Source organism: Botryobacter ruber (assembly GCF_003347595.2).
Taxonomy (GTDB): domain Bacteria; phylum Bacteroidota; class Bacteroidia; order Cytophagales; family Hymenobacteraceae; genus Pontibacter; species Pontibacter ruber_A.
The window spans coordinates 1-57,671 of the sequence record NZ_QCZK02000038.1; the positions used below are offsets into that span (position 1 = coordinate 1).

51 protein-coding genes and 1 other RNA gene (1 of these 52 running past the window's edge) are annotated in these 57,671 nt (G+C 51.0%); 23 read left to right on the forward strand and 29 right to left on the reverse strand.

Going from position 1 to position 57,671, the window contains the following annotated elements:
- Nucleotides 1–298 precede the first annotated feature (298 nt).
- A complete protein-coding gene (locus DCW36_RS11725) occupies nucleotides 299–1,633 on the forward strand; it encodes a sensor histidine kinase (protein WP_128396969.1) in 1,335 nt (444 codons plus the stop codon).
- A 139-nt stretch (nucleotides 1,634–1,772) separates the two neighbouring features.
- Here DCW36_RS11725 and DCW36_RS11730 read toward each other — a convergent pair whose 3' ends face one another.
- The gene (locus DCW36_RS11730) at nucleotides 1,773–2,801 is read right to left on the reverse strand and encodes an endonuclease/exonuclease/phosphatase family protein (RefSeq protein ID WP_125185335.1); all 1,029 of its coding nucleotides are present in this window, start codon (nucleotides 2,799–2,801) and stop codon (nucleotides 1,773–1,775) included.
- Between the two features lie 72 nt (nucleotides 2,802–2,873).
- Between DCW36_RS11730 and gldC the strand changes: the two genes are divergently transcribed.
- Entirely contained in the window at nucleotides 2,874–3,218 is a 345-nt protein-coding gene (gene gldC, locus DCW36_RS11735; RefSeq protein WP_114781499.1) for a gliding motility protein GldC, read from the forward strand.
- 100 nt (nucleotides 3,219–3,318) lie between these two features.
- Here the strand turns inward: gldC and DCW36_RS11740 are convergent, their stop codons facing one another.
- The 5 genes from DCW36_RS11740 to guaA all read right to left on the reverse strand — a co-directional run bounded on the left by DCW36_RS11740 (nucleotide 3,319) and on the right by guaA (nucleotide 9,425).
- Nucleotides 3,319–3,756: a hypothetical protein gene (locus DCW36_RS11740; protein ID WP_114781500.1), complete on the reverse strand. Its 438-nt coding sequence runs from the start codon at nucleotides 3,754–3,756 to the stop codon at nucleotides 3,319–3,321.
- A 228-nt stretch (nucleotides 3,757–3,984) separates the two neighbouring features.
- Nucleotides 3,985–4,521: a dCTP deaminase gene (dcd, locus tag DCW36_RS11745; RefSeq protein WP_114781501.1), complete on the reverse strand. Its 537-nt coding sequence runs from the start codon at nucleotides 4,519–4,521 to the stop codon at nucleotides 3,985–3,987.
- A gap of 269 nt (nucleotides 4,522–4,790) precedes the next feature.
- The gene (gene hemL, locus DCW36_RS11750) at nucleotides 4,791–6,086 is read right to left on the reverse strand and encodes a glutamate-1-semialdehyde 2,1-aminomutase (protein ID WP_114781502.1); all 1,296 of its coding nucleotides are present in this window, start codon (nucleotides 6,084–6,086) and stop codon (nucleotides 4,791–4,793) included.
- A gap of 22 nt (nucleotides 6,087–6,108) precedes the next feature.
- A complete protein-coding gene (locus DCW36_RS11755; RefSeq protein WP_114781610.1) occupies nucleotides 6,109–7,827 on the reverse strand; it encodes an ABC transporter substrate-binding protein in 1,719 nt (572 codons plus the stop codon).
- Between the two features lie 68 nt (nucleotides 7,828–7,895).
- A complete protein-coding gene (guaA, locus tag DCW36_RS11760; RefSeq protein WP_114781503.1) occupies nucleotides 7,896–9,425 on the reverse strand; it encodes a glutamine-hydrolyzing GMP synthase in 1,530 nt (509 codons plus the stop codon).
- A gap of 403 nt (nucleotides 9,426–9,828) precedes the next feature.
- Between guaA and ffs the strand changes: the two genes are divergently transcribed.
- From ffs to DCW36_RS11785, 5 genes are all read left to right on the forward strand, one after another.
- Nucleotides 9,829–9,926: signal recognition particle sRNA small type (gene ffs / locus DCW36_RS11765), an RNA gene on the forward strand.
- Between the two features lie 115 nt (nucleotides 9,927–10,041).
- Entirely contained in the window at nucleotides 10,042–10,698 is a 657-nt protein-coding gene (gene fsa / locus DCW36_RS11770) for a fructose-6-phosphate aldolase (protein WP_114781504.1), read from the forward strand.
- Between the two features lie 104 nt (nucleotides 10,699–10,802).
- Complete coding sequence (locus DCW36_RS11775) at nucleotides 10,803–11,006, forward strand: fructose-6-phosphate aldolase (RefSeq protein WP_114781505.1); 204 nt, start codon at nucleotides 10,803–10,805, stop codon at nucleotides 11,004–11,006.
- Nucleotides 11,007–11,012: 6 nt separating this feature from the next.
- Nucleotides 11,013–11,723, forward strand: a complete 711-nt coding sequence (locus tag DCW36_RS11780; protein ID WP_114781506.1) for a cell division ATP-binding protein FtsE — start codon at nucleotides 11,013–11,015, stop codon at nucleotides 11,721–11,723.
- Nucleotides 11,713–12,615, forward strand: coding sequence for a glycosyltransferase (locus tag DCW36_RS11785; RefSeq protein ID WP_114781507.1), 903 nt, complete (start codon nucleotides 11,713–11,715; stop codon nucleotides 12,613–12,615). The genes DCW36_RS11780 and DCW36_RS11785 overlap by 11 nt, the downstream gene beginning before the upstream one ends.
- Here the strand turns inward: DCW36_RS11785 and DCW36_RS11790 are convergent.
- Nucleotides 12,612–13,253: a hypothetical protein gene (locus DCW36_RS11790; protein ID WP_125185336.1), complete on the reverse strand. Its 642-nt coding sequence runs from the start codon at nucleotides 13,251–13,253 to the stop codon at nucleotides 12,612–12,614. The genes DCW36_RS11785 and DCW36_RS11790 overlap by 4 nt on opposite strands.
- Before the next feature lie 299 nt (nucleotides 13,254–13,552).
- On the opposite strand from DCW36_RS11790, the gene DCW36_RS11795 reads away from it, so the two are divergent.
- Complete coding sequence (locus tag DCW36_RS11795) at nucleotides 13,553–14,689, forward strand: DegT/DnrJ/EryC1/StrS family aminotransferase (protein WP_114781509.1); 1,137 nt, start codon at nucleotides 13,553–13,555, stop codon at nucleotides 14,687–14,689.
- Nucleotides 14,682–15,776 carry a Gfo/Idh/MocA family protein gene (locus tag DCW36_RS11800; RefSeq protein ID WP_114781510.1) on the forward strand — a complete coding sequence of 365 codons (1,095 nt, stop codon included), beginning with the start codon at nucleotides 14,682–14,684 and terminating at the stop codon, nucleotides 15,774–15,776. The genes DCW36_RS11795 and DCW36_RS11800 overlap by 8 nt, the downstream gene beginning before the upstream one ends.
- A 141-nt stretch (nucleotides 15,777–15,917) precedes the next feature.
- On the opposite strand, the gene DCW36_RS11805 is transcribed toward DCW36_RS11800, so the two are convergent.
- The 14 genes from DCW36_RS11805 to DCW36_RS11870 all read right to left on the reverse strand — a co-directional run bounded on the left by DCW36_RS11805 (nucleotide 15,918) and on the right by DCW36_RS11870 (nucleotide 32,589).
- The gene (locus DCW36_RS11805) at nucleotides 15,918–16,451 is read right to left on the reverse strand and encodes a nuclear transport factor 2 family protein (protein WP_114781511.1); all 534 of its coding nucleotides are present in this window, start codon (nucleotides 16,449–16,451) and stop codon (nucleotides 15,918–15,920) included.
- A gap of 175 nt (nucleotides 16,452–16,626) precedes the next feature.
- The gene (locus DCW36_RS11810) at nucleotides 16,627–17,184 is read right to left on the reverse strand and encodes a hypothetical protein (RefSeq protein ID WP_114781512.1); all 558 of its coding nucleotides are present in this window, start codon (nucleotides 17,182–17,184) and stop codon (nucleotides 16,627–16,629) included.
- Between the two features lie 172 nt (nucleotides 17,185–17,356).
- Nucleotides 17,357–18,832, reverse strand: coding sequence for a lipopolysaccharide biosynthesis protein (locus DCW36_RS11815; RefSeq protein WP_114781513.1), 1,476 nt, complete (start codon nucleotides 18,830–18,832; stop codon nucleotides 17,357–17,359).
- Nucleotides 18,833–18,905: 73 nt separating this feature from the next.
- Entirely contained in the window at nucleotides 18,906–20,258 is a 1,353-nt protein-coding gene (locus DCW36_RS11820; RefSeq protein ID WP_114781514.1) for a polysaccharide deacetylase family protein, read from the reverse strand.
- A 106-nt stretch (nucleotides 20,259–20,364) separates the two neighbouring features.
- Complete coding sequence (locus DCW36_RS11825; RefSeq protein ID WP_240676150.1) at nucleotides 20,365–21,645, reverse strand: CDP-glycerol glycerophosphotransferase family protein; 1,281 nt, start codon at nucleotides 21,643–21,645, stop codon at nucleotides 20,365–20,367.
- Nucleotides 21,646–21,648: 3 nt separating this feature from the next.
- A complete protein-coding gene (pseI, locus tag DCW36_RS11830; protein ID WP_114781612.1) occupies nucleotides 21,649–22,692 on the reverse strand; it encodes a pseudaminic acid synthase in 1,044 nt (347 codons plus the stop codon).
- Nucleotides 22,693–22,707: 15 nt separating this feature from the next.
- Nucleotides 22,708–24,189 (reverse strand): UDP-2,4-diacetamido-2,4,6-trideoxy-beta-L-altropyranose hydrolase, encoded by a 1,482-nt coding sequence (gene pseG / locus DCW36_RS11835; RefSeq protein ID WP_114781515.1) that lies wholly within the window; start codon nucleotides 24,187–24,189, stop codon nucleotides 22,708–22,710.
- Between the two features lie 117 nt (nucleotides 24,190–24,306).
- Nucleotides 24,307–25,071, reverse strand: coding sequence for a class I SAM-dependent methyltransferase (locus DCW36_RS11840; protein WP_114781516.1), 765 nt, complete (start codon nucleotides 25,069–25,071; stop codon nucleotides 24,307–24,309).
- Between the two features lie 68 nt (nucleotides 25,072–25,139).
- Entirely contained in the window at nucleotides 25,140–26,912 is a 1,773-nt protein-coding gene (locus tag DCW36_RS11845; protein ID WP_128396970.1) for a DUF6044 family protein, read from the reverse strand.
- Nucleotides 26,899–27,843 carry a glycosyltransferase family 2 protein gene (locus DCW36_RS11850; RefSeq protein WP_114781518.1) on the reverse strand — a complete coding sequence of 315 codons (945 nt, stop codon included), beginning with the start codon at nucleotides 27,841–27,843 and terminating at the stop codon, nucleotides 26,899–26,901. The genes DCW36_RS11845 and DCW36_RS11850 overlap by 14 nt, the downstream gene beginning before the upstream one ends.
- A gap of 97 nt (nucleotides 27,844–27,940) precedes the next feature.
- On the reverse strand, nucleotides 27,941–28,678 hold the full coding sequence (locus DCW36_RS11855) for a cytidylyltransferase domain-containing protein (RefSeq protein WP_114781613.1): 738 nt from the start codon (nucleotides 28,676–28,678) through the stop codon (nucleotides 27,941–27,943).
- Complete coding sequence (gene pseC / locus DCW36_RS11860; RefSeq protein WP_114781519.1) at nucleotides 28,668–29,858, reverse strand: UDP-4-amino-4,6-dideoxy-N-acetyl-beta-L-altrosamine transaminase; 1,191 nt, start codon at nucleotides 29,856–29,858, stop codon at nucleotides 28,668–28,670. Before pseC ends, DCW36_RS11855 begins: the two co-directional genes overlap by 11 nt.
- Before the next feature lie 280 nt (nucleotides 29,859–30,138).
- Entirely contained in the window at nucleotides 30,139–31,158 is a 1,020-nt protein-coding gene (gene pseB, locus DCW36_RS11865) for a UDP-N-acetylglucosamine 4,6-dehydratase (inverting) (protein ID WP_114781520.1), read from the reverse strand.
- A gap of 102 nt (nucleotides 31,159–31,260) precedes the next feature.
- Nucleotides 31,261–32,589, reverse strand: a complete 1,329-nt coding sequence (locus DCW36_RS11870; RefSeq protein WP_114781521.1) for a glycosyltransferase family 4 protein — start codon at nucleotides 32,587–32,589, stop codon at nucleotides 31,261–31,263.
- 365 nt (nucleotides 32,590–32,954) lie between these two features.
- Here DCW36_RS11870 and DCW36_RS11875 point away from each other — a divergent pair, with 365 nt between their 5' ends.
- Together DCW36_RS11875 and pckA are read left to right on the forward strand one after the other, a co-directional pair.
- The gene (locus DCW36_RS11875; protein WP_114781522.1) at nucleotides 32,955–33,842 is read left to right on the forward strand and encodes a helix-turn-helix domain-containing protein; all 888 of its coding nucleotides are present in this window, start codon (nucleotides 32,955–32,957) and stop codon (nucleotides 33,840–33,842) included.
- A 163-nt stretch (nucleotides 33,843–34,005) separates the two neighbouring features.
- Entirely contained in the window at nucleotides 34,006–35,610 is a 1,605-nt protein-coding gene (gene pckA, locus DCW36_RS11880) for a phosphoenolpyruvate carboxykinase (ATP) (protein WP_114781523.1), read from the forward strand.
- A gap of 100 nt (nucleotides 35,611–35,710) precedes the next feature.
- Here pckA and DCW36_RS11885 read toward each other — a convergent pair whose 3' ends face one another.
- The gene (locus DCW36_RS11885; protein WP_164891112.1) at nucleotides 35,711–36,316 is read right to left on the reverse strand and encodes an START domain-containing protein; all 606 of its coding nucleotides are present in this window, start codon (nucleotides 36,314–36,316) and stop codon (nucleotides 35,711–35,713) included.
- 375 nt (nucleotides 36,317–36,691) lie between these two features.
- On the opposite strand from DCW36_RS11885, the gene DCW36_RS11890 reads away from it, so the two are divergent.
- From DCW36_RS11890 to ffh, 5 genes are all read left to right on the forward strand, one after another.
- Nucleotides 36,692–37,402 carry a ferritin-like domain-containing protein gene (locus tag DCW36_RS11890; RefSeq protein ID WP_164891113.1) on the forward strand — a complete coding sequence of 237 codons (711 nt, stop codon included), beginning with the start codon at nucleotides 36,692–36,694 and terminating at the stop codon, nucleotides 37,400–37,402.
- 14 nt (nucleotides 37,403–37,416) lie between these two features.
- Nucleotides 37,417–38,217, forward strand: a complete 801-nt coding sequence (locus DCW36_RS11895) for a ferritin-like domain-containing protein (protein ID WP_114781525.1) — start codon at nucleotides 37,417–37,419, stop codon at nucleotides 38,215–38,217.
- Between the two features lie 222 nt (nucleotides 38,218–38,439).
- On the forward strand, nucleotides 38,440–38,994 hold the full coding sequence (locus DCW36_RS11900) for an RNA polymerase sigma factor (RefSeq protein WP_240676151.1): 555 nt from the start codon (nucleotides 38,440–38,442) through the stop codon (nucleotides 38,992–38,994).
- Complete coding sequence (locus DCW36_RS11905; RefSeq protein ID WP_125185339.1) at nucleotides 38,987–39,820, forward strand: anti-sigma factor; 834 nt, start codon at nucleotides 38,987–38,989, stop codon at nucleotides 39,818–39,820. Before DCW36_RS11900 ends, DCW36_RS11905 begins: the two co-directional genes overlap by 8 nt.
- 431 nt (nucleotides 39,821–40,251) lie before the next feature.
- Nucleotides 40,252–41,586: a signal recognition particle protein gene (gene ffh / locus DCW36_RS11910; RefSeq protein ID WP_114781527.1), complete on the forward strand. Its 1,335-nt coding sequence runs from the start codon at nucleotides 40,252–40,254 to the stop codon at nucleotides 41,584–41,586.
- An 82-nt stretch (nucleotides 41,587–41,668) separates the two neighbouring features.
- On the opposite strand, the gene DCW36_RS11915 is transcribed toward ffh, so the two are convergent.
- The 3 genes from DCW36_RS11915 to DCW36_RS22590 all read right to left on the reverse strand — a co-directional run bounded on the left by DCW36_RS11915 (nucleotide 41,669) and on the right by DCW36_RS22590 (nucleotide 44,593).
- Entirely contained in the window at nucleotides 41,669–43,678 is a 2,010-nt protein-coding gene (locus DCW36_RS11915; RefSeq protein WP_114781528.1) for a hybrid sensor histidine kinase/response regulator, read from the reverse strand.
- Between the two features lie 175 nt (nucleotides 43,679–43,853).
- Nucleotides 43,854–44,330 carry a nucleoside deaminase gene (locus DCW36_RS11920; RefSeq protein ID WP_114781529.1) on the reverse strand — a complete coding sequence of 159 codons (477 nt, stop codon included), beginning with the start codon at nucleotides 44,328–44,330 and terminating at the stop codon, nucleotides 43,854–43,856.
- An 86-nt stretch (nucleotides 44,331–44,416) separates the two neighbouring features.
- The gene (locus DCW36_RS22590) at nucleotides 44,417–44,593 is read right to left on the reverse strand and encodes a hypothetical protein (RefSeq protein ID WP_164891114.1); all 177 of its coding nucleotides are present in this window, start codon (nucleotides 44,591–44,593) and stop codon (nucleotides 44,417–44,419) included.
- 28 nt (nucleotides 44,594–44,621) lie between these two features.
- Between DCW36_RS22590 and DCW36_RS11925 the strand changes: the two genes are divergently transcribed.
- From DCW36_RS11925 to DCW36_RS11955, 7 genes are all read left to right on the forward strand, one after another.
- Nucleotides 44,622–45,206 (forward strand): hypothetical protein, encoded by a 585-nt coding sequence (locus tag DCW36_RS11925; protein WP_114781530.1) that lies wholly within the window; start codon nucleotides 44,622–44,624, stop codon nucleotides 45,204–45,206.
- Nucleotides 45,207–45,364: 158 nt separating this feature from the next.
- The gene (locus DCW36_RS11930; RefSeq protein ID WP_128396971.1) at nucleotides 45,365–45,682 is read left to right on the forward strand and encodes a DUF6660 family protein; all 318 of its coding nucleotides are present in this window, start codon (nucleotides 45,365–45,367) and stop codon (nucleotides 45,680–45,682) included.
- 107 nt (nucleotides 45,683–45,789) lie between these two features.
- Nucleotides 45,790–50,172 (forward strand): CusA/CzcA family heavy metal efflux RND transporter, encoded by a 4,383-nt coding sequence (locus DCW36_RS11935; RefSeq protein WP_114781616.1) that lies wholly within the window; start codon nucleotides 45,790–45,792, stop codon nucleotides 50,170–50,172.
- Between the two features lie 16 nt (nucleotides 50,173–50,188).
- Nucleotides 50,189–51,382 carry an efflux RND transporter periplasmic adaptor subunit gene (locus tag DCW36_RS11940; RefSeq protein ID WP_114781532.1) on the forward strand — a complete coding sequence of 398 codons (1,194 nt, stop codon included), beginning with the start codon at nucleotides 50,189–50,191 and terminating at the stop codon, nucleotides 51,380–51,382.
- Nucleotides 51,383–51,830: 448 nt separating this feature from the next.
- Nucleotides 51,831–53,855, forward strand: coding sequence for a heavy metal translocating P-type ATPase (locus tag DCW36_RS11945; protein ID WP_240676152.1), 2,025 nt, complete (start codon nucleotides 51,831–51,833; stop codon nucleotides 53,853–53,855).
- A gap of 295 nt (nucleotides 53,856–54,150) precedes the next feature.
- Nucleotides 54,151–55,170: a cation diffusion facilitator family transporter gene (locus DCW36_RS11950; protein WP_114781533.1), complete on the forward strand. Its 1,020-nt coding sequence runs from the start codon at nucleotides 54,151–54,153 to the stop codon at nucleotides 55,168–55,170.
- An 8-nt stretch (nucleotides 55,171–55,178) separates the two neighbouring features.
- Complete coding sequence (locus tag DCW36_RS11955) at nucleotides 55,179–55,535, forward strand: SpoIIAA family protein (RefSeq protein ID WP_114781534.1); 357 nt, start codon at nucleotides 55,179–55,181, stop codon at nucleotides 55,533–55,535.
- A gap of 233 nt (nucleotides 55,536–55,768) precedes the next feature.
- On the opposite strand, the gene DCW36_RS22950 is transcribed toward DCW36_RS11955, so the two are convergent.
- The 4 genes from DCW36_RS22950 to DCW36_RS11970 form a co-directional block, all read right to left on the reverse strand.
- Nucleotides 55,769–55,894: a hypothetical protein gene (locus DCW36_RS22950; RefSeq protein ID WP_262708145.1), complete on the reverse strand. Its 126-nt coding sequence runs from the start codon at nucleotides 55,892–55,894 to the stop codon at nucleotides 55,769–55,771.
- The gene (locus DCW36_RS11960; protein WP_125185340.1) at nucleotides 55,891–56,088 is read right to left on the reverse strand and encodes a hypothetical protein; all 198 of its coding nucleotides are present in this window, start codon (nucleotides 56,086–56,088) and stop codon (nucleotides 55,891–55,893) included. Before DCW36_RS11960 ends, DCW36_RS22950 begins: the two co-directional genes overlap by 4 nt.
- Before the next feature lie 104 nt (nucleotides 56,089–56,192).
- Nucleotides 56,193–56,864, reverse strand: a complete 672-nt coding sequence (locus DCW36_RS11965; protein WP_114781535.1) for a LytR/AlgR family response regulator transcription factor — start codon at nucleotides 56,862–56,864, stop codon at nucleotides 56,193–56,195.
- 64 nt (nucleotides 56,865–56,928) lie between these two features.
- Nucleotides 56,929–57,671 carry the 3' portion of a sensor histidine kinase gene (locus tag DCW36_RS11970; protein WP_240676153.1) on the reverse strand. The gene runs 517 nt beyond the window's last position, so only the last 743 of its 1,260 coding nucleotides appear in the window; its start codon lies off the right edge, out of view; it ends in the stop codon at nucleotides 56,929–56,931.

Genomic DNA, 57,671 nt, shown 5'->3' on the forward strand with positions numbered 1-57,671 from the left:
TCAAAAGCCTCAAAATCAAATTTCTTTTCCATGGTGACTGTGCTTAAGCTAAGTTAATTATTTTCTTGCTTTGACACAGTTCCGTTTACAGCCTCCTTTTGTCCCGAATCTGGCTTCTAAAACAGTACTACAGCTGCCACCATTCCCTTAGCTCCTGCCATGAAACACTCGTCCGGCTGATAATTGGAATGATTTGATTTTGTGCCTTTGGAAATAATTCCGCTTTCCTGCCATACATTTGCTGCTGAATACCTAAATTTAGGTTTTAAATTGCATTTGATTTAAGGCCGCTTAACTATTGAAATATTATTTTTTTAAGTCTGCTCCTATGCCTTCCGGTGCTGCCTTCAACAGCGGGAATGTTACGCAGAACTTAGCCAGTGTCAGGATATTTGCCGGGAGCAGCTTTGGGATCACTTCCTTGCTGCTCTTCAGCCGTATTTTTGTACCCTATGGCCGGTTGCTAACAAAGGCTGCCGAATTAAATATTATTACCTGCTTCTTTTTCTTTACATCAGCTGCAGCCCTGGCAGGTGTTTACCTCATTCGTTTTTACCGAAATCTGCAGCAAAAACACAAACTGGTCAGGAGCTTTACTTTCTTGTATGCCTGGTTATTTATAGTGGGGTGTATGGCGGTTTCGTTTGTGCCGCAGCAAAATCCCAAAAACAACATGACCATGTATTTGCTGGGAGCGCTGAGTGTGGCGGTAGCCTGGAGCCTTTCGCTGCGGGAGACCTTGCTGCTGATGCTGCTGGTCAGCACCACCTTCACTGCCGGCATCTACTTTTCTGCACTGGACAATGAGCAACTCCTGCTCAACAGCATAGGCTCGGCTTTTATCCTGACGTGCTTTTTTGTGCTCTCCCGCATGATTTACAGTTACCGGCTCAATCATTTTCTCCAGCTGCAGAATATAGAGGCGCAAAAGAAGGAAATACAACAGATCAGCAAAGCAAAATCGGAGATTCTGGGAGTGGTGGCCCATGACCTGCGGTCGCCGCTTGCCAACATCGAAATGCTGGTTTCCCAGGTCAAGAAAAAGAAGCTCTCGGCCCAGCAGGAAGCATACTACCTGGAGCTGGTGCTGTCCAGTTGCCAAAGGTCGCGCACGCTCATCAATGACCTGGTGGAACTTGCCCGCCTGGAGCAGGAAGCCGATTTCCCTTTGAAAAAAACAGACCTGAATCTTTTTCTGAAGGAGGTCCAGGCAGAGTGGCAACGGCAGCTGAAGGGGAACAGAAAACTGGAAATGTCGTTGGCTACAGGCGCCTTGTATGTAAATTTAAACAAGGGGAAATTTCAGCGGGTAATGGATAACCTGCTCTCCAATGCCATCAAGTTCACGCCCGAAAATGGCCAGATTCATATAAGTGTTACGCAACCAGACGAAAACGTGCTGCTGCGCATTTCCGATAATGGCATTGGCGTACCCCAGAAGCTGCAGCCGCACCTGTTCAAGCCTTTTTCGAAGGCAGGCAGGAGCGGCCTGAACGGCGAAGCATCCACAGGGCTTGGCCTGAGCATCAGCCGGAAACTGGTAGAGCAGCACAACGGCACCATCGACATCGAGAGCGAGGAAAACAGGGGCACGACTTTTCTAATTACACTGCCTGCGCTTAAAGAAGCTTAGTTGTGCAGCAGCGGCTATGGTGGCAGGTACAGTGAAGTATTTATCAAACCTGTTTTCTGCTTTTAGCCTGTTTTTGCGGCAAAAAAGTTCTCTGCTCCTGCCACCATGGCCGCTGCACCTGTCCGGCACAGGCAACAGGCTACTTTACCTTCTGTACTTTAATATAAACCGGGAAATGGTCGCTGGTGCCGCCAAAATAGGTGGTGCCGCTGTAGGTAGGGCGGGGGGTGTTTCTGTATTTTCCGTACAGGCTTTTGAGCGAAGCAGGGCTATGGATGGTGGCGGAACCTCTGACATACTGCAGATGACCCGCTGCATCGACTAAAGATTTTGAAACCAGGATCTGGTCCAGCATCATAAAGCCATTTCTGCCGAAATAGCTGCCATTGCCCTGTACATGCTGAATGTAAAAAGTGTTGAATAACTCTTCGTTATAAGCAGGGTTGGGTCTTCCGGTTGCTTTTAGCGCCTGCCGCATGATAGTAGAGCCGGGAACTTCGTCGAAGTCACCCATTACGATGATGTTGGCAGTTGGGTCTGCTTGCTGCAGGGCTGCTATCTGGTTGCGCAGCAGGTTGGCGGCGGCCCTTTTCCTGCTGTCCCTGCCGGAGGGCCAGTGGTTTACAAAAATGGTTACCGGCTCACCCAGCAGCGTGCCTTTCACCTCCAGTATGTCGCGGGCTGTAAAGTTCCGTTCGTTTACATTTACCGGAATGCTGCGTTGGGAGCTGAGCTTAAAGATATTGGGTTTGTAGAGCAACGCCACATCCAGCCCCGGCTCCTTCGCCGATTCGTGCAGGATATATTCATAATCGTGTTTCCGGAGCGCAGGCATGTTAAGTAACGCTTCGAGCACCTGCCGGTTTTCTACTTCGCTAAGTCCTATTACAGCCGGACCACCTTTGCCACCCATGTGCTGGATGGCAGCTGCAAGCGCATTTAATTTTGCCTGATACCTGGCCTGGTCCCACTGCATGGCGCCGGTAGGCAAAAAGTCATCGTCGTTGGTGGTAGTAGGGTTGTTTTGAATGTCATAAAGGTTTCCGGTGTTGTAAAAAGCAATTGTCTGGAGCTTTCCTTTTTTCGAAAAAGGAGTAATGGAGGAGCACCCTGCCAGGGCAGCGAGCACAAAAAGGGAAATTAAGGTTTTGAATCCGTGTTGCATCATGTAACTTTGTACCTATGTGAGTAGTTTTGCCTACTACGAGAATCAGATAGTATATTGTTTAATCAATCGAATATGAAAAAATCAGAAATATACTTTAGCATTGCCCTGGACGACCAGCGGATACCGGAAGCCATCAGCTGGAGAGCCACCGATGCAGGAGAAAAAATACACTTTGCCAAGGCCATTAATATTTCATTATGGGACCGTGACGAAGCCGGCACCATGAAAATTGACCTCTGGACGAAGGATATGCCGGTGGACGAGATGAAGTATTTTTACATCGATACCATCGGCGCCATGGCGCAGAGCATCCAGACCGCTACCAACGACAGTGTAATGGCCAGTAAAATGCGCGCGCTTTGCGAAGAACTGATGAACCACCTGCAGAGCAATGCTCCTGAAAACGGGCAGCAGTAAAATTTATTGCGCTATAAAACAGCAAGAGGCTGCCCGAAAAGGCAGCCTCTTGCTGTTTTATTTAGAAGGTTTGTATTAATTAAATTTAACTAAGCGCTGCTTAGGTATTAGATTCAGTTTTATCAACAGAAGCTACACTTTCAGCTTGTTGCTCAGTATCAGTACCGTTTCTAAGGCTAGCCATAAACTCTTTATCCTCCTGGTTATAAACCTTACGGTTACCATAGTAAGAGTTATATTGTGCAGTACTTAAAACACGCTCCAACGCATGATCACGCTCAGCATAAATCTCTTTCATTTTCTGATCGATCATTTGCTGGTTGCCAGCGTATGCTTCTTCTACGGCAAGCATTTTGGCCGCTAATTCCGAATTTATCTCTCTTATCTTTGTAGACTGGTAGTTGTTAAGTCTCAATCCACGGATCATTCTATTTGATAAGTTAGATGCTCTTTTCTCTACAAGTGGATTTTTACCGGTTGCATGTGAACCGAACATAAGTCCAAAGAACAGAAGAGATAATGCCATTAACTTTTTCATAATTTCTATAGTTTTATAAGTTCTACTTTGTATTAGGTTTATTAGTGCGTTCTGTTAATATAACGTCTAAACACCGGAAAAAATTCCCCTGACGCTATAAAAAAGGCACTTTTTAAAATAAACCGTCTACTATCAAGTATTGCAATACACCCAAAAAGCCTGCCAATTCGTGACCGGCCTATGGTTGTATATCTTATTTTCTACGTTAATGGCTTAAAACAGATTTAATTACCACTCATTTTTCCACATCATGGATTCGACCGGCGTGATGGTGCGTTTGTTGTATTTTGCACTTCCTTTGGTGTTGTAATAATTTTCGATACCACCTTTTACTTCGAAATAGATAAGTTGACCGATCGGCATGCCGTGGTAAACCCGCACCTGTTGTGTAACAGATATTTCCAGGGTCCAGGTGTTGCAGAAGCCAACATCGCCTTTCCCGGCAGTGGCGTGAATGTCGATTCCTAAGCGGCCTACACTCGATTTACCTTCCAGGAAAGGTACATGGGCATGGGTTTCGGTGTATTCGCGCGTAACACCCAAATATAAAACGTTCGGCTGCAGGACATATCCATCTTCCGGAATTTCAAATACATCTATCTCGTTGTGCCTGCGGGCGTCCAGCACCTCGTCGCGGTAAGTGGCCAGGTAGCGGCCAAGGTGTACGTCGTAAGAATTGGTGCCTAAACACTTGCGGTCGAATGGCTCTACCAGGATGGTGCCCTTCGCCATTTCTTCTAAAATCTGTTTATCGGTTAAAATCATGGGTATGCGCTAAAACTACTGTAAATGTAAGAAAAATCTGCAGGAGTTTAGGAGTTAGAGAGTTTGGGAGTTAGAAAGTTTGGGAGTTAGGGAGTTTGGGAGTTAGAAAGTTTGGGAGTTTAGGAGGTGAGGGAATGGTGGCTGTGGCAGCAGAATTGTAAAAGGCTATTGGTTGATATTGCGGAAACTTCTCCTGGTTTTTACAAAAAAAGCGGCGGAACCTGCTGTAGAGGTACCGCCGCTTTTGGCTTGCGTGTTAGTTTTTAATTTCAGGAATGTGCTTCCTTTAAGGCCTGTAAATTGGTCTGCAGGTATTCTGATACCAGTTCATCGGTAATGGCAGTAGACACAAACAGGGCTTCGTATTGCGATGGGGCCAGGTAGATGCCTTTGCTGAGCATGCTGTTAAAGTAGCGGCCAAACAAGGCGGTGTCGGAGGTTTTCGCGCTGGCGAAATCTACGACAGGCTGTTGTGTAAAGAAGATGCTGAACATGGAGCCGACCTGGTTGATGGTGTAGTTCAGCCCTAGCTGCTGCAGGTTTTGTTTCATGCCGTTCACCATGTTCGTGGTGGTCTGCTCGAGCTGCTTGTAAACACCCGGGTTATTTTTCAGGAACTGCAGCATGGCCATACCTGCCGACATGGCAATTGGGTTGCCGGAAAGGGTTCCTGCCTGGTAGACTGGTCCGGCAGGGGCTACAAATTCCATTATTTCTTTTTTACCGCCGTAAGCACCCACAGGCATACCGCCGCCAATAATTTTGCCCAGCGTTGTCATGTCAGGCGTTACCCCGAATAGTTCCTGCGCGCCTCCGGGAGCCAGGCGGAAACCGGTCATTACCTCGTCAAAAATAAGTACGATACCTTCCTGGTCGCATAGCGTGCGGAGTTGCAGGAGGAAGTCCGGCTGTGGCAGTACCAGGCCCATATTGCCGGCAACCGGCTCGAGGATAATGGCAGCCACTTCTCCTTTATTTGCTGCTGCCAGTGCCTTCACAGCTTCTATATCGTTGTACGGAGCGGTTAGCGTATCCAGGGCGACCCCTTTGGTAACACCGGGACTATCGGGTACGCCGAGGGTGATGGCGCCACTGCCTGCGGCTATCAGGAACGAATCGCCGTGGCCGTGGTAGCAGCCTTCGAATTTAATGATTTTGCTGCGGCCGGTATAGCCTCTGGCCACCCGGATAGCCGACATGGTAGCCTCGGTGCCCGAGTTCACCATGCGCACCTTCTCGATAGAAGGCACCATCTCCACGATCAGCTCTGCAATCTCTATTTCTTTGCGGGTAGGCGCCCCAAACGACAGCGAACCGGGAATAGCTTCCTGTACAGCCTGCTGTACCACGTCGGCTGCGTGCCCTAGTATCATAGGACCCCAGGAATTGATCAGGTCGATGTACCGGTTGCCGTCTTCATCATACATATAAGCTCCCTTTGCCGATTTGATGAAAAGCGGATTACCGCCTACGGCTTTAAAAGCCCGGACTGGTGAATTAACGCCGCCCGGAATGGAGCGCTGGGCACGCTGGAAAAGTTCGTTGCTGATGCTTGCTTCTTTCATGTTGTTGGGTAAGGTCGTGTTTTTAATACGAAACCGGGTTTACCACCACCAGTTGCAGGTTTTCTAACTTGGTAATGGGAATATACTGGTTATCTTTCCGGACTTCCGCCTGGGGACTGCCTGTGTTTTTATAGCCAATTCCCGGGTAAAAAACGCCTGGTTTAACACCTATGGTAGCCAGGGACTGGGTGAAGGCAGGGCCATGTGCACTTAAGATTGTTCCAAAATAGTACAGCATTTCGAAACCGGCATAGGCATAAACAGAAGGGGGAAGGTTATACTTTTCTAAATATTTCTGCCTGAATTGTGCGGCAGCAGGAGACATTTTGTCGATGTATTTGGGAGATATAAAGTAAACCTCCAGCCTGTCGAGCTGGCGGAGCGTGATCTGGTGAATATCCAGCCATTTGTCGTAGGTGATGAGCGGCAGTTTGGCTGCTTCGCCACTTAGCAGGCTGGTCGCATTTACGGCTGCCGTCATCTGTTCGGAGAAAACGGCCATGTGCCCCACATCGGCCAGGTTCAGCCCTTTAAATACGCTGGCTGTTGCTGCTGCCTGACCGGAGTTTATTTTACGGTAGGTTTTTACCCTGCCTCCCAGCTTAATAAACTGCTGGCGGTAGTGATGCGCAAAAGTGGTGTCGTCTTTTTTATTTTCGACGATGATGATGGCCGTTTTGGGCGAAAAGTTCTGGTAAGCAAAAGTGGCCGCCTGCTGCGCCTGCGTTGCCACCGACGACTCAAACAGCAGCACATTGTTGCTGTTGCCGGTTACCTCCAGGTCCTGCGACAGCGGATTAATGACGGTTACATTGTTTTCAGCTGCAAACCGGGAGGCTAACCTGGCCGTCGATTTATAGACAGGTCCAATCACCAGGTCCATCTGTTTCACCTCCGGCATTGCCAGCACCTGCTTTGCACTGGTCGTGTCGGCGCCTGTATCGTAGGCCAGCAGATTGATGTTGATTCCCTGCTTACTCAGCGAGTCCTGCGCCAGTTTCATGCCGGCATACAGGTCTGTGATGAACTGGTTTTTGCGAGCCGTCTGTGCCAGGTCCTGGTTGAGCTGGAAGGGGAGGAGCAGGGCTACATTATAGGCTTCCTTGCGCAGGGCATCGGCGCGTAAGTACTGGTTCCGGTCCAGGTTGAATTTGGCTACTATTCTTTCTAACGTAGCTTTGTCTTCCGGTTTATACCAGCCTGCCAGCAGTTTATCTGCATATAGTTGGCCTACAAGTTTATCGTTGGGGTAGCGCTGCAGCAGCTTTTCGTATTGTTTCCGGTCGGTAAGGCGGATCAGGTAGAAGCGTTTGAGGGTTTCTGCATCTGCGGAAAGGGAAGCTGCGCGTATCAGATTTAGTTCAGCCAGCGCTTCGTCGTACTTCTGTTGCTCAAAAAGGGCATTGGCCAGCAGGTAATGGGCATCCGGCATGCCATACCACTGCGGGTGCTGCGCTTTTAGCTGCTGCAGCATCAGCACGGCTTCCTGTGGTTTTTGGGCTTTTAAGGCAGCCAGGGCGTAGAGATAAGTGGCTTCAGGAGCGTACGCGTTGCCGGCTGCATTTACCGTAACGGGCAACAGCTCTGCCATGGCCAGCTCGTACCGTTGCTGGTTCAGCAGTACTTTCCCGTTATTATAGTTTACTTCATAGTTCTGTAGCTGCTGTGCCTGCGCAGCAGCTATGGTGAGAGCAGCTGAAAACAGGAAGCCTGCAACGTGCCTTAGAAAGCGTTTCTTCATAAACCTCTTTAAAATGAGTGAAAGAAGGAGTGACGGAACCAGGTTCTGCCACTCCTTCAAAATCAGCATTACTCCCACTCAATAGTGGCTGGTGGCTTGGAACTGATGTCGTACACCACGCGGTTCACCCCTTTTACCTTGTTGATGATCTCATTCGAAACATCAGCCAAAAATTCATAAGGCAATCTGCACCAGTCTGCCGTCATGCCGTCAACGCTTGTTACGGCACGCAGGGCCACTACGTTTTCGTATGTACGCTCATCGCCCATCACACCCACCGACTGTACCGGTGTCAGGATGGCGCCGGCCTGCCATACTTCGTCGTACAAGCCTGTCTTTTTCAGGTTGCTGATAAAGATATGGTCAACCTGCTGCAGGATGTGTACTTTTTCGGCTGTAATGTCGCCGAGAATACGGATGGCCAGACCTGGTCCCGGGAAAGGGTGGCGGCCAATGATGTTTTCGTCTATTTTAAGCGTACGGCCCACGAGGCGCACTTCATCTTTAAACAGCGTTTTGAGCGGCTCTACCACTTTCAGTTTCATAAAGTCAGGCAACCCGCCCACGTTGTGGTGCGACTTAATGGTAGCCGACGGACCTTTCACGCTTACCGATTCGATTACGTCAGGGTAAATGGTACCCTGAGCCAGCCACTTCACGTCTTCTACCTGGTGCGCTTCGTCGTCGAATACTTCGATAAACACGCGGCCGATGGCTTTGCGCTTCAGTTCCGGGTCTGAGATTCCTGCTAAAGCTGCATAGAAACGATCTTTGGCATCAACGCCTTTCACGTTCAGGCCCATGTGCTTGTAGGAGTCGAGCACGCTCTGGAATTCGTCTTTGCGGAGCAGGCCGTTGTCTACGAAAATACAGTAGAGGTTTTTGCCGATGGCTTCGTGGATCAGCATGGCAGCCACGCTGGAGTCTACACCTCCCGACAAGCCAAGTACCACTTTGTCGTTGCCAACGGTCTCGCGGATTTCTGCTACCGTGTTTTCGATGAACTGATCCGGGGTCCAGTCCTGCACGCAGCCGCAGATGTGCACCACGAAGTTACGGAGCAGGCGTTTGCCTTCGGTGGAATGCGTTACCTCCGGGTGGAACTGGATGCCGTAGGTTTCCTGGTCACGCAGCTTGTAGGCAGCCACACGCACAGAGTCTGTACTGGCAATAACTTCAATATTGTCGGGTATTTCTTTTATCGTATCGCCATGCGACATCCACACCACCGAATCCGGGGTAAGCTCTTTCATCAGGCGGTTGGTCGAGTGCAGCTCCGATAAGCGGGCACGGCCATATTCGCGGATGGTAGATGGGGTAACTTCGCCGCCATGCTCGTGTGCAATCAGCTGGGCGCCGTAGCAAACGCCTAACACCGGCAGCTGGCCCAGGTACTGCGACAAGTCGATGGTGGGGTGGTTCTGGTCACGTACGGAGCAGGGGCTGCCCGAGAGGATCACACCTTTTACTTCATCGGTCAGGTCCGGAACATGATTGTAGGGATGTATTTCGCAATACACATTAAGCTCACGCACCCGCCTTGCAATTAGCTGGGTATACTGGGAGCCAAAGTCGAGAATGAGAATTTTTTCTGGCATGTGCAAAATTAAGGCACTTTTATAGTTTTTGCTAATAAAATTTTGATTGTTGAGCAGCAGTGGGTGTGGTGGCAGGTGCAGAATGCATTTTTATAGCTTAGATGGTGGTAATGGCTTTGTTAAGGAACGGCTGATTTGCCAAATATTGTATGCAAAAGGTGCAGAGGCAATGGAGGGAGGAGCAGCGACTCATTTTACTTTGAGGGATCATACCTGGCGGTTTACAGCATCGTATCAGGGCGTGCCGGCAAAGCCGTCCGGCTCTCGCAAGTTCTGCAGCGCCTGCCACCACAGCCACTGTTCAGGATGAAAAAAAATCTGCAGCCATTCAGTTAGTTAGCGCTGCTGCGCCGGTTTTTTACAACAAAAGTTTGCAAAACGAAAAAAAGTGTCTACTTTTGCAACGGCAAATCGGCACGGCCAGCTCCTGTCGAACTCCCCCAGGTGCGGAAGCAAGCAAGGGTAGACGGTTGTAGCGGCGCGATGTCGGTTTGCCACTTTTTTTGCCCTTTCTGCATAAGTGTTATTTCAACATTTATTTTTTCAAAAAACTCCCTTAACATTTCACGGTTCAGATTATTGCATTAGATTTGTGTTTGAATCTATATGCTGTAATATGAAATTCTTTATTGACACCGCTAACCTGCAGGAAATTCAGGAAGCACACGACATGGGCGTGCTGGATGGCGTAACCACCAACCCCTCATTAATGGCCAAAGAAGGTATTTTTGGTCACGACAATGTAATGGCCCACTACAAGCAGATCTGCGAAATTGTGGATGGCGACATCAGTGCCGAAGTAATCGCTACAGATTATGAAGGTATTGTGCGTGAAGGAGAGGCCCTGGCCGAACTGCACTCTAACATTGTTGTCAAAGTTCCGATGATACGCGATGGCGTGAAGGCTATCCGCTACTTCAGCGAGCGTGGCATCAAAACAAACTGCACCCTTATTTTCTCTGCAGGGCAGGCGTTACTGGCTGCTAAAGCTGGTGCAACTTACGTGTCTCCTTTCGTTGGCCGTCTGGATGATGTGGGCACCGACGGGATGCAGCTGATCGAGCAAATCGTAACTATCTTCGGCAACTACGGTTACCAGACCCAGGTACTGGCAGCTTCTGTACGTCACGTAATGCACCTGTTGCAGTGTGCCGAGATTGGCGCTGACGTAGTTACCTGTCCGCTAAATGTTATCACTGGTCTGCTCAACCACCCGCTTACCGATAACGGACTTGCCAAATTCCTGGCCGACCACGCCAAAGGAAACAAATAATTATGGATTAATGGATTCTGGATCAGAAATGAAGGAAAGCTGCAAATTTTCCTCGTCGTTTCTGATTCACCATTCATTATCTCCGATTCATAATTTAAAAATCAATGTACATCATCAAGGTAAAAGGCAAAGCCAAAATTCCGGACTATATCCAGCTGCGCGACGAAAACTTTGTGCTCATCGCGTATTTCAGGGCAGACCGGCCCCTGAAGAACCTGGAACGCTACGGGCTGGGCGGGAAAGAAGAAGCACTGGCCGCGCTCATTGCCAGCCTTGATTTTGGGAAACTACAGAAATTAGAGATTTAAGTAAGCATGAATTTTTCTTCTTCCCCGGTGGTTTCGCTGCGCGATGTGGCGGTTTACCAGGACTCAAACACCATTTTAAGCAATGTCAGTTTTGATGTTGAAAAAGGCGAATTTGTGTACCTGGTGGGGCGCACGGGAAGCGGGAAAAGCTCCTTGCTGAAAACACTTTACGCAGACCTGCCCCTGCTTTCGGGTTCTGCTGCCGTTGCCGATTTTAACCTCACCGGACTGTCACTCAAGCAGGTGCCCTTCCTGCGCCGGAAAGTAGGCATCATTTTCCAGGATTTCCAGCTTCTCTTCGACCGTACCGTGGCCGAAAACCTTAGCTTTGTGCTGCGGGCAACCGGCTGGAAAGACAAATCCAAAACCAAACAGCGTATTTCGGAAGTACTGATGCGGGTTGGTCTTGGAGCAGCAGCGGCTAAAATGCCGCACCAGCTTTCGGGCGGGGAGCAACAGCGGGTGGTAATTGCGCGTGCCCTGCTCAACGAACCTGTAATCCTTTTTGCCGACGAACCTACCGGTAACCTGGACCCACGCGTGGCCGACGACATCATGAAGCTTTTCCTGGAAATAAACAACAGCGGTACCGCCGTACTCATGGCCACACACAATTACGAAATTATCAACCGCTATCCCAAGCGTGTACTTAAGTGCAAAGAAGGAAGAGTGCTTGACTCGAATGTAGAGGAATTCCGGCTTGCCAATGATTACTGAGTTATCCATACTCATTCCTGTCTTTAACAACGATGTGCGGCCCCTGGTAACGGAACTGCATGCGCAGTGCCGGCAGCAGGCTGTGAAGTATGAAATCCTTTTGTTCGACGATGCCTCAGAAGAACGCATTCGTGCAATAAACCGGCAGCTCGCCGAGCTGCCGCACGTCATCTACCAGGAACTGCCACAGAACATAGGGCGCGCAGCCATCCGGAATAAACTGGCAACAGCGGCTGCTTATGAGTACCTGCTGATGCTGGACAACGATTGCCTGCCCTCCCGTAAAGATTTTGTGTCGTATTACCTGCACGAAGCAGCAGGCGAGGCTGTGGTGGCTGGTGGTGTGGCCTATCAGCAGGAGGCGCCTGACCGAATTTACCGCCTGCACTGGAAATATGGGCAGCGTGCAGCTAAAACTGTGGACGAACGACGGAAAGAACCTTACAAAAATATTTTTCTGAGCAACGTGCTGGTGAAAAAAGCGCTTTTCCTGCAGTACCAGCTGTGCGAAAGCCTGAAAGACTACGGGCACGAAGATACCCTTTTTGCCCTGCAACTGGAGCGGCAGGGAGTACAGGTAAAACACATTGAAAATCCGGCTGTGCACCTGGGCCTGGAGCCGACAGACGTATTTCTGGCAAAAACAGAGCAGGCGGTGGCAAACCTGGTAAAACTATATGTCCGCGGAGAGCAGCTGGATACCCTGAAACTGGTGAAAGCCTATAAGCTGTTACAGGAAAAGGGGCTGGAGAAAAGTTTCCTTAGCGCCTACCGGGGCATGCGTAAAATTATCAGGAAAAATTTGTATGCTACGCGGCCAAGCATGTTCTTTTTCGACCTTTACCGCTTGTTTTTGTTTACCCGCAAGCTGCAGAACGACACGCAGCTTTAACTTCTTCTTTTGTTTAATACCAGGAATTCTTCCTGTTTATCAGCAATAATGCGTTGGTCTGCCGGTTCTATTTTGTCCTGTAGTTCTGATTTCCTGTTGTTCAGGGCATTCCAGAACCCTTCAATCAATTGCCAGTCGCTTTCAGAATAAGCGCTCATTTCCTGCGAAACCGTGTTTACAAAGTTCAGGTAGACTGTTTTAATGTTGGCGGGTGTAATTTCGGTTAAATCGTCAGAGCTTATTTCTATCCCCAACAGCTTCCGGCGTAATTCGTAGCGCCTGCTTGCCTCTTCGTTTTTCTGCTTTTTTTTATCAACGGCGCTTTTAAATCGCTCCCGTAAATCCAGGAGTTCTTCCCGCTGGGGTGGAATGTACTGGGTAACATATTTATCTACTCTCAGGGTGAGGGTATCGTATTGGGATCTAAGCGAATCAATTTCCTGGCGGGCAATGGTCGTGTCTTTAATATCAATTTGTTCTTCTGATTCTGCGTCTTCTTCTGTTGCTACTACAAAACTTCTGAATTCGTTGTAAGCCTGTTCTCCTTCCGGAATTTTATTTTTCTCTTCAGAGCCTGAACAGGAAAATGAAAGTAGGGCAATAGCCACTGCTACAAAAGTAAAATAGGATCGCGTCATACCAGATTACATTTTTGGTGGATATTAGTCAAGGAACGCCGCATGCTACGTAAAGTTTCGTTTTTGCCGATAAACTCCCGGAAGAGCGGAAAAAAGGCGTATAAAGAGAAATAAGCTGCTATAGCAGTCAGGTTGCCTGAACCTGCAACAGGTGTTGCGGCCTCGTTTGCTACGAACATAGGTTTGTAAACACTATTTTTCTTATATTTAGCAGATCATAAAGTGCTTTGCCTGGCTGCCGGAAAACAGGTAGAGCAGGTTATTCAAAACTCCACTGGTTAAGAAAGTACCGTTACGGGATGGAAGATATTAAAATGGTTGACCTGAAGGCGCAGTATGCACGGCTGAAACCGGAGCTGGACCAGGCCTTTAGTGCAGTAATGGAATCGATGGCGTTCATTAACGGGCCGCAGGTGCAGTCATTCTGCAGAAAGCTGGAAAACTACCTGCAGGTGGATCATGCCATTCCCTGTGCGAACGGTACCGATGCGCTGCAACTGGCCCTGATGGCGCTGGAACTTCCGGCAGGGGCCGAGGTGATTGTGCCGGCTTTTAACTATGTGGCAGCAGCTGAAGTGGTAGCCCTGCTGGGCTTGAAACCTGTTTTTGCCGATGTGCATCCGGATACGTTTAATTTAGATCCGGCTTCGGTTGAAGAGGCTGTTACACCTGCCACCGCTGCCATTGTTCCGGTGCACCTGTTCGGGCAATGTGCTGCCATGGCGGAAATGGTGGCTGTGGCTGCAAAACATAAACTGTATCTTATTGAAGATAATGCCCAGTCGCTGGGTGCTGTCTATACCTGGCCCGATGGCACCAGTAAGTATGCAGGTGCTATCGGAGATGTGGCGACCACTTCCTTTTTCCCTTCCAAACCACTGGGGGGCATGGGAGATGGAGGAGCCGTTTTTACCAACGATTCCCGCCTGGCGGCCTGTATTCAGAAAATTGCAAATCACGGGCAGTCGGAAAAGTATAAATTTGAAAAGGTGGGTATCAACTCCCGGCTCGACACGCTGCAGGCGGCTATGCTGGAGGTAAAGCTGGGTTATATCGGTGATTTCAATGCGGGCAGGCAACGCGTAGCAGCTGTTTACGACAGGCTTTTTGCCGAAACGGAATCTTTAGAAGTTCCTGCACGTTGCAGCTACAGTACGCATGTTTTCCACCAGTATACCCTAAAAGTACCGGCGCGGCTACGCGACGGATTACAGGCGCATCTCCGGCAGCATCATATCCCGAGTATGGTGTATTACCCGCAGCCCCTGCATTTGCAGGAGGCGTACCGCTACCTGGGCTACCAGTCCGGCGATTTGCCGGTGTCGGAAATGCTGTCGCAGCAAGTGCTGTCGTTGCCCATGCATTCGGAGCTAACACAGGAGCAACAGGAGTACATTGCACAACATACTAAAACATATTTAGAGCAACATGGCTAAACGTTTACCAGCAAAAGTAAAGTTCGCAGTAGTAGGTGTAGGGCATATCGGCGGGCGACATGCGTTCCTGATTCGGAACAACCCCGATGCGGAACTGGTGGCGCTCATCGACACCCGTCCGGGTTTCGTGGAGGAAGCTGCTGTTGCTTACCCGGGTGTTCCGGCTTTCAGTTCCCTGAAGACTTTTCTGGCTGCTGGCGTACCTGCCGATGTGCTCTGTGTCTGCACGCCCAATTACCTGCACTACCCGCACACCATCAAAGGCCTGAAGCAGGGCTACCATGTGGTGTGTGAGAAGCCGATGGCGCTGGACACGCTGCATGCGGCTGAAATGCTGGCCGTGGCAGAGGAAAAACAGCGTCATATTTTCTGTGTGATGCAGAATCGCTACAGTCCGCCGGCTGTGTGGCTGAAGGAGGTGGTGGAAAGCGGCGTGCTCGGGCAACTGTATATGGTGCAGGTAAACTGCTTCTGGAACCGCGACGAACGCTACTACAGCGGCACCAACTGGCGTGGCTGCGGCAAACAGGACGGCGGCACCCTCTTCACGCAATTCAGCCATTTCGTAGATATGCTCTACTGGCTCTTTGGCGATATCACCAACATCAAAGGCCAGTTCCGTGACTTCAACCACCAGCAGCTCACCGACTTCGAAGACAGCGGCTTTATCCAGTTCGAATTTGTGAAGGGTGGCCTTTGCTCCTTTAACTATACTACCGCCGTGCCGCGCCAGAACCTGGAGAGCAGCATCACGCTGGTTGCCGAAAACGGCAGTATTAAAGTAGGCGGCCAGTACATGAACAAGGTGGAGTACTGCAACATTTTGAACTACGAGGTGCCGGAGCTGCAGCCCTGCCAGCCCGCCAACAACTACGGCGCCTACACCGGCAGCGCCGCCAACCACCAGTTCGTAATCGAGAACGTCATCAGTACACTTAGAAATGAGACCACCGCTACTACGAATGCCCACGACGGCCTGAAGGTAGTGGAGATGATTGAGCGGATTTACAGCCTGAAGAAGAAAGAGGCCACAGGTGTGGAGGCGAAGGCTGCTAAAGAACGGGTTTTGAGTGATGATGGGGAGTAGCCTTTCTGTTACAAACTCAGCTAATTATTTTCGGTGTAAGCGCCAGTAACAGCGCAAGTCGTTGTTGAATGGCAACCTGAATTGCCAGTAGGAAGCTTACCTGGCTTTAATTTTTTGAGTCTTTGTGCGGCAGTCTACCCTCTAAAGTGCCTGATTAATTTTCGGAACATCTTCATTTTTAGGAATAAAATTCCAGGAATACATATCAACTACCCACTTGCCTTGCTCATGTCGTGCGTGGCTAATGTTTCTTAGCATTACTTTTTCGCTGATATCGGGAAAATAGAACTGATCAACAATCAGGGCGGATGCCCCATGAATAACGATGTCCCGCCGTGAAATTTTATAATCTGGGATACTAACTGAAGTGTCATTAAACATCTCTTGCTCTTGAGCTCTGAAGTCGTCATAATTCAATACTTCACCCGGATCAGTTCCTAAATAAATACCATCTTTTGCCATATACTTGTCGATAAAGGCAATGTCCTTTTTCTTAAACAAGCTGTGAATCTCGTCAGCCATCGTATTCAGCTCCTGCCTGGCCTTTGTTGTGTCTATGGCAGTCTGGGTAGCAAGCGTTTGATTTCCTGCTGAGGTTTGGCTGGTTGGCTTTTCAGACTTATTACAAGCCACAAGAAAAATAATTATTAGAGCAGGAGCAAGAAACGCTTTCATTTTGCCGCTAATTTTAAGTTAAAGTATATTTAATTCACAATTTGGATAGTTAACTCTAATTTTGTATTGTTTGTGATTATTTTACGAAAATATTGACCATTTTGGTTGAGCTTTTTTTGATGTGGATAGAACCAGAACCTGAGCGTAGTTTGTAACTACACCCAGAAGCGGTTTTCTATAATTGACTTTTTAGTTCCAGCGTTTTTAGATCTATCAGCAGAATCATATTCTGATCTTTCTTGTCATATTTGCCGTTTTCGTTTGTGTCATAGTGACCTGTAATTACCAAAGTTCCTGTTTGTCTGTTAACTGTCCAGACCCTTGTAAAGAAGTTAGCATCAGTAATCTGCTTCTTGTCCTTTCCATCTGGCGACAGCACTAATATTTGCTCTGGATCGGTCCAATCAATTCCATTCTTCTGGTCCAGGTCAACGGTTTTGGCTGTAATAATAATTTTATTAATCCCAAGACTATCGATTTTTACCTGTTCAATTTTGCGCACATAACCGCCTTTTGGAATATCAACTTGCACAGAGTTTCCTGTGTTTGTATCCAGGAAGAGGAGATATGTAGTTTCATTATTTGCCAGTTTCGAATTGTTATCAATCGAGGCAATTACAAATTCTGTCCCCTTAACTTCAATAAGGCTGTTAAAGTGTATGTAGCTGTACTTGCTCTGTCCGTATGTCGTGCCGGTAAATATAATGAACAGAAAAAACAGGTATGTTTTCATTGTAAATATGTTTCTTTAGAAGCTGCTGCACAGTGCGTTCGGAAGCTGAAGCAGCCATAGTATATTTGTTATTCAATATAGCCTCCCTCTGTATGTTATTCAACTTTTAGCAGGTTTCTTTAAACTTACAAGCAACAGCAGAGGCTGTGGTGACAGCTGCAGCAGATTTTTTCTACTTCCAAACCTTTCGCAACAGCTCCAGCAGCCATTGGTTCATCTCCGGAAACACTTTCAGGCCAAGCGTGAGGCTGCCGTAGATGACGGTGATGAGGAGGGAACGCACCAGCATGTCGAGGAACACGTTGCCCAGGTAGGGCAGGAGGTAAGAAGCACCCAGGGCAACGATGGCTATTACCGTGATGATGGCAGAACTCCAGGCAAAGGGCTGCAGCTTGTAGAGGTACTGCACAAAAAACAAACGGGCCAGGTTGATGCTGGTATAGGAAAGCATGGAGGCAAAGGCAGCACCGTTGATGCCGTAGAGTGGGATGAAATAATAGTTCGTCCAGATGGTGAGCACCGCCAGTACCATGTTAAACAGCAGGTCCCAGCGGTACTTGTCGGAAGTAGCCAGGATGATGCCGTTGATGCCCGTGGCCAGGTCAATCAGGCGGGCCAGCGACATGAACAGCACCACGTAGCGGCCGGCGCTGTAGGTTTCGGGCATAAACGAGAACAGGTTGTCGAGGTTGGCCCAGATGCCAATCGCCAGCAACAGCCCCAGGATCAGGTTTACGAGCGTGATCTGCTTGTAGAGCTTGCCCATATTTCCCAGGTCCCGGTCTTTCCAGTAATCCGCCACCTGCGGGTACGCTATTTTCAAAACCGACTTGGCGGGAATCATAATGGCCGTGGTCATGAAAAAAGCGGTAGAGTAGACAGCATTGTCGCTCAGGCTGTAGGCGCTGATCATGAACTGGTCGATGGTGGTGATGATGGTGGTAGAGATGGTGCCCAGGAACGTAAAGAAGCCATAGTTGAGTAGCTCCCGCAGCGGGAAGATGCGCAGCACTGCCGAAGATGGCATCAGGAACAGCTGCTTCAGCCACATGGTATACACAATCAGCACCAGCACCAGGAGAGAATTGATTCCAACAAAAGCAATCACAAAGGACTGGAAGCTCATAAAGCCCAGCGAATACACCAGCACCAGCACCAGCGACAGAAACTTCAGCAGGAAATCCTGTACAAACGACGAAACAATGGTCTTGTAGTGCGACCGCAGGTACGAGGTGAAGAGGTTGAGCAGCAGCGTAAAAAATGCCAGCGGAATGATGTAATAGTAGTAGTCGAGGAGCAGCTGGGAACTGTCCTGGTACCAGTGCACCACCAGCGGTTTGGCCCCGATAAAAAGGAAGGTGACAATGGCAAAGCCGATGATGGGGACCAGGAGCAGCAGGAACAGGAAGCCGTGGTGCCCTTTTTCCTTGTTTCGGAAATAGGGGAAGTAGCGGGCGCTCATACTGTTAAAGCCCAGCGCCGAAAACTGAGCATACATGAGGGCGAGCGCCATCAGCAGCCGCGTAAGTCCTACCTGGTCCTCTTCCAGGATGTTGGGGTACAGCAGCACCGTATTGACATACCCGATGCCAATTCCGGCATAAGATACGATGGTATTCCAGATTCCTTCCCGCTGTAGTTTTCCCATGAAAGGCGCAAGTGCTTTAAGCCTGCAAAACTAAGGCTAATCGTTCAGTCTGCCACCACACCAGCCTCAAAAATTAAGTAGTAGTTGAAAAGACATCAGCTGCTTCGGAGCAGGTGAGGAAAGTTGATCCCTGAGCTTTTGTTTCTTCCAGGATACTTTGCAGCACCTGCCACCACTGCCTCTCCTGCTCCGGGAGGGGGCGCTCGGGGTAGTCCGACAGGTTTTCGTTGTGCCACAGCAGCGTAAGCAGCCCGCCGAATTCCTTAATTTCCTGCAGCATGGGGCGCAGCAAGGGCAGCACCTCCGACGGACGCAGGTGCATGTACTGCGGGTTGTAGAGCGTGGTATCCATCAGGCAGAGGGGCAGCTCCAGGAAGCGATGGGCGCGCTGGCTTTTAAAATCGAAGGGATAGAAGGGGTGGCAGAAGGAGTTCCGGAAACCAACATGTTCGGCAAAGCCCAACGTAGTGTCGTAACGGAGTCCGCTTTCGTCGAGTACCTGCGGGGTGGTGCGGGGGGCATAGGAGAGGTAATGGAAGCGGTTTCCATGTACCGGTACGCTCAACTCTTGGGCCTCCTGTTGCAGTTGATGTACGCTGGCGGAAGTGCCGAAGCCGCCATGCAGCCCCACCTCGTGCCCGGCCTGCAGCAACGACTGTAGCTGCCGCTGGTTTTCCGGAGAAGCAACATCGTAATCCGAGTTGGGATGGCCGTGATATTTTGCACTGTTTGCCATCCAGAAAAAAGTGGCTTTCAGGTGATGATCAGCGGCAAAGACCATTAATTCCGGGATATTGTGCCAGGCATCTTTCCCGCTAAGTTTGCGCAGGGCCAGTTTAGCGAAGGGGAGGAGCTGCCCCTTTTTTAAGCGCTGTACCCCGGCTACTTTCCAGGCTGAATTTATCCGGTCGATGTCGTGGGTGAGGCAGGTGGCGAAGCTTTTCTGCCCGGGCCACTGCTTCTGCACCAGCCGCACCCGGGTAGATTTCTCCATCGTCTCTTTCAGAATGCCGAAGTAATAGTTGACGACCGGTTTTGTAAGGAAGCCATGCTTTGCCTGCATGCTGGCGCTGTAGGGGAAGCGGCCAAAGCTGTCGTGGGTGGTGCTGTGGTATTCCTGCCAGCCGCTGAGCAGGTAAAAAGCCGAGGAAATGATGTCGTAGTTGATGGTGGCGCTGCCGCTGTAGTAACTGATGAGCTCAGGCTCAGCATCCTCCTCAAAAAAGAAAGGTACCTGCTTTCCCTGCCACTCCTTCCAGACAACCTGCAGTGGGTGTGGTGACTGCTGCTGAAAGAAATCTCCGCTGTATTTCCGGATGCAGACACCTGTTGCGGCAGCTTCCGTACCCCAGGCTACCGGAACAGCGGCCGCTTGCGGGTAGAGGCGGTGGAAGTGGGAGAGGATGTAGTTTATAGCAGCGTCCATTCTTTTTGTGCGTGAGATGTAGGAACTGTGGAAAAGTCTCCAATCAAAGGGGAACAAAAAAGATACAGGTTAATCCTGCCACTGCTCTCCCGATACCACATGCAATTCAAAATTTTAAGTACTCCCTGATATACGTTATAGCCAGTTCACTGCTCCTGCCATCGTTTGCTGTACCAACAGTGGCATTATAATACTGCGCCCGCAGGTACACATCCGGACGATGCTGCCTGTAGCTTTGGATTAACGCTGCCAGTTCCGGTGCAGCATTTGCCTGCTCCACCAGCCCCTGCTGTGCGTAGCCATAGTAATCGTTCAGCGCCACATCTTTATCAAATTTATAATAAATCCCCGGAATGTTGAGCATGACCGCTTCCAGGTGAATGGAGGAATCGCCGGCAATTATCAGGTCCTGGTGCAGGAGGAAATCAAAAGCATTTTCCTTTTTGGCGTCTGACAAAACGATATGTGGGTTTAGCGCTTGCAGAAAACTGAAATCGCGGGTGTCGCGGGGATGGGGCCTTACGGTCAGCTGCAATTCCGGAAACTTCTGCGTGAGCAGTTGCACCACCGCTCGTATCCCCTGGGTGCTGTCGATGGTGTTGCAGCAGATGCCCAGGTAACGCACAGGAGTGGCGGCTTTGCGGTGCTGGATATACACATCCGCTTTGGGCATGCCAATGAACTGCACTTCGCCCCGTATCGGGCCGCATTGTTTGTACTTGTCGAGCGCATCCTGGCCTTCCAGCAGGCTGAGGTCGTGCTCAAGCGGCGGGAAGCTGGTGCTCACACTGGCGTGTTGAATGTAGATGGTGGGTATGCTGTGCGCTTTGGCGGCATAAAGCATGGCCCGGGCATCGGCATTGTGGTCGTTGGCAAACACAATGGCGGCAGGCCTGTATTGCTTCAGCAGCCGCAGGTAGATTTCGTAAAAGCCGATGGCATCGTACACCAGGTCGAAAAAACGCAACGCTCTGCGGCCGTGCGACTTGTACAGCGACCAGAGTACAAAGGGAAATTTGTAGTAGTAAAGAAGTTTAAAGCGGAAGGACAGCCTGTTTACCTGTTTGCCATATTTACCGATGTTCTTGTTTTGACCTGCCACAAAGGCGGTATCCGGTAGTGCCTCTGCCAGGAACCGGAGCGAGTCGTAGTTGTTCTGGCTGACCACGTAGAGCCAGACTTTTCCCTGCAGGTGGCCGATTGGTTTATTTACTTTGAACAGGTTGAGCACCAGCCGTCCGCCGGTGTAAAGCAGCACTTTAAGCAGACGCTTCAACGGGTTGTTTGGCGATACCGGCTCCAGGGCATGCGGCGGAAGCCCGGCAAACGTATCGGTTAGCCGGATGTGGAGAATTTTGCGGTATAGCGCTGCTGTTTTTTCAAGCATCTGCTACACCACATCCCGGTTGAGAGGCGTACCTGCCTTTATTGCAACTTTTGCTTTCTTGCCCAACAACTCCTCATAATATTTAGGCGCCAGTCCCAGCCCCGGACGAATTACCCGAATGTTCTCTTTTGTGAACGTTTCCCCTTCCCGTATGTCCTGGGCTGCATAAATGGAGCGTTTGAACAGCCTGCTCTTTTCTTCGGCCCGTTGCACCCCGTACTGTACATAACCAAGCGCCTGCCAGGCCCTTTCCGTTTCCACCACCAGCGCCTGCAGCTCCTGCGGTTCGAGCGAGAAAGCGGAATCGACGCCACCTTCGGCACGGCTTAAGGTAAAATGCTTTTCTATGACAGTCGCTCCCAGCGCTACGGCAGCTACAGCGGCGCCAACCCCCATGGTATGGTCCGACAGCCCCACCTGTACCTGGAACAGCTCGCGCATATGCGGTATGGTCAGCAGGTTCGTATTTGCAGGTGTGGCCGGATAGGTGCTGGTGCATTTGAGCAGGATCAGCTCCTGTACGCCTGCTTGTTGCAGAATGCGGACAGCTTCATCCAATTCGGCTAACGTGGCAGCTCCCGTACTCATAATTACAGGTTTGCCGGTGGCTGCAACTTTTTTCAGCAGCGGGTGGTCGGTATTTTCAAACGAGGCTATTTTATAAACCGGAGCGCCTAATTCTTCCAGGAAATCAACAGCCGTTTCATCAAAAGGAGAGGAGAAAGCGATAATGCCCCGCTCTTTGGCACGGTCAAAAATGGCCTGGTGCCACTCCCAGGGGGTGTAGGCTTCTTTGTACAGGTCGTAGAGTTCGCGGCCTTTCCAGAGCGAGTTCTGGTCTTCGATGGTGAAAGCGCCCGGCAGGGTCATGGTGTCGGCGGTGTAGGTCTGCAGCTTGATGGCATCGGCACCGGCATCGGCGGCGGCGTCTACAATAGCCAGTGCCCGGTCAAGCGACTGGTTGTGGTTGCCCGACATCTCGGCTATGATAAAGGGCTTATGACCGGGACCAACCAGCCTGTCGCCGATTTTTATTTCGTTGTTCATCATTTCTAAAACACTTTACTTAACCAGAGACAGCACAAAGCGGTACGCCTGTGGATAGAACGGATCAGGTTCTGCATAGTTGAAGCCTGCCTTCTCAAACGCACGCACCGAGGCGGTATTGTCTGGCTGCACCAGGCCGGCTACTTCTTTGAGCTCCGGGTGTTGCTGCTGCAAAAATTTTATTCCTTTCAGCAACACCACATGCCCCAGTCCTTTGCCCCGGAACCCCGGTGCGATAAGATAGCTGAGCAGGGCGCTGCTGCTGCTGAGTTCGAAACGGATATGGGCCATAGGGAGACCATCCACTTCGGCAATGTAGAGACAGCTTTCGGGAATTGCAAGCTTATACCGGAACCATTGCTGGTGCTGTTCCAGCGGAATGGGCTCCGGGTTGAAGGAATGTTTTCTGACTTCCGGGTCGTTGGCCCACCCGTACAGCAGCAGCATGTCCTGCTCCGTTACCTCGCGCAAACGGATGCGGGCGCTCAGGCTAAGGGTTTGGATAAGCTGCCGGTAGCGGTCTGTGTTGCCACTGTTGAAATACCGCCGCTGCCGTACTACCTGCTGCTGAAACAGCTCCGGAACCGCATGCTTTTGGAGCAATTCCGGTAATTGTGCATAAGCAAAAGCCAATTCCTGCTCCAGCAGAAACTGGTAGAAGCCTGCCTGGTTGTCTGCCGTTTTCAGGACAAACAGGATGCCGCCCACCGCACAATATTCATAGGCGATGCCACTGGCGGAGGTAACAGCTATCGCACAGCGTTGCATCAAGCGGCACATGGCCTCCGCCTCGAGGTTCTGGTGAAGCGAAACAGTTTTCTGCTCCAGCGACCACTCCCTCAGCTCCTCCCTGTGCAGGCAGGCACTGCCGATGACTATCTCAAGCTGTGCGACATAAGGCAAGCCCGCCAGCTCCTGCGCCAGCCGGAGAGTATGGTTAGCCGGGTCAGCGCCTCCTAAACACACAAGCAGGTGCAGTGGCTGTGGTGGCAGGTGCAGATGCTCTTTTAGGGCATTCCGGAATGGTTCCCGAAGCAGTGCATAGGCCGGTCCGGTATAAAGCCTGGTGTAAGGTGCCAGCTGGTAGGCTTCAGGTGCTACACCGCCTGCCATATTTACGACAGCGTCGGCAACAAAAGGATACGAATGGATGTCGTCGATACACAGGAGGCTGCAGCCGTGGTTTTTAAGGGTATGCTGGTAAGCTGTATCGAAGTGGTAACCGTCCAGCACCACCACATCGGTTGGTTGCAGGTGGTTTTCTGCCAGGTAGCTAGCCTCCGATTCATACGCCTGCGTTTCGGGCAGGATGATCACCTGCGGGCATGTCTGCTTTATTTTCTGCAACAGGCTTGCTTCGGGGGCCTGTATGGCAAATATAAGCAAATAATCCTGCTGCAGCACCTCCGCCAGCGCCAGCGAGCGCACCACATGCCCCAGCCCGATGCGGCTGTTGCCATCTGCCCTGAAAACGATTCGTGACTTTCTTTGAGTCATCTAACTATAATTTTGCATCAGCGCTGAAGCCTGCGAAAAACTGCCACAGGTTTTCACTTCACCCCAGGTCCCTCTTAAAGTAGGCCGACTTGATTGTTACTATTACTAGTTTTTTTCTCAAAGAGGAGAGGACCCTGGGGGAGAGGGTGCTGCTTTCCTGGTTATACAAAAGGTGCTGACGCCAATCGGGAAATTGATGTACTTCAGAAGTTTGTTCTCAAAATTGATGAGATTAAAAAGCACGTTGTTAAAAATGCCGGGCTTAATTAAATCGCCCGAATTGTTTTGCTTTTTGTTCGATCGCAACCTGCTAAGCAGCCGAACCAAAAACACAGGGAAAAATAAAAACAGATTCCAGTAACTTGATTTTTCTATTTCGAGGCCGCTCTCTTTTATCTTTTTTTCTAAATCTTCTCTGATGTACCTTCTAAAGTGCATGTTTACTTCATCATGTTCACTCCACAAGGCCATAAAAGCCGGAACAAAAACAAGCAGAATACCATTCGGTTTTAATAAGCCAGCCCAATTCCCGAGCGCTTTCCTGTCATCCTTCAAATGCTCCAGGCAATCAGATGCAATGATTATATCGAACTTCCTGTCTAAGTAAATATCCTGGGCATCCATAACAAATGAGTTTTCTATACCATTTGCTCTGCAATTGTTAATGGCTTTTTCACTGATGTCTACGCCATACAAATTGTCCGCTTCAAAGCCAATGGCTTTAAGTTCATTGAGCAGGATGCCGGAAGAACAGCCAATATCAAGAACTGATAAGTTCTTCGGATAGTTTTTCAGAATGTCAAGAATGTACTTCCTTCGGGCTTTAAACCAAAAGTTAGTCTTTTCTACTTCATGATATAAATTTTCAAAATCTCCTTTCATTGGAAAATTCCCTTATGGGTGTATATGATCTGTTTCAGGAAATCTCCCTGATCTGAATTAACAGTTTTTTAAAGGTGCAATGCTGTCGCAGCACCATGATTAACCTCGTATAAATAGACTTTTAATGGTGTTTCGGGACTGGAAAACTTACCAACAAACGCTAAGTTGTTTTCGTTGCTGTTTTTTATTTCTAAAGCGGACAAAATATAATCTCCTCCCATGCCTTTCAATGCCTTCGTGTCCAGATCTAAATTTTCAATAGATGTCCCGTTCAGTACAAAATAATTCTTGTCTGCAATTTCAGAAGAAAAAACATAACATCTGTTTCCCCAGCTATCAAAGTACTGTTTTAGTTCCTGTGACTTCTCCAGTTCCGGAGCAATAATTTGCCTGAATTTAACTTTATAAGCAAGTGGATAGTTGTTTTGATAGCTGTCCAGCGTATAAAAGCCATTGTATTGGGCAACTGCGGGAGGAATGCCCACACTTACGATACGATAGGTACTCTGTGGCTTGTTAATGGCTTCCCGAACCTGGTACATCAGGTCTTCAGCAAAATACTCTTTGTAAGAGATATTGCTTTTATCCGGGGTAAAAATCTGAATTATATTTTGTCGGAGTTCAGTATTTAAAACAGCCACGTACACGAAATTCAGCATTACCACTGCTACAACGATACGTTTGTGCCATTTTAGTGTGCTTCGGTTTGCTACCTCATTTATACATAAGGCGAATAAGATGTACCAAAGGAACGGAGACAGAAAGTTAAATCTGTGAAACTGAAATGTTTTCAGGATTTTTACGCTGTTTTTCAGCGGAATCAGGATTTCCCAGTTGTAGACTCCATAGAGTAGCGAGATCAGGCAAAGCGCTAAAAGTACTGCGAGTAACAGTTTTGTCTCAGTTAATTTTTTCCTGAGCAGGTAAAGAACTGCAGGTACAAAGATCAAAATGACAGTATGAAGCGAAGCCGCATGATAATGACCAATCAAAAATTGTTCTGCTGTTTTTTTTACAACTTTTAACAGGTTATAATGACTGTAGCTCATATCCCACCCTGTCCTGTGGGAAGTAAAGTCTCCGGCAAATAGCAGCAGATTTAACTGATTTATTTCCGCTACTAAATACAGCACGGTGGTGCCTGATAAGACATAGAACAAAGGAAGATATTTTGTTTTATCAGATTTGTATAAATAATATAAAAACGCCAGTCCGGTTACGAACAGTATGGCATATCCACCTAAAATCAGAGAAGAATAAAAAGGAAATAAAAATACAACCAGGTAGCTTAATAACAGGTGCTTCCTGTTAAGAATGTTTAGAATACAGAAGGTGAATAACGGCAGACCTGCTATCGTTATGCCATACATGGTATAGAAAGGTAACAACGCAAAAGACAGCGCCAGAAAGCCTGCTATAAATTTTTTTTGATCTACTTCTAACCTAACCAGGTACTTTGATAAGAGCAGGTACATTCCTGCAAAAGCGATTGCCTTTACCAGCGCAAAGTTGACCAAATAAGCCGTAAATGGCGGCAGGAAAGCATAGAGGAGCGTAATGACATTGAAGGAGCTAACATTAAAGCAATTGCGCTTAATGCCATTCATCACCGGGTTAATAACAACGTCGTTACCGATGGCAAACAAGTTGTTGGTTGATTTTAAAAGAACGCGGTAAATAACTTCAGAATCAAGGTTGTCATGAATGGTAATGATTGCATCCTGCTGCTGTACAATGTAGATCAAAAGATAGCTTACAAAGAGCAGAAATGCTACAAGCAAAGCAGCATTACCTCCCGAATTCACCCGCATCCGACGCATCCCGAGTTTACTTGTTCTCAATGAGTTCTATTATGTAGCGCGGCCTTGCTTTTATTTCGGAATACATTTTACCAATGTACTCACCAATAATGCCCAAACAGATCATTTGTATACCCCCGAACACGGCTATCGGTATCATAATGGAAAACCAACCCGGAATTACCAAACCTTTAATATAGCTAATGGAAACCCAGATGATAAGTAGGAAGGAAAATAGAAAGGTGATAAGCCCTAACAGGAGTACCAACCTCATTGGCTTTACTGAAAACGAAGTAATTCCTTCCCAGGCAAACGATACCATTTTTTTGAGGGGATACTTGCTTGCTCCTAACTCCCGTTCTTTCCTTTTGTAATAAACATTTGCTGTTCTAAAGCCAATCAACGGGAAGATCCCCCTGATGAAGAGATTAACTTCTCTGAACTTCAGAAACTCAGCCAACGCATTTTTATCTATCAGCCGGAAGTCTGCATGGTTCAGGATTGTTTTCACCCCCAGCTTATTCATGATGCGGTAAAATAATTCTGCTGTTTGTCGCTTAAACACAGAATCACTTGTCCTGTCATGCCGGACGCCGTACACAATTGATGCGCCCTCTCTGTGTCGGAGTAACATCTCCGATACAACGCCTATGTCATCCTGCAAATCAGCATCTACAGTCACATATACATCAAACAAACCAAACTGCGACTCCAGGCCAGCCAGAAGCGCATATTGATGGCCGAAATTCCTGGATAACTTTACGCCACGAACCCTGTTGTTTTTTTTACAAAAATCTTGAATAACAGACCACGTTCTATCCCTGCTTCCATCATCCACGAAACACACTTTACTTTCTTTATCGATTTCTTTACCGGCTATAAGCCTGCAAAGTAAATCATCCAATTTTGTATAGGTGCTTTCAAGAACTTCTTCTTCATTGTAGCAAGGCACAATGAAAATTAATTTTTCCATTTTATGTAGTAGGGTAGTCAGTTTGGTTAATTGCAAGCAAATATAACTCTTCTTATTGGAGACTTATCAAAGCTTATTTTCTGCTATGGCGGTTTTTTTATTCTCCAAGCTTTTTCTGCTCTACCGCTGCATTCAGTTGAGCCAGTTCCGGGTGCTCATCCAGCAGCTGGATAATTTCTTCGGCTCCCAAACAATCCGCCTGGAAATTCTCTAGCAGCGCCCGGATCAGGAGCAGGTCTTCCGGTGTATCTAAGGTAATGCGGTAGTGGCTGGCGTCGCTGGGACGAGTGTAATGCTTCAGAATTACATGTCCACTCTTGTTCTGGTTGATGTAGGGCGTTACGTGTTCCAGTTCTTCCGGCTTTGTAGCATTCTGATAAGCTTCCTCCAATAATTTAAAGGAAAAAATCTCAAAGTCGAAGCCACGGGGGTAGGTGCGTTGCAGGGCATTGGAGAGGTAAACCTGCTCATTGTCCAGTTCCAGGTAGCGGCGTACGGCATCGGCAATTACGTAGCCATCAATCAAAGGGCAATCGGAGGTAACGCGCACGATTACATCCAGCTGGTGCTGCAGGGCGCATTCGTAGAAACGGCTCAGCACGTTTTGCTCGTCCCCACGGCAAACCGCTATTTCTTCCTCCCGGGCAAAGGCAGCTATCGGATCGTCTGTTTCGTTGGTAGTAGTGGCAATGTAAAGGGTAAGCCCGGCCCCGCGCAGCCTGTCCGTATGGTGTTTCAGAATGGTTTTGGTTCCGGCTTTAAGCAGTACTTTCCCGGGCAGACGCGTACTGGTGGTGCGGGCCTGCGTAATTACTCCTACTTTTTTAGCTGCCATGTTGCACAAACTCCTTCACCTTCTCAATCACAAACGCCTGCTCTTCCTCCGTCAGGGTGGGGTACATGGGCAGGCTCAGGCATTGGCTGTAGTACAGTTCTGCCTCCGGGTAATCGCCTTTGCGGTGGCCCAGGTGGCGGTAGTAGGGCATGGTGTGGGCGGGAATGTAGTGTACCTGCGCAAAAATGTGGTGCTGGCGCAGGTAATCGTACAAGCCTTTGCGGTCCTGCACCCGGATGACGTAGAGGTGGTAGGCGTGGCCTGTTTCGCCGCTTGTAGCCAGTGCCGCAGTATCGGTAGCTAGTATTTCTATGCCTGCTTCGCCTGCAAAAGCCGCGTCGTATACTGCAGCAACTTGTTTCCTTTTTGCCAAGCCGGCTTCGGCACGTTTGAGCTGCGAGATGCCGAGGGCGCAGAGCATGTCCGGTATGCGGTAGTTGTAGCCAAGTTCCTGCATTTCCATGTACCAGCCGCCGTGGTTTTCTTCCATCTGTTCCGGGTCGCGGGTGATGCCGTGGGTGCGGAGCTGCAGCAGTTTTTTGTAAAGCTTTTCGTCGTTGGTGGTGATCATGCCGCCCTCGCCGGTGGCAATGTGCTTCACCGGGTGGAAAGAGAAAATAGCCAGATCCGCAAAATTCCCGTTACCGCAGAGCTGTTTGTTGCCCTTGCTATCGTAGAAGTAGCCGCCGGGTGCGTGGCAGGCGTCTTCGATGATCCAGAGACCGTAAGCATCGGCCAGTTGCCGGAGCGCTTCCAGGTTCACCGGGTTGCCTGCAAAATCTACCGGGATGATGCCGCTGTAATAGCCTTCCGGTTTGCTTTCCAGCAGGTGCCGCACCTTTTCCAGGTCAAGCAGGGCCGTGTCGGGCGTTACGTCAGCAAACTCTACGGTGCCGCCGCAATACCGGATGCAGTTGGCAGAAGCGACAAAGGTGATGGGCGTGGTGATAACCCGGGAGCTCTCGTTTACCCCCAGCGCCAGCGCACACAGGTGCAGCGCAGCCGTACCGTTGGCTACCGCTACAGCATATTTTGCCCCCACATAGGCAGCAAAAGCTTCTTCAAAGGCAGCCACAGCCGGCCCCTGTGTCAGGAAATCCGACTGCAGGGTTTGCACCACCGCCTCGATATCCTCCTGCGTGATGTGCTGTTTGCCGTATGGAATGGGTTTGTTTGTCACGTTATTGTTTTCTAAGACTGCAGGATTCCGGATATTTATACCAGATAGTATTTACTCAGTTCCACAAAATTATTCCTCCTTTGTCATCCCCGAAGGGGATTTTGTGGGCGTACTGCAGTCAAGCTAACTACTGGAGGTCATGCAATGGAAGACCCTTTTTAATATTAGGTATTATATTTTGCAGGTTTAAAGTGTTTCTGCACCTGCCACCATTGCCTCTGCTCCTGCATTTAAATCGCGTGCACGATTGGGCTGGTGCAAGACCTGCCCCTACATTATTCTAAACTGTAAAGTTCGGATCTACGTGCAGCCTGATTTCTTCCCGGAGCTGTTCGGCGTCCAGCCACTCATCGTTGGTGCCGGAGTTGTATTTAAAGCCCATGGGTACCATTTTCCCGTTAAAGGCATTTAAAAATTCATCAAACGACCAGGTAGGCGTGGCGGGCAGAATTACGTAATACTTATCGAGTTCCACCGTGCTAAGCGAGTCGGTTTCGGTGATCATTTCCTCGTGCAGCTTTTCGCCGGGTCGGATGCCGACAATCTCCTGTTTGCAGTCCGGGCCGATGGCTTTGGCCAGTTCGGTGATCACGTACGACGGAATCTTGGGAACGTATATCTCGCCGCCCCAGTGGTTTTCCAGCGCATGAAATACCAGCTCCACGCCTTCCTCCAGCGAAATGTTAAAACGGGTCATTTCCGGGTGCGTGATCGGGAGTACGCCTTCCTTGCGCTTCTTCAGGAAGAATGGAACAACCGAACCGCGCGAACCAATCACGTTGCCATAGCGCACCACCGAAAAGCGGATGTCGCGTTTGCCTTTCATGTTGTTGGCTGCTACGAAAAGTTTGTCGGAGCAGAGTTTGGTGGCGCCGTAGAGGTTGATCGGAGCTGCCGCTTTGTCCGTGGAAAGGGCTACTACTTCTTTCACCCCGCAGTCGAGTGCGGCGTTAATCACGTTTTCGGCACCCAGCACGTTTGTTTTGATGCACTCCATGGGGTTGTACTCGGCAGCGGGCACCTGCTTGAGGGCAGCAGCGTGTACAATGATATCGATGCCTTCGCAGGCGCGCTTGAACCGTTCTGCGTCGCGCACATCGCCAATAAAATAGCGGATGGAGTTATACTTTTCGTGCGGAAACACCTGCGACATTTCGAATTGCTTTAGTTCGTCGCGGGAGTAAATAACCAGGCGCTTTACATCCGGAAACCGCTCGTACACCATCTCTACAAACTTTTTCCCGAAAGAGCCGGTGCCGCCCGTTACCAGTATTGCTTTATGATTAAGGTCTAATGCCATGCTTAAACGTTATGCTTCATCTGAAGGCAGCCCAAAGGTTACCTATTTGGCTGCAAGATACAGAAATTATAGGCAAAAATGGGAATCACTTGCCTGCCTGCCTTATCCCTTCTTTACCAAATCTTTAACGATGCCTGCCAGTTCTGCCGTCAGGGCTTTGCGGGAGTAGCGGTTGTGGTTGATATAGGGCAGATCGAGGTTCGGGTTTGCTTTCCAGGCGCCGCTCATCTGGTTCATGTGGTCCAGCATCAGGTCGTGAGCGGTGTAGTGGAAAAGGCGGCCGGCACCGCATTCGTCTATGATCCGGTCGGTATCGGAGTGGACGGGGCCGAGGCAGATGATGGGTTTATTCGCAGCCAGGTATTCAAACAACTTCCCGGGAACGTTGGAGTAGAGGCTGGGCACGTCGGCAATGGCCAGCAGCAGAGCCGTGCTTTCCATCAGGTACCGGATCGCTTCGTCGTGGGGTACGTACGGAATGAATTCGCTAATGCCCAGCAGCCCGGCCTTTTCAATTCGCTGGCGCACGCCTTCCGATACCTGCCCCACAAACCGCAGCTTATAGTTTATCTCGTTGTGCACCGACAGCAGGTGCGCCATCACTTTCAGGAAAACATCGATGTTATAATTTTCGGTAATAGTGCCGGTGTAGGTGATCAGGAAAGTATCTTTTGGCGGGGCGGAAGGATAGATAAAATCTTCCTCGTCGTAGCCGTTCGGGATCACGTGGATTTTGTCCGGGTCGATGCCGGCAGGCTTGTTCAGGAAAAGACGTTTGGTGTCTTCGCTTGTTACGACAATGGCATCGGCCTGTTCCAGCACCTGCAGCTCGTAGCGTTTATCAATGGTTTTGGCCAGCGCCGTGTGGTAGAGCTGGTCGTAGTAATGGATATCGGTCCAGGGGTCGCGCAGGTCGGCGATCCATTTAACCGGAAACTTTTTGCGCAGCTTCAGCCCCAGCAGCTGGGTAGAGTGGGGCGGACTGCTCGTGATGATGGCTTTGTACTTGTTTCCCTGCAAAAGTTCTTCAGCTTTCTGTAGGGCATGTTTATTCCAGCCCACGCGCGCATCCGGAATAAAGAGGTTGCCGCGCACAAATTTAAATACCTTGTCCAGGAACGAGTCTGCTTTTTGTTGGTTGGCAAACCCGCTGTAAGGAATTTCCTTCTTTCCGGAAAGTTTCTTGTAATACTCAAACGGCTCGGAGGTGCCGGTGCGGTAGACGGTTAGGTTTTCAGGCACTTCCAGCTTCAGCGATTCGTCTTTTAACTGGTAAGATGCCTGTGCCGGATCAACCGTCAGCACGGCTGGTGCTATACCCGCTTCCGGGAAATATTTTACAAACTTCAGCCCGCGCTGCACGCCTGGTCCGCCGGAAGGAGGCCAGTAGTAGGATATATAGAGGAGGTGTATCAGGTCTTGTTTTTCCAAAGTTTTTCAGGTGCTAGTCTGTTTGCTCAAATATATAGAAATATTCTGCTAAATGCCTGTACGGATATCAATCTGCTAATGTGCTGTTTTATTACATTGTTTCGTGGAAATGTTGCTGCATTTTTTAGTTTTAGGGGTGTTAGCCAGATCATGAGCATCCTAAATTGCTGCAAATCCTGCTAAGGCAGAGCAGCAGTGGCTGTGGTGGCAGGTGCAGAAAGCCTTTGGCACGCTGCCGGATGGTGGTTTGGCTGGCACTGGTGTTGTTTTTTATAAATGGCTGTTGCTGCTTTATTAATTTCAGATTATACCTCTATTTTGGTAAAACGTTTAGCAGAAGAGAACGCGTAAATTTTTATAAGAAAATGCAGGAAAAAAAGTTTTTTAAGGGCATTTACGGAACAAACTCAATCGAATTTGCGCAAGGTCTGATTAACGTGCAGGGCTTTGGGGATGTCAGCAAGCAGTACCACGGCAGGGTGAAGCCTCATATACACAACAACCTGTTGCAGGTCTTTCTAATAGAAGAGGGCTCCACGGAGTTTTACTACGGTGCCGGAAAAGCGCTTATAAAAGCTCCTGCCTTTATAGCGGTGCCTAAAAACAAAGAGCATGGCTTTGTACACCAGACCAATGTAGAGGGCTGGATCATCAGCCTGGCAGATACGGTGCTGGAGCATATGCTGCAACAGGAGGCCGAGGTTGTTTTTGGGATGGATGAAATTCGTGTCGTGTCTGTTACACCTGCGGCCCCAGCCACGGTAGAATTGTTCCGGACCATGCAGCAGTGTGTGAAGGAATACCGGGCGCAGTTACCTGGTCGCCTGCTCATGCTGCAGTACCTGGTGGGCCAGATGCTGGTGCAGCTTTACCGTCTTTCTGCGAATGGGCAGAAAAGCCTTGTTACCTCCGACAACAGCAGCAAAGTCTACTTCAGGAGGTTTCAGCAACTCATAAAGGAAGGCAACTCTTACAAAAAGAGCGTAAAAGAATATGCCCGGGTGCTGCTCATTTCTGCCGGCCACCTGAGCAGAATCTGCAGGAGCATAGCGGGCAAATCGCCGAAAGATATTATCATTGACTATTTTATTACAGAAGCGCAGTTTGCCTTAACGGACGTAGACCGCAGCATCTCCGCCATATCTTTTTCCCTCGGCTTCGACGATCCCGCCTACTTTGCCCGGCTGTTCAAGAAAAGAACCGGCCTCACGCCCATGGCTTTCCGCAAACAGCTAGGCGTAATACGCTCCTGATATCCGGTTACCGCAGTATGTTCGATTTGTCCTGGTAATAACATAATTGTCCTAGTGCCGGAGCAGCCGGAAGGCTAAATTTGTGTAAGGTAGTAAATGGCCGTGGCCGGTTGGAATTTGCCGCCGCCGTTTACCTGTAACACCATAGATTTTTCTATTACCTATGAGAGTAGCTGAAAGTAAAACAAACACCGCAAGCCCCGGCTGGGAAGATGCACAAACGATTTTCAGGAACCTGAGCACGGCAGAACTGGTTGAGGAATCCATCAGAAACAGGGAAGGAACACTATCCGATACCGGCGCCCTGGTTTGCCACACCGGAAAGTTTACCGGCAGATCGCCGCTCGACCGTTTCATTGTAAAAGATGCCTTTACAAAAGACACTGTAGGCTGGAGCGACAGCAACATTCCTTTTGAAGCTGAACGGTTCGACAGGCTGCTGCACAAAATGACGGCCTTTCTGCTGGAGCGCCAGCTTTACGTGCGCGATGCCTATGCCGGTGCCCACCCCGATTACCGGCTGAACCTGCGTTTTGTAAACACGCTGGCCTGGCACGATCTTTTTTGTGAGAACATCTTTCTGCGCCTGGCGCCATCGGAACTGGAAAAACACCGGCCTGCTTTTACCATTATCTGTGCTCCTGATTTTGAGGCAGACCCCGAACAAGACGGTACGCGCCAGGAAAATTTTACGGTGATCAATTTTTCTAAAAAAATAGTGCTGATCGGAGGAACGGGCTACGCGGGCGAAATAAAAAAGGCGGTGTTTACGGTGATGAATTACCTTTTGCCGCTGGAGCAAAAGATACTGACCATGCATAGTGCAGCCAATGTGGGGCAGGCAGGCGATACGGCTGTTTTCTTCGGATTGGCCGGAACAGGAAAAACTACCCTCGCTACGGTGCCCGAACGCTTTCTGATAGGCGACGATGCCCATGGCTGGAACGCCAACAGCATTTTTAACTTTGAAGGAGGCTGCTATGCCAAAGTGGTTAATTTATCGCATAAGCAGGAGCCGCGGATTTGGGATGCCGTGCAGTTCGGGACCATCCTCGAGAACACCACCTTTTACGAAGGCTCCCGCACCGTAAACTATGCCGACACCTCTTTAACCGAGAATACACGGGCTGTTTATCCTATTTATTATATTCCGGAAACCATAAAATACTCCAGGGCTGGTACGCCGAAGCACATTTTTTTCCTGACAGCAGATGCTTTTGGAGTACTGCCTCCCATTGCCAGGTTAAACGCAAGCCAGGCGCTCTACTATTTCCTGCTGGGGTACACGGCCAAGGTAGAGGGTACAGAGGTGGGCATTACAGATCCGGAAGCTACTTTCTCTGCCTGCTTCGGGGAGGCTTTTATGCCGCTGCACCCCATGGTATACGCGGAGCTGCTGGGCAAGAAGCTGACCGAACACCCGGTACAGGTGTGGCTCGTAAACACCGGCTGGACCGGCGGCCCTTTTGGTGTCGGCTCCCGCATTAAACTTCGGCTGACACGTGCAATGATCAGGGCTGCGCTGGAAGGGGCTTTAGATCATGTGGCATTCACCACGCACCCGGTTTTCGGAATTGAAATGCCCGACGAATGCCTCGGTGTACCCGCCAGTCTGCTGAACCCCCGGAACACCTGGGGCAACAAAGAACACTACGACAACCAGGCAGAGGCGCTTGCAGCTTTATTTATAGCCAATTTTGAAAAATATGCCGACTGTGCCGGTGCAGAAATAATGGCCGGCGCTCCCTGTGTGGGCTTAACTGTTTAAGCGCTACCCTGAGCAACTGGTAAACTGATAAGGGCCTTTCTGTTTTTAGCAGAGAGGCCCTTTTTCTTTTCAGACTCCTGTTTCAGGTGGCTGTTAAATTCTATTGCTGCAGTTTTTTCCGGAGCTCCACAAAGGTGTTGTAGGGACCAACGGTGGCGATGGAGTTGACAAGCCAGGGAGGCAGCGAGCCGCCGGGGTTTACCCGGAAGGTATACACCACTTTTAGTTCTTTATCCGCAACAGGCGTTATGTCCCAGTTGGCTGTAGCAAACGGAATCCGGACGAGGTCGTCTTTTTTGGGAATATGGTCGGGGATGGCTTTGGACTGAATCACAGTTTTGCCGGACTTCGGGTCTTTCTGAACCGTGATGTGATTGACCAGGTCACGGTCGCTGAAGGGCCAGGGCAGATCTACCTCGTTGTAATAAATGATGGAAGTGTTGTTGATCTTTTTGAGCACATACGAATCTTTGATGCCGTACACCCAGTCCTGGTAACTGTCAACATCCATCACCGCAGCCACTAATTCCCGGGTCGTACCCGGAAGTACGGTAACAATTTTTATTTCCTTAAACTGCGCGTCCTCCTGTTTGCGGGTGTACACTTCGATGCCGTTCTCGTTGCGCTTCAATTCCCACTCATCCTGTGCCTGCACCTGAAAACCTGCCAGGAACACGAGCCAGAAGAGTAGTAACCGGGGTGTCATGATCATATTATTCGTTTTGTTGGATACCAATTGTATACGTACACGGGCTTCTGCCGCTGCGTCGGGAGCTGTAATGAATGCATTTTACGGAAATGTTACAAGCCACAGCTGTGAAAAAAAGGACCAGCAGGAGCAGAAATTACTCAAATCCGTGCCTGGCTAAGCAGCAGAGGCTGTGGTGGCTGCTGCAGCAGAACTTTGGGAGCAGTAGCACACCGGGTGTTGCTGTTTTTTTTTTTTGCTGTTCAAGAAACCTCAGCATAAAAAAAATCACCTCCCTAAATCCGATAGGGCAACCGGCACCGTAGGTCTCGCAATGCTGCGGTTTTTTTATAAAGCTGTAGCAGGTTTTTAAACATCAAACCTCTTAAAATTATGGAAAAACCGATCAAAAAAACGGAGCCGCAGGAAGCTGGTGTGGCCCGGGTGCTGACCGCCCCGATGCAGCGCAGGTTATTTATGCGATATGCCGGCGCCACCGCCGCCGCCACTACACTGTTGCTGACGACAGCATCCTGCGACGACGATGATAATAACATGACAGACCCGCAGACTGTCGACCTGGGCTCCGGCGATATTGGTGTGCTGAATTATGCCTATGCCCTGGAGCAACTGGAAGCCGCTTTTTACACGGAAGTAGTAGCCCGGTCGCTGGGTTTGTTTAACGCAACCGAGCAGCAGATTATGCAGGACCTGAAAGGCCACGAAGGAATTCACCGCGATTTCCTGAAAGCGGCGCTCGGCTCTTCTGCCATCCCGAACCTGGAAGTAAATTTCTCCTCCATTAATTTCACCGATAAAAACAGCGTGCTTTCCACGGCCATGACTTTCGAAGACTTAGGCGTGGCCGCTTACAACGGAGCCGGAAAGTTGCTGGAAAATGCCGGTTTCCTGACCCTGGCCGGTAAAATCGTATCCGTGGAAGCCCGTCATGCGGCAGTTATCCGCGACCTAATTTCCAACGGCACCTTCTCCGATTCGGCAAACAACATGGGCCTCGACCCCGCCATGTCGCCGACAGATGTACTGCAGGCAGCTTCTGCCTTTATCACCACAAAAGTATCTGCCAACAATTTACCTAAATAAGGAGGAGCAAGACGATGAACATTTTCAAAATAATTCAGGATATAGAAAAATTTGACCCGGAAGTACACAATCGCCTGGACTCCCGCCGCAGTGCCTTTAAAAACATGGGAAGCTTTGGCAAAAAAGCCGCTTTGTCGACCATACCGGTTGCACTCGCCTCTGTGTTTCAGAAAGCATACGGCCAAAGCACCACTTCTATTGTAGAAGTACTCAACTTTGCCCTGAAGCTGGAGTACCTGGAGCGAAACTTTTACACACAAGGGCTGGCACAGCCGGCGTTAATCGTAGATTCGGCTGCCAGAGCAGCCATCCAGAAAATACAGGCGCACGAGGCAGCGCACGTGGAATTGCTGCGCACCACCATCCAGAGCCTCAATGCCACCCCGATTGCAGAACCAACCTTTAACTTCGGCAAAAACTTTCCCGACTGGAACCTTAATTACCAGACGTACCTGACGCTGGCCCAGGCGTTTGAAGATACCGGCGTGCGGGCCTACAAAGGCCAGGCAGGCAATGTGATGAGCAACGATACCGTGCTGACGGCAGCGCTGCAGATTCATTCGGTGGAGGCGCGCCATGCGGCCCATATCCGGAGGATGCGGGGCGCCAAAGGCTGGATAGAAGGCAACGGCGATAACAGCAATGTGCCCTCTGCTGCGCAGCCGGTGTATGCCGGCGAGGGCAATGTGACACAAGGCTCTGTGAACGATGTAAAAACCCTGGGATCAGGCTACAGTGCCGCCATTGCCACAGGGGCTTTCGATGAACCCTTAACCAAAGAGCAGGTAGCTGCCATTGTCTCGCTCTTTGAATAGTACTTACTATTTTGTTTCCCTCTCCAGAACGAGCTGCTATTGGCAGCTCGTTCTGTTTATATCTTTTACCGGCACGAGATGCCTGTTCCCTCTGTACATTATTTTATTTTTTTAGCTAAATTGCCTGCAAACATAACCTTCTTCATGAAAATCTGTTTCAGTTTAAAGTTTTGATAAATAGTTGTAACTGTTAACAGGCCGTGGCCCAAATAGGTAACTCCGTTGTTTAAGCCTTCTAAAGAAAAGCCCAGTGAAGAAGTTCTGGTGGAGCGTTTGCGTGCCCGGGACGAAGCAGCCATGTCGGTGCTCTACGACATGTACAGTCCTGCATTATATGGTGTGATTACCCACATTGTAAAATCGGAGGAAGTGGCGGAGGATGTGCTGCAGGAAGCCTTTATTAAAATATGGAGTTCCTTTGACAGTTACGACGAACATAAAGGCAGGCTGTTTACCTGGATGATCAATGTTTGCAGGAACCTGGCCATCGATAAAATCCGCACCAAAGCCTACCGCGTAAGTAATACAGCAGAAGATCTGGCGACAGGTGCCCGCACCGTGACGGCGCCGGAATCCTTTAACCCGGAGCATATCGGAATCAGGGAGATGGTGGATGCGCTGCAACCCGAGCAGCAGCAAATAATTGACCTGATGTACTTTGAAGGACTGACACAAAGCGAAATTGCCGAGGCGTACCAGATTCCGCTGGGTACTGTTAAAACCAGGGCGCGTAGTGCCGTAAAATATTTAGCAAAACTTTTTAAAGGTCGTGCATAACCACGAATATATAGCATCAGGAGTGCTGGAACTTTATGCAGCCGGTGGACTGACGCAGGAAGAGCGGGCAGCAGTAGAAGAACGTGCAGCCGCATCACCGGAAATCAGGGCTGCCCTCGACGAGGCGTGTGCTGCCATGGAAGCCTATGCCCGTCAGTATGCCAGGTCTCCAAGGCCCGAACTGAAAGACAGGATTTTAGCACAGCTCCATACCACACCAGCTCCCACACCTCCCGTTCCGGATGAACCGGATAACCAGTATGTGATGCCCATGCCTGTTGCCTCCGAAGGTTCGGCTTACCGCTGGATGTTTGCGGCCAGCATTACCTTATTCCTGCTTTCGGGGCTGCTGAGTCTGCACTTCTACAACAAATGGCAGCAGGCCGAGGAGCGGCTGAACCAGCTGGCTGCATCCGAACAACTTCTGGCAGCAAAGGCAGAAACCGCCTCGTTGCGTTTAGCGCAACAGGAAACCGCCCTGGACCTGTACCGGAACCCGGATGTGAAGCGCGTAACGCTGGCAGGCGTGGAAGCGCACCCGGATGCTCAGCTCACCATCTTCTGGAACCCCGCCAGCAGCCAGGTTTTTGTAGACCAGGTAACCTTGCCTGCCGCGCCTGCCGGCAAAGCCTATCAACTCTGGGCGCTGGATAACGGCAAGCCCATAGATGCCGGCCTGCTTGCAGAAACCAAGCGGCCGCTTACGCTGCAGCAGATGAAAAACATCCGGTCGGCCCAGGCCTTTGCTGTTACCCTCGAACCGGCAGGAGGAAGCGTAAACCCTACGCTGGAGCAGCTGGTGGTGATGGGAGAGGTGGAGTCGTAACGCTGAACCAGCTGCAGCTTTACAACGGTAGGAGCAGTGGCTGTGGTGGCAGCTGCAGCAGAATTATCTGAACCACAGATTTAGCGGATTTAAGGATGACACTGATTTTTTAAGCAAGACTTACCTGCTCCACACTTACTTTCTTAAACAGATAATTTTCACCTCACTCCAGTCCTTTTTCCTCCAATAGCATGGGCTAAACAGGCTAATATTGTTGGAAAAAATTTGCTGCAGCTGCCACCACAGCCACTGCTGTACCTTGATAGAAGACGGTGTAGCAGGGACGATGGGTGATTTCCGGTTACAGACAAAAACGTGTTAAACTCTGGCGCCTGTTCGGGCGTTAAAAAGGTATAGTTTAAATCTTAGGGAAAACCCGTTTAAACTAAACCGAAAAATCCCTATTTTTGTAGGTAAATCCAGAAAAAGAGATGTTTGATAATTTAAGTAACAAGTTAGACCGCGCCTTTAAAACGCTGAAAGGCCAGGGAAGCATTACCGAGATAAACGTAGCGCAAACCATCAAAGAGGTACGCCGTGCCCTCGTGGATGCCGACGTAAACTATAAAGTTGCCAAAACGGTTACCGATAAAATCAAAGACGAGGCCATGGGCCGCGATGTGCTTATTGCCGTGTCGCCCGGGCAGCTGATGGTGAAGATCGTGTACGAGGAGCTGACGCAGCTGATGGGGGGCGAGAAGCAGGACATCAACATCAAAGGCGATCCGGCGGTTATCCTGATTGCCGGTCTGCAGGGTTCCGGTAAAACCACCTTTACGGGCAAGCTGGCCAACTACCTTAAAAAGCAGAACCGCAACGTGCTGGTAGCTGCCTGCGACGTGTACCGCCCCGCGGCGATTAACCAGCTGCAGGTGCTGGCGGGGCAGGTAGGCGTAGAGGCATACACCGAGCTGGAGAACAAGAATCCGGTTCAGATTGCCCTCAATGCCATCGAGCACGCCAAAAAAACAAACAAGAAAGTAGTCATCATCGATACCGCCGGTCGTCTGGCCGTGGACGAGGCGATGATGAAAGAGATAGCCGAAATTAAACGTGCCGTGAAGCCGACCGAAACCCTGTTCGTGGTTGACTCCATGACAGGTCAGGATGCGGTAAACACTGCCAAAACCTTCAACGACCGCATCGATTTCGACGGTGTGGTGCTCACCAAACTCGACGGTGACTCGCGTGGTGGTGCAGCTCTTTCTATCCGGGCCGTGGTAGAGAAGCCGATCAAGTTTATCTCGACCGGCGAGAAAATGGAAGCGCTCGACTTGTTCTACCCTGACCGTATGGCGCAACGTATCCTGGGCATGGGCGACGTGATCTCGCTTGTAGAGCGTGCCCAGCAGGCATTCGACGAGGACGAGGCCAAGCGCATCAACAAAAAGATCCGCAAAAACCAGTTCAACTTCGACGACTTCCTTACGCAGCTGGAGCAGATCAAGAAGATGGGCGACATTAAGGACCTGGTGGGCATGATTCCGGGTGTAGGCAAGGCCCTGAAAGATGTGGAGATCGACGAGAATGCTTTCAAGCCGATCGAAGCCATCATCCGGTCTATGACGCCGTATGAGCGCGAAAACCCGGACGTGATCTCCGGAAGCCGTCGTAACCGCATTGCCAAAGGCAGCGGCACCGACATTACACAGGTAAACAACCTGATGAAGCAGTTCAACGACATGCGCAAAATGATGCGCTCCATGAACAAAATGGCCGGCAAACGCGGCGGCCTGGGCAACTTAGCCAAAATGATGGGCAAGTAAACGATGCCAGAAGCACAAAATCAAAAGGGGCTGTACTTACGAAAGTACAGCCCCTTTTGATTTTGTGCTGAACGCCAGGAAATTATTTGGAATGTGCCCGGTACTCGTTGGTGAGACGAACGATGTTCTCGTGCAGCTCTTCGGGCTCAAAAGGTTTGGACAGGTAGCCATCGGCCCCGGTGGCCAGGCATTCTTCCACCTCGGCGGAGGAGGCGTGTGCCGTCAGGGCAATAATCGGAATTTTGGCATAATGCGCCCCGGACTGACGAATTTTCATGATCGCCTCATAACCATCCATTTCAGGCATCTGCATATCCATTAATACCAGGTCGTACTTGTTCTGCTTTAGTTTTGCCAAAGCCTCTTTGCCATTTCCTACCGTATCGGTAATACAGCCCCACTCTTCCAGCACGGTATTTACCAGCAACTGGTTTATTTCATTATCTTCTGCTAACAAAATGCGCATCTGCCCGAAAGGCTGATCCTGTGGCAGCGCTTGCTGATTTGTTTCTTTTTCGTCGTTATCCATGAGATTATACATTTTAAAGGGTAAAGAAAAGGTAAAGGTGCTGCCGTCGTTGGGTTTGCTTTTTACGCTGATCTGTCCGCCCTGTAACTCTACAAGGCTTTTGGTAATGGAAAGTCCGAGGCCGGTGCCCCCGTATTTCCGGGTAATATCTTTGCTGCCCTGGTTAAAGCTTTCGAAAATTGCCTGCTGGTTCTCGGGCGGAATGCCAATACCGGTGTCGGTTACCTGAAACTCGAGCCACACCTCCGGGCCGGAGCTGGAAAATACGTTGGCAGACAACCCGATGGTACCATTCTCGGTGAACTTGGCCGCGTTGCCGATCAGGTTCAGTAAAATCTGCCTTAACCGGAGCGAATCGCCCTGCAGCAACGCAGGTACATCCGGCGCTATGGCAACCGTAAGCCTGTTGCCGCGCGACCGGACTTCGGCTTCCATCAGGTCTGTCATTTCCTGGATAAGCTCGTGCAGGTTAAACGAAATACGCTCAAAGGTTATTTTTCGGGCTGCAATCTTGGCAACATCGAGCAAATCGTTTACAATCTGCATCAGGTTGGTCGAAGAACTCTGAATCGCGTTCAGGTACCGTTTCTGCTCCTGGTCAAGCTTTGTATGCTGCAGTACCTTGCTCAGGCCCACAATGCCATTCAGGGGGGTACGGATTTCGTGACTGATGTTGGCCACAAACTGCTCTTTTACTTTCAGGGCCTCCTCGGCCAGTTCCTTTGCCTGGGTAAGTTTCCGTTCAAAATTAACCTGGTCGGTAACCTCATACGCAAAGCCCGTTATGCCGGTAATCTGCCCCTGCTTGTCGCGTACCGGCACATAACAGGCTTTAAAGTGGATGCCATTCGTTTCGGCTACCGACTGTACCTGTTCGCCTGCTAACGCTTTCTCGAAACGGGAAACAATGGGCGGGTAAGCCTGAAACACATCCGCATAATACCGGCCAACGGCCTTTGTGGTATCAATTCCCAATTGTGCGAATGCATCGCCGTTCAGGTACATGATGGTGCCGGCGCTGTCGCAACTCCAGACATTTGTCGGTGAGTTCGTTACTACAAAGTCCAGCTGGTACTGCAGGGCTTTAAACTGCTCTTCCCAATGCTGCCGTTGCAGTTCGGCCTGGTGCAGGCGAACCACATTGGTCAGGCTGTGGTACACTCTTTCGGGAGTAAGCTGGTTCCGGAAAATATAATCGGAAGCGCCATGCCGCAGGGCTTTTACCGCCAGCTGCTCGGCATCGGGAGCGGTAATGACGACGACAGGTACAGCTGTTTTCAGAAGGTTCAGTTGGCTCAGAAACGAAAACCCACCCGGTTCGGGTATCCGCAGGTCAAGCAGAATGCAGTCGAACGGACGTTCCCGGAGCAGGTGCAGCCCTTCCGAAACAGTGGCAGCTGAAGTCAGGCGTAGCCCGCCTTTCCACGAATTGAAGGAGAGCCGTAGCACAAATTCGTCTGCTGCATTGTCTAACAGCAAAACACGTAGCTGCCTGTTCAGGTAATTTTCCGGTTCTGCAGGCGCCGGCCCGGGGGTTAGGGTGTTGTCTATGGAAAGGGACATTGGCAAAGTTGCTCACTTCTTATAGTAATGATACTCTACTTTGGTGCTACAAGTTTAAAAAATAATAACGGCAGAACAGGCCAAATACATATAACTAATGCTATATCAGTGGATTTCTTATAAATGAGCTAAAAAACATGCAGTGTTTGCCGGCAGCAGCCCTGGCTGGAAGCATTTAGTACTCTTCACGGTCTGTTTTGGCCAGCCAGGCTTCAAATGCTGCCAGTGCTTCGTGGGGCAGCAGCTGTTCCATCGGTATTGTCCTTTCGGGCAACTCCTTGTTCAGTTCGTTATAAATAAACTGGTCGTCGAAGCCGGCCTGGGCGGCATCGGATTTGGTGTTGCCGTAGTACACCTTTTTGGGGCGGGCCCAGTAAATGGCGCCCAGGCACATGGGGCAGGGCTCGCAACTGGTGTAAAGCTCACAGTCGGTTAGCTGGTAAGTACCCAGCGCCTGGCAGGCTTTCCGGATGACATCTACCTCGGCGTGCGCGGTCGGGTCGTTGGAGGTGATGACATTGTTGTAGCCCCGTGCAATAATTTCGCCGTTCCGCACCACTACTGCCCCAAATGGTCCGCCAAAGCCGGCTTTCATTTTTTCGATCGAAAGCCGGATGGCCTCCCGCATAAACTCTTCCTTAGGCGTTGTCATAAGTTGTCGTAGTAAAACTGTTACTGGTAACCTGCTGCTCTTCCTCGTCCTCTTCAAGCTGAATTTAGGAGAAAAAAACATGTACTTCAAGTAGCAGACCGGATTCCTTTTACTTCTTTTTTGACGATGGGTTTCCAGCACCTGAACACTTTTTTATACCTGCTGCCGGCAACGCTGCCGGACCTGTCTGAGCGCTGTACAACCGGTTTTAAAGGCTGCCGTTTACCCGACACATCTTTCCGGTTTTCATTCCGTAACAACATATAGTTCTGTTAATATAATGTGCAAAGAATGGAAAAAGCTGCAAACATTTTACTGGTACTGGTGCTTACCGCTGGCTTTCTGTTTACCAGCTGTTCTGTTTCGCGGGAGCAGGAGGTGGAGCATGACTTCAACAACTTCCGGGAGTGGGTAGATACCAAGGCCACGCAGCTGGGTAACCTGACCGAAGAAGACTGGAAGAAGGCCAAAGAAGATTTCCAGGTCCGGACAAGAGCGCTGGACCGGCGGCAGGACCAGTTTACAGACAGGATAAAAGAAGAATACAAGCAGCTGAAGAACCGTTTCGGTGAGCTGGATGCGGAATATAACGAGCAGCGGGCGGTAGCCAACTGGCGGAGAGAGCTGCTGGGGGAGTACGCCAACCTTTCGAAAATAAACTCGGCAAATGTAGTGGCGGCCTATACCCGGTTTATGGAGAGCGTGCGGGAGCGGCACAAGGACTGGTCGGAGCAGGTGTGGGATTTAACAGATGAAGTTTTTGAACAGCTGAACACCCGGAAAGAAGCCCTGAACGGCGCAGTTGCGACCGAGGACGACGTGAAAATCAAAGCGCTCCAGATGGAGTACAGCACCCTGGAAGCGGCTACACCTTAATGACAGCTGCAACTATTCTGCTGCACCTGCCACCATTGCCGCTGCTCCTCCTTTACTGGCCGTAACAAGCTGGAAACGTGTAGCAGCCTGTAGCCCGGACAAACAGCATTACCCGAAAGAAATATGCCACCAAAAAATAATTTCCTACTTTTGTAAGTATGAGGTACCTGACCGTCATCTGGGCAATGTTCATTTTTCTGCTGGCCTGCATCCCCTGCACCGACAGCGCCATGGCAGCGGCCCTGGATAATGACACTGTCGCAGCGGCGGCGCATAACCCGGAAAGTCCGGCCCATGCAGATGATTTGTGTTCGCCGCTCTGCGAGTGTAAGTGCTGCGGAGGTACCGTCCTGCTAATCGTCACGCAGACCGTTGCAGAACCGCAGCTGGTTCACCGGAACCCGGATAATAGCCTGTACCTTTCTTTCGACATTGCATCTCCCTCTTTTCCGTACTGGCACCCTCCCAGAGCCTGACCTGCTTTTTATTTTTCAATTAAATTACGCTCTGCTGCACAAACAGGCAGCCGGAGGAGCGTGCGCATGCACTTATGCATGTGGTTTTCCAATCAAACGAAAAGAAGGTGCTCGACAGAATCATTTATTTTTCCATACACAACAAACTCATCATCGGCATCCTGACGCTGGCGCTGGTGCTCATGGGCATTTATTCGCTGGCGCGGTTGCCCATCGATGCCGTTCCCGATATCACCAATAACCAGGTGCAGGTCATGACGACCAGTTCCTCGCTGGCGGCCCAGGAGGTGGAGCGGCTCATTAGTTTTCCCGTAGAGCAAACCATGTCCACCATTCCGGAGGTGGAGGAGGTGCGGTCTGTTTCCCGTTTCGGCCTTTCGGTCGTTACCATTGTCTTTAAAGATAATGTAGATATATACTGGGCGCGCCAGCAGGTGAGCGAGCGGCTGAGCGAGGCAGCCAACAAAATACCGGCAGGCGTGGGCACGCCGGAGATGGCGCCTATCTCCACGGGCCTGGGCGAAATTTACCAGTACGTGCTGCACCCCAAACCGGGCTACGAAGACAAGTTTACGGCCATGGACCTGCGCACCATCCAGGACTGGATTGTGCGGCGGCAACTGCTGGGTACGCCCGGTGTGGCTGAAGTCAACAGCTTTGGCGGTTTCCTGAAACAGTATGAAGTCGCCATCGACCCGGACAGGCTGAAGGCCCACAACCTGAGCATCAGCCAGGTTCTCACGGCGCTGGAGCGCAACAACCAGAACGCCGGCGGCGCTTACATTGACAAAAAGCCAACCGCCTACACGGTGCGCAGCGAGGGCCTGATCGAGAGCCTGGATGAAATCGAAAAAGTGGTTGTAGACAATACTGAAAATGGTACGCCGGTCTTTATTTCCGACATCGCGCAGGTGCAGTTCGGCAACGCCAACCGCTACGGCGCCCTCACCCGCAGCGCCACCGGCGAGGCTGTTGGCGGCATCGTGCTGTTGCTCAAAGGCGAAAATACGAGCCAGGTAGTGGAGCGGGTAAAAGAGCGGATGGAGCAAATCCGGGGTTCGCTGCCGGAAGGCGTGGAGATAGAAACCTTCCTGGACCGGAGCGAACTGATTGGGCGCGCCATGGATACCGTCAAGCGCAACCTGATAGAAGGGGCCCTTATCGTGATTTTCGTGCTGGTGCTGTTCCTGGGCAACCTGCGGGCGGGCCTGATTGTGGCGTCTGTCATCCCGCTCTCCATGCTGTTTGCCTTTATCATGATGAACCTGTTCGTCGTAACAGGCAATCTGATGAGCCTGGGCGCCATCGACTTTGGTATTATCGTAGACGGCGCCGTTATTATTGTAGAAGCCACCATGCACCACCTCGTGCGGCAGGGCGACCGGAAGCTAACGCAGGAGCAGATGGACGAGGAGGTGTACGAAGCGGCCCGGAAAATCCGTACGTCTGCGGCATTCGGCGAAATCATTATCCTGATTGTGTACCTGCCTATCCTGGTGCTCGTGGGCATCGAGGGCAAAATGTTCCGCCCCATGGCGCTGACCGTTTCCTTTGCCATCCTGGGCGCCTTTCTGCTTTCGCTCACGTATGTGCCCATGATGTCGGCGCTGCTGCTGAGCAAGAAAACCAGCCACCGTCGCAACATATCCGACCGCATGATGGACTTTTTTCAGCGCCTCTACGACCCTGTCATAAGAGCAGCGCTTAACCTGAAAGCCGTGGTGCTCGTGGCAGCCCTGGCCCTGTTCGTGCTGAGCCTGGTGCTTTTCTCGCGGATGGGCAGTGAGTTTATTCCAACGCTGGAGGAAGGCGACTTCGCCCTCGAAACGCGGCTGCTGACCGGCAGCTCCTTATCCGAAACCATTGAGAAAGTGTCGCTGGCCGAACGAATCCTGAAGGAGCGGTTTCCGGAGGTGAAGGAGGTCATCAGTAAAATAGGCGCAGCCGAAATCCCCACCGACCCCATGCCGGTAGAGTCGGCCGATATTACCATCATCCTGAAAGATAAATCCGAATGGACCAGTGCCAGCACGCGGGAGGAAATGGCGGATAAAATAGCGGAGGCGCTGGAGGCCATTCCGGACATCACGTTTGGGATGTCGCAGCCCATCCAGCTGCGCTCCAACGAGCTGATATCGGGTGTGCGGCAGGATGTGGGTATCAAGATTTTCGGCGAAGATTTGGAGGAGCTTACCCGGCTCTCGGAGCAGGTAGGACGTGTAGTGGCTACGGTGGCAGGTGCAGAAGACCTTTACCTGGAAAAAGTGGCCGGTCTGCCGCAGATTGTGGTAGATATCAACCGTTCCCAGCTGGCCAAGTTCGGCCTGGATGTGCAGGCGGTGAACCAGACCATCAACGCGGCTTTTGCCGGTCAGGCCGCCGGGATGGTGTACGAAGGCGACCGCCGGTTTGAGCTGGTGGTGCGGCTGCAACAGGATGAGCGGCAGGACATTGCCGATGTGCGGCAGCTGTTCGTGGTGGCGCCCAGCGGGCAGCAGGTGCCCTTAGAGCAGCTGGCGGATGTGGAGTACCGGCTGGGGCCGAACCAGATTCAGCGCGAAGATGCCAAGCGGCGTATCATCGTGGGCTTTAACGTGCGGGGCCGCGATATTGCGAGTGTGGTGGAGGAGGTACAGGGGAAAATAGACCGGCAGGTGATTTTCCCATCCGGCTACTTCGTGACGTACGGCGGACAGTTCGAGAACCTGCGGGAGGCTCAGCAGCGCTTGTCGGTGGCGGTACCGGCGGCGCTCGCCCTGATTTTCCTGCTCCTGTTCTTCACCTTCGGCTCTATCCGGCATTCGCTGCTCATTTTTACGGCGGTGCCTCTGTCTGCTATCGGTGGAGTGCTGGCGCTGTGGCTGCGCGGGATGCCCTTCAGCATCTCCGCCGGCGTCGGCTTTATCGCCCTGTTCGGGGTAGCGGTACTCAACGGCATCGTGCTCATTGCCGAGTTCAACCGGCAGCGCCGCGAAACGAACCTGAGCTTGCGCGAAGTGGTGCTGAACAGTACGGCGGTGCGGCTGCGCCCGGTGCTCATGACGGCCACGGTGGCCTCGCTGGGCTTCCTGCCGATGGCACTTTCCAACACTGCCGGGGCCGAAGTGCAGAAACCCCTGGCTACCGTGGTCATCGGCGGGCTCCTTTCCTCCACTTTGCTTACGCTGGTGGTGTTGCCGGTGCTCTTCATTTTGGTGGAAAGCTATTTTACCAACCGGAAAAAGGGTAGCAGCAGTACCCCCGGCTTCTCCGCAGCAACGCTGCTATCCATTGCCTTTACAGCTGCTTTGGCTTTAGGCGCATCTGCACCTGTACAGGCGCAGCAGCAGCAGCACGTGCAGGTGTACACGTTGCAGGAGGCAGTACAGCGTGCCCTGAACCAGAACCCGGCAGTAGAAGCCGTGCGGCTGGGGGTAAAGAAGAGCACCGCCCTCCGCGGCACCTCCTGGGACATCGACAAAACGCAGGTGCAGGTATCTACCGGCAAGCTGGTGACAGGGGAGTATGACACCGACCTGACCGTTTCGCAGGCGCTTCCCTTTCCGACAGTCTTTGCCCGGCAGGCCAGCCTGAACCGGGAACTGGTGGAGGTCAGCAAGCTGCGGTTGAACCAGCGGGAGCGGGAAATAGTCCGGGATGTCAGGCTCAACTATTACGGGCTGGTGTACACGCTGGAGCGGATTAACCTGCTGCGCTACCAGGACAGCCTGTACGCGCAGTTCCTGCGGGCCGCCGAAGTCCGGCTGCGGACCGGCGAAACCAACCTGCTCGAAAAGGTGACGGCACAGACGCAGTTGTCGGAGGTGCAGAATACAATTTTCCAGGCCGAGGCCGATAAAGTTGTGTTCCAGGAGCGGCTGCAGGCCTTGCTGGCAACAGACAGTGTGGTGGCTGTAGCAGACACAGTACTGAACCGGCTGGCCCTGCCAACCCTGACCGACGAAATGCTGGAGCAGAACCCACAGCTCCTGCTGGCGCGCCGGCAGGTGGCGGTACGGCAGGCAGAGGCCAACCTGGAGCGGGCAAAACTGCTGCCCGAGCTGCGGCTGGGCTATACCAACCGGACCATCGGCGGCCAACATGAGCTGGAAAACTTTCAGCCGGCAGAAGAAGTGGCTGTTGGTGTGGCGTTCCCGTTGTGGCCAAAGCCGCAACTCAACCGCATCGAAGCGGCCCGCCTGGAGACTGAAGCCGCCCGGAATATGCTGCTGAACACGGAATACGAGCTGCAGGCCAGCGTGAAGACCGCCTTGCAGCAGGCCCTGAAGCTACAGGCAAGCCTGGCGTATTACGAAACGACAGCACTTCCGCAGGCACAGCTTATCATCACCCAGGCTACCAAAGCTTACCGGGCCGGTGAAGTGAACTACCAGGATTACCTCCTCAGCCTCAACCGGGCACTCAGTATCCGGACCAATTACCTTGAAGTACTCTACAACTACGACCGGGCCGTTATTGAACTTCACTACATCATTCAAACCCAACCATAAGTAACATTCATCCGATATGAAAAGGATTTTAAACATACATGTATTCTACCTCCTGGGCCTCCTGTTGTGCTTTTCCTGCAGCCAAGAGACAGAACCCGCAGAAGAACCAGCAGAGGAACATCAGGAAGAAGCACCTTCGGATGTGGCAGAACTGACTGCGGAGCAGTACCAGGTGGCGGGCATCGAGTTAGGAAAACCGGAAATGCGCAACCTGAGCAGCACCCTCCGCGTGACAGGCCACCTGGACCTGCCCCCGCAGAACATGGCATCGGTAAGTGCGCCGCTTGGCGGCTTTGTGAAGAGCACGGAGTTACTGGAAGGCATGCGGGTGAAGAAGGGGCAGCTGATTGCCAGAATCGAAAATCCCGAATTTGTAGCCATGCAGCAGGAGTACCTGGAGGCAAAGAGCCACCTCGATTACCTGGAGCTGGAATACCAGCGGCAGAAGGAGCTGGCGGAGGAGCAGGTAACGGCAGCCAAAACGTTTCAGAAAGCGACGGCAGAATACCGGGCCGCAAAGGCGCAGGTGGAGGCGCTGGAGGAACGGCTGCGGCTTATCGGGGCCAATCCGCGCGCCATCCGGACAAGCAGCATCAGCCGCATTCTTCCCCTTTATGCGCCCATTGATGGCTACGTCACCTACATCAATGCCAACATCGGCCAGTACGTAAACCCGTCCGACGTACTGTTCCGCATCGCAGACACCGACCACCTGCACGTAGAGCTGACGGTTTTCGAGAAAGACATAGCCGCCCTGCACAAAGGGCAGCTGGTGCATTACAGCCTGCCAAACGAAAAAACAGCGAATCACAAAGCCACTATCTACCTCATCGGGAAAGAAATCAGCCCCGAGCGGACGGTGCGGGTGCACGCGCACATGGCCGAGGAAGACAAAGACCTGGTGCCCGGCATGTACGTGCAGGCCCACGTGGTGCTCGACGGGCAGCAGGTGCCGGCACTACCAAGGGAGGCCGTTGTGCAGGATGCCGGCAGCGATTTCGTTTTTCTGTACACCGGCGAAGAAAAAGAGGGCGAGCGGCTGGTGAAGAAATTCCGGATGGTGCCCGTGGAGAAGGGCGTGGAAGAAGGCGGCTACGTGCAGGTAGCGCTTCCTGCTGCCGTCGATACCGCTGCTGCCAATTTTGTTACCAAAGGCGCCTACTCGCTGCTGGCCAAGATGCGGAACACGGAAGAGGATGACCTTCATTAAACAGGAAGGCAGGAAGTAGTGCAACAACTAATATCTTCCGGACTGGGTAAAACAGTAAAAGCTTCCTGTTGACGTTGCTCTCTGCTGTTCAGGACATCTGTGTCCTGAACTACATCTGTTGCGGACGTCCGCGTCCGTGTTACCCGGCAGGCAGCTACTGGTACAGGGGGGCATGGATGTCCCCAGCAGATAGCTTTCGGACACAGATGTCCGAAAGAGCAGTAAAAATGTTCTGCTTCAAGTTTAGCGCAGCATAACTTGAAGCAGTTTTTCTCTTTTTGAAGAGCTAAGGCAATGGTCGCAGCTGCAGACAGTATTTTGTGCGCTGGTGCGAGCTTGTAGCTCGTACTGTTATAATGCTGCTGTATTCTATAAAAGAAAAATAAATGAGGTACGAGCTACAAGCTCGCACCAGCTGGTATGAGAGCTCTTGCCGAAAAACCCCTTAATGATGAAGAAACGCGAAAACGAAAATATAGAAGAAGACTTCAAGCCGCTGGAGATAACCTCTCCCAGAACAGCGGAGGCGCCGGGGCCGAATGTAGGAGCCGAATGCTGCTCCATCGACGGCAAAACAAAACAGCCCGGAGCCGATGACCACGACCATGCCGAGCATGAAGCGGAAGCGTCGTATGTGCCCACTGCCATCAGCTTGTTCCTGCTGCTGGGCGGCCTCCTGCTCGACTTCCTCGACACGCCCTGGTTTACGGGTTATGTGCGGCTACTGACCTTTGGCATCGCCTATGTGCTGGTGGGCTGGCGGGTGGTGTGGCATGCGATCCGGAGTTTGCGGAGCAGCTTCTTTAATGAATTTTTCCTGATGAGCATGGCCACGCTGGGCGCCTTTTACATTGGCGAGTATGCCGAGGGGGTTGCGGTGATGCTGTTTTACGTGATTGGGGAGCATTTCCAGGAGGCGGCGGTGCTGCGTTCGCGGCGGTCTATCAAAGCGCTGATCGACAACCGGCCCGACGAGGTGGGGCTGGTAACGGCGCAGGGAATTACCACCGTGAAGGCCAAAGAGGTGCAGGTAGGCGATGTGGTGCAGGTAAAGGCAGGGGAGAAGGTGGCGCTGGACGGGGAACTGCTTTCGGAGCGGGCATCCTTTAACACGGCAGCGCTTACCGGCGAGTCGAAACCCGACACCAAAACTCAGGGCGAAAAAGTGCTGGCGGGCATGCTGAACCTGGAGCGGGTTATCGAGCTGAAGGTAACAGCTGCCTACGAGAACAGCGCGCTGTCTAAAATACTGCAGCTGGTAGAGGAGGCGGGGAGCCGCAAAGCCAAAACGCAGCTGTTCATCACCCGCTTTGCCAAAGTGTACACGCCCATCGTGTTCTTCCTGGCGCTGGGGCTCGTATTTATCCCGTTCTTTTTTGTGGAAACCTATGACTTTGACCAGTGGCTGTACCGGGCGCTTATTTTCCTGGTGATTTCCTGCCCCTGTGCGCTGGTTATCTCTATTCCGCTGGGCTACTTCGGCGGTATCGGGGCGGCTTCGCGCAACGGGCTATTGTTTAAAGGCTCCAACTTCCTGGACCTGATGACGCAGGTAGACACGGTGGTAATGGACAAAACCGGCACCCTGACCGAAGGCGTTTTCGACGTGCAGCAGGTAGAAACGGTGCTGCCGGATAAGGAGTGGTTTATGGCAGCTGTTGCCGCCCTCGAAAGCAAGTCCACGCACCCGATAGCAGAGGCTGTGGTGAGAGCAGCAGGAGAATCTTTTCAGCGGTTTTCGGTTGGCGAGGTAGCGGAAATTTCCGGTCACGGCCTCAAAGGAACCGTCGACGGCAGGCAACTGCTGGTAGGAAACGGGCGGCTGCTGGAGAAATTCAACGTGTCCTACGACGCGAAACTGAAGGAAATTGTAGAAACCATTGTGCTGGTGGCGGTAGACGGGCAGTATGCCGGCTACATCACGATTGCCGATAAAACCAAAGCCGATGCGCCCCAGGCCGTGCAGCGGATGCGGGCGCTGGGCGTGAAAAAGCTCGTGATGCTCTCCGGTGACAAGGACACGATTGTGCAGAAAGTGGCGGGCGAGCTGCAACTCGACGAGGCATACGGCGGGCTGCTGCCGCAGGACAAGGTAGCGCAGGTAGAGAAACTGAAAGCAGAAGGCCGGACCGTGGCTTTCGTGGGTGACGGCATAAACGATGCCCCCGTCATCACCCTGGCCGATGTGGGCATGGCGATGGGCGCCCTCGGCTCAGACGCCGCTATCGAAACGGCAGACGTGGTGATTCAGACAGACCATCCTTCCAAAATTGCCACCGCCATCAACGTCGGGAAGAAGACAAAGCAGGTGGTGTGGCAGAACATTGCCCTGGCCTTCGGCGTGAAAGCCATTGTGCTGCTCTTAGGCGCTGGCGGACTGGCTACGATGTGGGAGGCTGTGTTCGCCGATGTAGGCGTGGCTTTCCTGGCTATCCTCAACGCTGTTCGGATTCAGCGGATGGATTTTGATTGAGTTATCCGGGACTGTTGCGGCTGTATCAAATTTGTTTCCTGCTGCATCGCTTTTCCCGCTAATGTGCTGCCCTTCCTGCTCTTCCGGACACAGATGTCCTGAACAGCTGACTATAGCCCCTTGTTTGTCTTTTTAGTTCTGCTGCTCCAGCCACCACAGCCATAGCTGCTTTTTCAGGACTGCTGCGCCTGCCACCATAGCCTCTGCTCCCTGCTGCCAGCAGCAGCGGGTAAATAATAGCGCGTATTTCCGCTGAAAAGGCCGGTTGCGCCGTAAAAGAGTTGTAACAAAGACTATGGCACACGAGCATAAAAGCAACAACATCAAAGTAGCCTTCTTCCTGAACCTGTCCTTCACCATGCTGGAGCTTGTGGGGGGATTGATTTCCGGGAGTATTGCCATTATTGCCGACTCGCTGCACGATTTTGCCGACAGCCTGGCGCTTGGCCTGGGCTGGTACTTCGAGCGGAAATCGGAGCGGGAGGAGCGCAACGAGCGTTACACGTACGGCTACAAACGGTTCTCGATGCTGAGCGCCCTCATCAACGCCATCGTGTTGGTACTGGGAGCTGTTTACATTTTCTACGAAAGCATCCGCCGCATCATGCATCCTCAAATGCCCGACGTGAAATGGATGATTGGAATCGCCATTCTGGGTGTTATCCTGAACGGGATTGGCGCCTGGAAACTAAAATCGGGCAAGGGGCTCAACAGCAAAGTACTCACCATTCACTTAATGGAAGACACCGCCGGCTGGGTGGCGGTGCTCATCGTGAGCATCATCCTGCTTTTTGCGGATATCCCGGTGCTCGACCCGATACTGGCCATCGTGATTAATGTGGCGGTGCTGGTGTTTGTTTTCGTGAAGCTGGCGGAGGTGGTCAAAATATTCCTGCAGCGGGTGCCGAAGGGGGTGAACCTGCCGTTGCTGGAACAAAAGCTGCTGTGCCTTGACGGGGTGGAGCGGGTGGAGCACTTCCATGTATGGGGACTGACGGAGGAAAAGAAAGTGGTGACCGTGCACATCAAAACAAAAGACCTGGACATGCCGGAACTGCAAGCCCTGAAGGAAGCCGTGCAGCAGGTGTTTGAAGCGCTGAACACGGAGCACATCACCATCGACCTGCAAAGTTTCTCAGATTATCGTCATAACTTATTTAAGGAGTACCAGGACCGGCTGCAGGTGCTGGATGAAAAAGCGCGGGACCTGGCCCTGCAATTTGCCGAAGAATTTTACCACGACCAGCATGGTACCAAAGCGGAAGCCCTGGAGCGGGGTATCACGAAGGCTGAAATGGAACTGAGAAATCTATAAAAACCGCTATGCTACAAATACTGGATTTTACCCGCGACAACATCATCGCTTCCAAAGCCGAAGGACAACTGAAAGGGCACGACATGGAAAAGATAAATCCGCTGGTGCACAACATTGTGGCCAGTGGCCAAAAAATAAGGTGGTACTTTGAGATGGAAAACTTCACGGGCTGGAACGCCAAAGGCCTGTGGGAAGACCTGAAAATGGACCTGCAGCATGCCCGGAATTATGAACGCATTGCGATGGTAGGCGAGAAGAAGTGGCAGGAATTGATAACGCAGTTTATGAAGCCCTTCACCTCAGCCGAAATCCGGTATTTTGACCTGGCCGACAAAGCAGCAGCCAGAGCCTGGATTGAAAGTTAACCGGCGACCACAGGAATGCGGCAGCTGCGCTGCTTCAGGTGCCGTTAGTCAAACAGCAGTTTGGCGCCGCCCAGGAAAATAAATATCCAGATCAGTCCTTTGATCAGGAAGAAAAGGAAGCCGGCGATGCCAAGCTTTTTCAGGCTGTTCTTCAGTTTAGACATAAGCTGTACCGTGTATCAAGTGATTGCTAGGTGTTACAAAGGTACGAACTACAACAACTGCATAAAAGTTTAGTTCAGGTGATGTTTGTCATTTGCCTGCACGTGCTCAATCGCATCAGCGAGTTTTTCCAGTATTTTTTTGTCCTTGATTTTCCTGACGTCTCTTTCAAAAGACTTGTCAATCCGGACAATCACTTACGCAGGCTTTTGATAAAATCCTTTGTATCGGTATATTCTCCTGTTTTACCATTTTCGATAGCCTGTATCATGGCTAAATCTTCTGCATCTTCTGGCGTTAAAACTTTTGTTTTGATGCCCAGTTTGTTGGCTAACGCGATAAGCAGCTGCAAATCGGAGTCTGATTCACCTGATAATAAGACTGTTTTCATTTTTTGATTCATTTAAATTAGTGGCCGGAATTATTATTCTAAACGGGATAAGCCGTTATATTGCTGCTAATTGCCGGATGTTTTTATTTTTCCTTCTAACCCCATCACACCTGCAACTGCTGCATATACGAAGCGCCGACCGGCACCTCATGCCCTTGTACGGTTACCTGGTGGCGCTCAATTTTGTCGATTTTGTCTTTGGCGACGATGTAGGAGCGGTGCACGCGGGTGAACCTGTCGGCAGGTAAGAGTTCGCTTGCTTCGTTGATGGTCATTCGCGGCAGCAGCTTTTTATGCTCCAGCACAAATGCGGCATAATTGCCTGCTGCTTCTATAAACAGGATTTCATCATAATGCACCTTTACCTGCTCGTAGCCGGTTTTCAGGAAGATAAAATCTTTCGGGGCAACGGCCTGGGTGCGGAGCTGTAGCAGTTCCTGTGCCTTGTTGCAGGCTTTTACGAAACGGGCCAGCGAGAAAGGCTTTAACAGGTAATCGGTCGCGTCGAGCTCGAAGCTGGTGACGGCATGCTCGGAGTAAGCGGTGGTAAAAATAACGAGCGGCTTTTTGGGCAGGCTCGTCACGAACTCCAGTCCCGAGATGTCGGGCATTTTGATGTCGAGGAACAGCAAGTCTACGTGCTCGTGCTGCAGGTATTCCAGTGCTTTAAAGGCATCGGTAAAGCAGGCTTTCAGCTCCAGGAAAGGCACTTTGGCGGCAAGGGAGCGCACCACCTCCAGCGCCATCGGCTCGTCGTCTATTGCAATTGCTTTCATCAGTTCTGTTTTACTTTCTGAATGTAATATTTTTCTGCTGCATTTGCCACTTCACCGATAGCTTTTACAGCTGCAGCGTGAGATGCACAAAGAATTCCTCTGCTGTTTCCCGTATCACCAACTCGTGCCGGTTGGGGTAGAGCAGGGCCAGGCGCTGCTTTACATTTGTCAGGCCCACGCCCGATTGGTTTTTCTCCGGGTCCTGGTCCTGTTTGCGCTGCACGCTGTTGTACACGTCAAAGTAGAGCTTGTCCTGCCAGTAGTGCAGCGTAATCTTAATCCAGGACTTGTGCGTGAGGCTGATGCCGTGCTTGAAGGCGTTTTCCACAAACGGAATGAGCAGCATGGGCGCTATAAACTTCTCTTCCAGCACGTCCTCTATTTTTGTTTCGATCACAATGTTTGGTGAGGCGGAAGTGCGTAGCGCCTGCAGCTCGATGTAGTTGCGCATGTACTCGATTTCGCGTGCCAGCAGGATCTTGTGCTGGATGTTCTCGTGCAGCATAAAGCGCATCATGTCGCCGAGCATCTGGATGCCCTGGGCCGTGCGTTCGCTGTTTTCCTGCAGGGCCGTGCCGTAGAGGGTATTGAGGGCGTTGAACAAAAAGTGCGGGTTTATCTGGGAGCGCAGAAAATCGAGGTTGGCAGAGGTTTGCCCGAGTTCTTTTTTTAAGGAGCTTAGCTCATTGGCTTTCTTCCGGTTTGCATAGTAAATTAGCCAGGAAAAAGGTATCATTACCAAAAGCTGTATCTTCCAGAGTAAAAAGAAACCTGCCACTGCGAGGCCTGTTTTATGCAAAATGGCAA

Excerpts from the sequence above, each read along its gene's own strand:
- DCW36_RS11940 (WP_114781532.1), top strand. The coding sequence starts at position 50,189 with ATGAAAAGGATTTTAAACATACATGTATTCTACCTCCTGGGCCTCCTG.
- DCW36_RS11960 (WP_125185340.1), bottom strand. The coding sequence starts at position 56,088 with ATGAAAACAGTCTTATTATCAGGTGAATCAGACTCCGATTTGCAGCTG.
- DCW36_RS11965 (WP_114781535.1), bottom strand. The coding sequence starts at position 56,864 with ATGAAAGCAATTGCAATAGACGACGAGCCGATGGCGCTGGAGGTGGTG.
- fsa (WP_114781504.1), top strand. The coding sequence starts at position 10,042 with ATGAAATTCTTTATTGACACCGCTAACCTGCAGGAAATTCAGGAAGCA.
- DCW36_RS11755 (WP_114781610.1), bottom strand. The coding sequence starts at position 7,827 with ATGAAGAAACGCTTTCTAAGGCACGTTGCAGGCTTCCTGTTTTCAGCT.
- DCW36_RS11945 (WP_240676152.1), top strand. The coding sequence starts at position 51,831 with ATGATGAAGAAACGCGAAAACGAAAATATAGAAGAAGACTTCAAGCCG.
- DCW36_RS11895 (WP_114781525.1), top strand. The coding sequence starts at position 37,417 with ATGAACATTTTCAAAATAATTCAGGATATAGAAAAATTTGACCCGGAA.
- DCW36_RS11730 (WP_125185335.1), bottom strand. The coding sequence starts at position 2,801 with ATGATGCAACACGGATTCAAAACCTTAATTTCCCTTTTTGTGCTCGCT.
- DCW36_RS22590 (WP_164891114.1), bottom strand. The coding sequence starts at position 44,593 with ATGTTGTTACGGAATGAAAACCGGAAAGATGTGTCGGGTAAACGGCAG.
- DCW36_RS11950 (WP_114781533.1), top strand. The coding sequence starts at position 54,151 with ATGGCACACGAGCATAAAAGCAACAACATCAAAGTAGCCTTCTTCCTG.
- pseI (WP_114781612.1), bottom strand. The coding sequence starts at position 22,692 with ATGAACAACGAAATAAAAATCGGCGACAGGCTGGTTGGTCCCGGTCAT.
- guaA (WP_114781503.1), bottom strand. The coding sequence starts at position 9,425 with ATGCCAGAAAAAATTCTCATTCTCGACTTTGGCTCCCAGTATACCCAG.
- hemL (WP_114781502.1), bottom strand. The coding sequence starts at position 6,086 with ATGAAAGAAGCAAGCATCAGCAACGAACTTTTCCAGCGTGCCCAGCGC.
- DCW36_RS11800 (WP_114781510.1), top strand. The coding sequence starts at position 14,682 with ATGGCTAAACGTTTACCAGCAAAAGTAAAGTTCGCAGTAGTAGGTGTA.
- ffh (WP_114781527.1), top strand. The coding sequence starts at position 40,252 with ATGTTTGATAATTTAAGTAACAAGTTAGACCGCGCCTTTAAAACGCTG.
- DCW36_RS11740 (WP_114781500.1), bottom strand. The coding sequence starts at position 3,756 with ATGAAAAAGTTAATGGCATTATCTCTTCTGTTCTTTGGACTTATGTTC.
- DCW36_RS11915 (WP_114781528.1), bottom strand. The coding sequence starts at position 43,678 with ATGTCCCTTTCCATAGACAACACCCTAACCCCCGGGCCGGCGCCTGCA.
- pseB (WP_114781520.1), bottom strand. The coding sequence starts at position 31,158 with ATGGCATTAGACCTTAATCATAAAGCAATACTGGTAACGGGCGGCACC.
- DCW36_RS11775 (WP_114781505.1), top strand. The coding sequence starts at position 10,803 with ATGTACATCATCAAGGTAAAAGGCAAAGCCAAAATTCCGGACTATATC.
- DCW36_RS11930 (WP_128396971.1), top strand. The coding sequence starts at position 45,365 with ATGAGGTACCTGACCGTCATCTGGGCAATGTTCATTTTTCTGCTGGCC.
- DCW36_RS11875 (WP_114781522.1), top strand. The coding sequence starts at position 32,955 with ATGCAGGAAAAAAAGTTTTTTAAGGGCATTTACGGAACAAACTCAATC.
- DCW36_RS11815 (WP_114781513.1), bottom strand. The coding sequence starts at position 18,832 with ATGGGAAAACTACAGCGGGAAGGAATCTGGAATACCATCGTATCTTAT.
- pckA (WP_114781523.1), top strand. The coding sequence starts at position 34,006 with ATGAGAGTAGCTGAAAGTAAAACAAACACCGCAAGCCCCGGCTGGGAA.
- DCW36_RS11925 (WP_114781530.1), top strand. The coding sequence starts at position 44,622 with ATGGAAAAAGCTGCAAACATTTTACTGGTACTGGTGCTTACCGCTGGC.
- DCW36_RS11795 (WP_114781509.1), top strand. The coding sequence starts at position 13,553 with ATGGAAGATATTAAAATGGTTGACCTGAAGGCGCAGTATGCACGGCTG.
- DCW36_RS11955 (WP_114781534.1), top strand. The coding sequence starts at position 55,179 with ATGCTACAAATACTGGATTTTACCCGCGACAACATCATCGCTTCCAAA.
- DCW36_RS11920 (WP_114781529.1), bottom strand. The coding sequence starts at position 44,330 with ATGACAACGCCTAAGGAAGAGTTTATGCGGGAGGCCATCCGGCTTTCG.
- DCW36_RS11785 (WP_114781507.1), top strand. The coding sequence starts at position 11,713 with ATGATTACTGAGTTATCCATACTCATTCCTGTCTTTAACAACGATGTG.
- DCW36_RS11825 (WP_240676150.1), bottom strand. The coding sequence starts at position 21,645 with ATGCTTGAAAAAACAGCAGCGCTATACCGCAAAATTCTCCACATCCGG.
- DCW36_RS11840 (WP_114781516.1), bottom strand. The coding sequence starts at position 25,071 with ATGAAAGGAGATTTTGAAAATTTATATCATGAAGTAGAAAAGACTAAC.
- DCW36_RS11790 (WP_125185336.1), bottom strand. The coding sequence starts at position 13,253 with ATGACGCGATCCTATTTTACTTTTGTAGCAGTGGCTATTGCCCTACTT.
- DCW36_RS11885 (WP_164891112.1), bottom strand. The coding sequence starts at position 36,316 with ATGACACCCCGGTTACTACTCTTCTGGCTCGTGTTCCTGGCAGGTTTT.
- DCW36_RS11820 (WP_114781514.1), bottom strand. The coding sequence starts at position 20,258 with ATGGACGCTGCTATAAACTACATCCTCTCCCACTTCCACCGCCTCTAC.
- DCW36_RS11850 (WP_114781518.1), bottom strand. The coding sequence starts at position 27,843 with ATGGAAAAATTAATTTTCATTGTGCCTTGCTACAATGAAGAAGAAGTT.
- pseG (WP_114781515.1), bottom strand. The coding sequence starts at position 24,189 with ATGACTCAAAGAAAGTCACGAATCGTTTTCAGGGCAGATGGCAACAGC.
- DCW36_RS11855 (WP_114781613.1), bottom strand. The coding sequence starts at position 28,678 with ATGGCAGCTAAAAAAGTAGGAGTAATTACGCAGGCCCGCACCACCAGT.
- dcd (WP_114781501.1), bottom strand. The coding sequence starts at position 4,521 with ATGATTTTAACCGATAAACAGATTTTAGAAGAAATGGCGAAGGGCACC.
- DCW36_RS11780 (WP_114781506.1), top strand. The coding sequence starts at position 11,013 with ATGAATTTTTCTTCTTCCCCGGTGGTTTCGCTGCGCGATGTGGCGGTT.
- DCW36_RS11805 (WP_114781511.1), bottom strand. The coding sequence starts at position 16,451 with ATGAAAGCGTTTCTTGCTCCTGCTCTAATAATTATTTTTCTTGTGGCT.
- DCW36_RS11810 (WP_114781512.1), bottom strand. The coding sequence starts at position 17,184 with ATGAAAACATACCTGTTTTTTCTGTTCATTATATTTACCGGCACGACA.
- gldC (WP_114781499.1), top strand. The coding sequence starts at position 2,874 with ATGAAAAAATCAGAAATATACTTTAGCATTGCCCTGGACGACCAGCGG.
- DCW36_RS11890 (WP_164891113.1), top strand. The coding sequence starts at position 36,692 with ATGGAAAAACCGATCAAAAAAACGGAGCCGCAGGAAGCTGGTGTGGCC.